At 54.3% G+C, this 57671-nt stretch carries 54 protein-coding genes and 1 pseudogene (2 of these 55 only partly in view); 21 read left to right on the plus strand and 34 right to left on the minus strand.

Features of this window, described 5'->3' with window-relative positions; translation table 11 throughout:
* The 3 genes from phoP to ACGS9J_RS12165 all read left to right on the plus strand — a co-directional run.
* Window positions 1-263 carry the final stretch of a two-component system response regulator PhoP gene (phoP, locus tag ACGS9J_RS12155; RefSeq protein WP_442231159.1) on the plus strand. 409 nt of this gene lie to the left of the window's left edge, so the window shows 263 of its 672 coding nt (coding positions 410-672); its start codon lies beyond the left edge, outside the window; it ends in the stop codon at window positions 261-263.
* A 5-nt stretch (window positions 264-268) separates the two neighbouring features.
* The gene (gene phoQ, locus ACGS9J_RS12160; RefSeq protein ID WP_442231160.1) at window positions 269-1726 is read left to right on the plus strand and encodes a two-component system sensor histidine kinase PhoQ; all 1458 of its coding nucleotides are present in this window, start codon (window positions 269-271) and stop codon (window positions 1724-1726) included.
* Window positions 1727-1810: 84 nt separating this feature from the next.
* The gene (locus tag ACGS9J_RS12165) at window positions 1811-2932 is read left to right on the plus strand and encodes a ribosomal protein uL16 3-hydroxylase (protein ID WP_442231161.1); all 1122 of its coding nucleotides are present in this window, start codon (window positions 1811-1813) and stop codon (window positions 2930-2932) included.
* A gap of 51 nt (window positions 2933-2983) precedes the next feature.
* Here ACGS9J_RS12165 and ACGS9J_RS12170 read toward each other — a convergent pair whose 3' ends face one another.
* Together ACGS9J_RS12170 and pepT are read right to left on the minus strand one after the other, a co-directional pair.
* Window positions 2984-4075 (minus strand): malate/lactate/ureidoglycolate dehydrogenase, encoded by a 1092-nt coding sequence (locus ACGS9J_RS12170; protein WP_442231162.1) that lies wholly within the window; start codon window positions 4073-4075, stop codon window positions 2984-2986.
* Window positions 4076-4160: 85 nt separating this feature from the next.
* Window positions 4161-5390, minus strand: coding sequence for a peptidase T (gene pepT, locus ACGS9J_RS12175; protein ID WP_442231163.1), 1230 nt, complete (start codon window positions 5388-5390; stop codon window positions 4161-4163).
* Between the two features lie 373 nt (window positions 5391-5763).
* Here pepT and ACGS9J_RS12180 point away from each other — a divergent pair, with 373 nt between their 5' ends.
* Both ACGS9J_RS12180 and ACGS9J_RS12185 read left to right on the plus strand, forming a co-directional pair.
* Window positions 5764-7323, plus strand: a complete 1560-nt coding sequence (locus ACGS9J_RS12180) for a PTS transporter subunit EIIC (protein WP_442231164.1) — start codon at window positions 5764-5766, stop codon at window positions 7321-7323.
* A 24-nt stretch (window positions 7324-7347) separates the two neighbouring features.
* Window positions 7348-8733 (plus strand): family 4 glycosyl hydrolase, encoded by a 1386-nt coding sequence (locus tag ACGS9J_RS12185; protein WP_442231165.1) that lies wholly within the window; start codon window positions 7348-7350, stop codon window positions 8731-8733.
* A gap of 24 nt (window positions 8734-8757) precedes the next feature.
* On the opposite strand, the gene ACGS9J_RS12190 is transcribed toward ACGS9J_RS12185, so the two are convergent.
* From ACGS9J_RS12190 to ACGS9J_RS12220, 7 genes are all read right to left on the minus strand, one after another.
* A complete protein-coding gene (locus ACGS9J_RS12190) occupies window positions 8758-9471 on the minus strand; it encodes a MurR/RpiR family transcriptional regulator (protein ID WP_442231166.1) in 714 nt (237 codons plus the stop codon).
* 86 nt (window positions 9472-9557) lie between these two features.
* Window positions 9558-10394 (minus strand): Sir2 family NAD+-dependent deacetylase, encoded by an 837-nt coding sequence (gene cobB / locus ACGS9J_RS12195; protein WP_442231167.1) that lies wholly within the window; start codon window positions 10392-10394, stop codon window positions 9558-9560.
* A gap of 10 nt (window positions 10395-10404) precedes the next feature.
* Window positions 10405-11325 carry an N-acetylglucosamine kinase gene (gene nagK / locus ACGS9J_RS12200; RefSeq protein WP_442231168.1) on the minus strand — a complete coding sequence of 307 codons (921 nt, stop codon included), beginning with the start codon at window positions 11323-11325 and terminating at the stop codon, window positions 10405-10407.
* A 55-nt stretch (window positions 11326-11380) separates the two neighbouring features.
* Complete coding sequence (lolE, locus tag ACGS9J_RS12205; protein ID WP_442231169.1) at window positions 11381-12628, minus strand: lipoprotein-releasing ABC transporter permease subunit LolE; 1248 nt, start codon at window positions 12626-12628, stop codon at window positions 11381-11383.
* Window positions 12628-13332 carry a lipoprotein-releasing ABC transporter ATP-binding protein LolD gene (gene lolD, locus ACGS9J_RS12210; RefSeq protein WP_020826458.1) on the minus strand — a complete coding sequence of 235 codons (705 nt, stop codon included), beginning with the start codon at window positions 13330-13332 and terminating at the stop codon, window positions 12628-12630. Before lolD ends, lolE begins: the two co-directional genes overlap by 1 nt.
* The gene (gene lolC, locus ACGS9J_RS12215) at window positions 13325-14527 is read right to left on the minus strand and encodes a lipoprotein-releasing ABC transporter permease subunit LolC (protein WP_442231170.1); all 1203 of its coding nucleotides are present in this window, start codon (window positions 14525-14527) and stop codon (window positions 13325-13327) included. The genes lolD and lolC overlap by 8 nt, the downstream gene beginning before the upstream one ends.
* A gap of 117 nt (window positions 14528-14644) precedes the next feature.
* On the minus strand, window positions 14645-15286 hold the full coding sequence (locus ACGS9J_RS12220) for a helix-turn-helix transcriptional regulator (RefSeq protein WP_442231171.1): 642 nt from the start codon (window positions 15284-15286) through the stop codon (window positions 14645-14647).
* Between the two features lie 86 nt (window positions 15287-15372).
* On the opposite strand from ACGS9J_RS12220, the gene ACGS9J_RS12225 reads away from it, so the two are divergent.
* Together ACGS9J_RS12225 and mfd are read left to right on the plus strand one after the other, a co-directional pair.
* A complete protein-coding gene (locus ACGS9J_RS12225) occupies window positions 15373-16356 on the plus strand; it encodes a threo-3-hydroxy-L-aspartate ammonia-lyase (RefSeq protein ID WP_442231172.1) in 984 nt (327 codons plus the stop codon).
* A gap of 150 nt (window positions 16357-16506) precedes the next feature.
* Complete coding sequence (mfd, locus tag ACGS9J_RS12230; protein ID WP_442231173.1) at window positions 16507-19989, plus strand: transcription-repair coupling factor; 3483 nt, start codon at window positions 16507-16509, stop codon at window positions 19987-19989.
* 32 nt (window positions 19990-20021) lie between these two features.
* On the opposite strand, the gene ACGS9J_RS12235 is transcribed toward mfd, so the two are convergent.
* Complete coding sequence (locus ACGS9J_RS12235; protein WP_442231174.1) at window positions 20022-21122, minus strand: GGDEF domain-containing protein; 1101 nt, start codon at window positions 21120-21122, stop codon at window positions 20022-20024.
* A 200-nt stretch (window positions 21123-21322) separates the two neighbouring features.
* Between ACGS9J_RS12235 and ACGS9J_RS12240 the strand changes: the two genes are divergently transcribed.
* Together ACGS9J_RS12240 and dauA are read left to right on the plus strand one after the other, a co-directional pair.
* Window positions 21323-21808, plus strand: a complete 486-nt coding sequence (locus ACGS9J_RS12240; protein ID WP_442231175.1) for a heme-degrading domain-containing protein — start codon at window positions 21323-21325, stop codon at window positions 21806-21808.
* Between the two features lie 230 nt (window positions 21809-22038).
* Window positions 22039-23727 carry a C4-dicarboxylic acid transporter DauA gene (gene dauA / locus ACGS9J_RS12245; RefSeq protein ID WP_442231176.1) on the plus strand — a complete coding sequence of 563 codons (1689 nt, stop codon included), beginning with the start codon at window positions 22039-22041 and terminating at the stop codon, window positions 23725-23727.
* A gap of 83 nt (window positions 23728-23810) precedes the next feature.
* On the opposite strand, the gene kdsA is transcribed toward dauA, so the two are convergent.
* From kdsA to hemA, 6 genes are all read right to left on the minus strand, one after another.
* Window positions 23811-24665 (minus strand): 3-deoxy-8-phosphooctulonate synthase, encoded by an 855-nt coding sequence (gene kdsA, locus ACGS9J_RS12250; RefSeq protein WP_020826450.1) that lies wholly within the window; start codon window positions 24663-24665, stop codon window positions 23811-23813.
* A 73-nt stretch (window positions 24666-24738) separates the two neighbouring features.
* Window positions 24739-25548 carry an invasion regulator SirB1 gene (gene sirB1, locus ACGS9J_RS12255; protein ID WP_044549970.1) on the minus strand — a complete coding sequence of 270 codons (810 nt, stop codon included), beginning with the start codon at window positions 25546-25548 and terminating at the stop codon, window positions 24739-24741.
* Window positions 25545-25943 carry a SirB2 family protein gene (locus ACGS9J_RS12260; protein ID WP_046373829.1) on the minus strand — a complete coding sequence of 133 codons (399 nt, stop codon included), beginning with the start codon at window positions 25941-25943 and terminating at the stop codon, window positions 25545-25547. Before ACGS9J_RS12260 ends, sirB1 begins: the two co-directional genes overlap by 4 nt.
* Before the next feature lie 56 nt (window positions 25944-25999).
* Window positions 26000-26830 carry a peptide chain release factor N(5)-glutamine methyltransferase gene (gene prmC / locus ACGS9J_RS12265; protein WP_442231177.1) on the minus strand — a complete coding sequence of 277 codons (831 nt, stop codon included), beginning with the start codon at window positions 26828-26830 and terminating at the stop codon, window positions 26000-26002.
* A complete protein-coding gene (gene prfA / locus ACGS9J_RS12270) occupies window positions 26830-27915 on the minus strand; it encodes a peptide chain release factor 1 (RefSeq protein WP_442231178.1) in 1086 nt (361 codons plus the stop codon). Before prfA ends, prmC begins: the two co-directional genes overlap by 1 nt.
* A gap of 31 nt (window positions 27916-27946) precedes the next feature.
* Complete coding sequence (hemA, locus tag ACGS9J_RS12275; RefSeq protein ID WP_442231179.1) at window positions 27947-29209, minus strand: glutamyl-tRNA reductase; 1263 nt, start codon at window positions 29207-29209, stop codon at window positions 27947-27949.
* Between the two features lie 555 nt (window positions 29210-29764).
* Here hemA and lolB point away from each other — a divergent pair.
* The 3 genes from lolB to prs all read left to right on the plus strand — a co-directional run bounded on the left by lolB (window position 29765) and on the right by prs (window position 32372).
* Window positions 29765-30388: a lipoprotein insertase outer membrane protein LolB gene (gene lolB, locus ACGS9J_RS12280; protein WP_442231180.1), complete on the plus strand. Its 624-nt coding sequence runs from the start codon at window positions 29765-29767 to the stop codon at window positions 30386-30388.
* Window positions 30385-31251 (plus strand): 4-(cytidine 5'-diphospho)-2-C-methyl-D-erythritol kinase, encoded by an 867-nt coding sequence (ispE, locus tag ACGS9J_RS12285; protein ID WP_442231181.1) that lies wholly within the window; start codon window positions 30385-30387, stop codon window positions 31249-31251. The genes lolB and ispE overlap by 4 nt, the downstream gene beginning before the upstream one ends.
* 173 nt (window positions 31252-31424) lie before the next feature.
* Window positions 31425-32372: a ribose-phosphate diphosphokinase gene (prs, locus tag ACGS9J_RS12290; RefSeq protein ID WP_012006410.1), complete on the plus strand. Its 948-nt coding sequence runs from the start codon at window positions 31425-31427 to the stop codon at window positions 32370-32372.
* A 185-nt stretch (window positions 32373-32557) separates the two neighbouring features.
* Here prs and ychH read toward each other — a convergent pair whose 3' ends face one another.
* Window positions 32558-32836 carry a stress-induced protein YchH gene (ychH, locus tag ACGS9J_RS12295; RefSeq protein ID WP_442231182.1) on the minus strand — a complete coding sequence of 93 codons (279 nt, stop codon included), beginning with the start codon at window positions 32834-32836 and terminating at the stop codon, window positions 32558-32560.
* Window positions 32837-33148: 312 nt separating this feature from the next.
* Between ychH and pth the strand changes: the two genes are divergently transcribed.
* The gene (gene pth / locus ACGS9J_RS12300) at window positions 33149-33739 is read left to right on the plus strand and encodes an aminoacyl-tRNA hydrolase (RefSeq protein ID WP_442231183.1); all 591 of its coding nucleotides are present in this window, start codon (window positions 33149-33151) and stop codon (window positions 33737-33739) included.
* Window positions 33740-33778: 39 nt separating this feature from the next.
* On the opposite strand, the gene ACGS9J_RS12305 is transcribed toward pth, so the two are convergent.
* Window positions 33779-35308: a SulP family inorganic anion transporter gene (locus ACGS9J_RS12305; RefSeq protein WP_442231184.1), complete on the minus strand. Its 1530-nt coding sequence runs from the start codon at window positions 35306-35308 to the stop codon at window positions 33779-33781.
* Between the two features lie 333 nt (window positions 35309-35641).
* On the opposite strand from ACGS9J_RS12305, the gene ychF reads away from it, so the two are divergent.
* Window positions 35642-36733 (plus strand): redox-regulated ATPase YchF, encoded by a 1092-nt coding sequence (ychF, locus tag ACGS9J_RS12310; protein ID WP_442231185.1) that lies wholly within the window; start codon window positions 35642-35644, stop codon window positions 36731-36733.
* 64 nt (window positions 36734-36797) lie between these two features.
* Here the strand turns inward: ychF and ACGS9J_RS12315 are convergent, their stop codons facing one another.
* Window positions 36798-37379, minus strand: coding sequence for a LuxR C-terminal-related transcriptional regulator (locus ACGS9J_RS12315; RefSeq protein ID WP_442231186.1), 582 nt, complete (start codon window positions 37377-37379; stop codon window positions 36798-36800).
* A gap of 482 nt (window positions 37380-37861) precedes the next feature.
* Here ACGS9J_RS12315 and ACGS9J_RS12320 point away from each other — a divergent pair, with 482 nt between their 5' ends.
* From ACGS9J_RS12320 to ACGS9J_RS12345, 6 genes are all read left to right on the plus strand, one after another.
* Window positions 37862-38395: a fimbrial protein gene (locus ACGS9J_RS12320; RefSeq protein WP_442231187.1), complete on the plus strand. Its 534-nt coding sequence runs from the start codon at window positions 37862-37864 to the stop codon at window positions 38393-38395.
* Between the two features lie 84 nt (window positions 38396-38479).
* On the plus strand, window positions 38480-39214 hold the full coding sequence (locus ACGS9J_RS12325; RefSeq protein ID WP_442231188.1) for a fimbrial biogenesis chaperone: 735 nt from the start codon (window positions 38480-38482) through the stop codon (window positions 39212-39214).
* A 20-nt stretch (window positions 39215-39234) separates the two neighbouring features.
* On the plus strand, window positions 39235-41769 hold the full coding sequence (locus ACGS9J_RS12330) for a fimbria/pilus outer membrane usher protein (RefSeq protein WP_442231189.1): 2535 nt from the start codon (window positions 39235-39237) through the stop codon (window positions 41767-41769).
* Between the two features lie 25 nt (window positions 41770-41794).
* Entirely contained in the window at window positions 41795-43132 is a 1338-nt protein-coding gene (locus ACGS9J_RS12335; protein ID WP_442231190.1) for a fimbrial protein, read from the plus strand.
* Window positions 43132-43887 carry a fimbrial biogenesis chaperone gene (locus ACGS9J_RS12340; RefSeq protein ID WP_442231191.1) on the plus strand — a complete coding sequence of 252 codons (756 nt, stop codon included), beginning with the start codon at window positions 43132-43134 and terminating at the stop codon, window positions 43885-43887. Before ACGS9J_RS12335 ends, ACGS9J_RS12340 begins: the two co-directional genes overlap by 1 nt.
* A 262-nt stretch (window positions 43888-44149) precedes the next feature.
* The gene (locus ACGS9J_RS12345) at window positions 44150-44812 is read left to right on the plus strand and encodes a hypothetical protein (RefSeq protein ID WP_442231192.1); all 663 of its coding nucleotides are present in this window, start codon (window positions 44150-44152) and stop codon (window positions 44810-44812) included.
* A gap of 33 nt (window positions 44813-44845) precedes the next feature.
* Here the strand turns inward: ACGS9J_RS12345 and ACGS9J_RS12350 are convergent, their stop codons facing one another.
* From ACGS9J_RS12350 to ACGS9J_RS12415, 14 genes are all read right to left on the minus strand, one after another.
* Window positions 44846-44986 (minus strand): ATP-dependent Clp protease proteolytic subunit, encoded by a 141-nt coding sequence (locus ACGS9J_RS12350; protein ID WP_442231193.1) that lies wholly within the window; start codon window positions 44984-44986, stop codon window positions 44846-44848.
* Window positions 44987-45015: 29 nt separating this feature from the next.
* Window positions 45016-45888, minus strand: coding sequence for a PfkB family carbohydrate kinase (locus ACGS9J_RS12355; protein WP_442231194.1), 873 nt, complete (start codon window positions 45886-45888; stop codon window positions 45016-45018).
* Between the two features lies 1 nt (window position 45889).
* Window positions 45890-46747 carry a MurR/RpiR family transcriptional regulator gene (locus tag ACGS9J_RS12360; RefSeq protein WP_442231195.1) on the minus strand — a complete coding sequence of 286 codons (858 nt, stop codon included), beginning with the start codon at window positions 46745-46747 and terminating at the stop codon, window positions 45890-45892.
* Window positions 46747-47718: an ABC transporter permease gene (locus ACGS9J_RS12365; protein ID WP_442231196.1), complete on the minus strand. Its 972-nt coding sequence runs from the start codon at window positions 47716-47718 to the stop codon at window positions 46747-46749. Before ACGS9J_RS12365 ends, ACGS9J_RS12360 begins: the two co-directional genes overlap by 1 nt.
* 52 nt (window positions 47719-47770) lie before the next feature.
* Complete coding sequence (locus tag ACGS9J_RS12370) at window positions 47771-49264, minus strand: sugar ABC transporter ATP-binding protein (protein ID WP_442231197.1); 1494 nt, start codon at window positions 49262-49264, stop codon at window positions 47771-47773.
* A gap of 32 nt (window positions 49265-49296) precedes the next feature.
* Window positions 49297-50340, minus strand: a complete 1044-nt coding sequence (locus ACGS9J_RS12375) for a sugar ABC transporter substrate-binding protein (protein ID WP_442231246.1) — start codon at window positions 50338-50340, stop codon at window positions 49297-49299.
* Between the two features lie 62 nt (window positions 50341-50402).
* Window positions 50403-51383 (minus strand): TIM barrel protein, encoded by a 981-nt coding sequence (locus ACGS9J_RS12380; RefSeq protein WP_442231198.1) that lies wholly within the window; start codon window positions 51381-51383, stop codon window positions 50403-50405.
* A gap of 338 nt (window positions 51384-51721) precedes the next feature.
* Complete coding sequence (locus tag ACGS9J_RS12385) at window positions 51722-52315, minus strand: ATP-dependent Clp protease proteolytic subunit (protein WP_442231199.1); 594 nt, start codon at window positions 52313-52315, stop codon at window positions 51722-51724.
* 43 nt (window positions 52316-52358) lie between these two features.
* The gene (locus ACGS9J_RS12390) at window positions 52359-52700 is read right to left on the minus strand and encodes an SRPBCC family protein (protein ID WP_442231200.1); all 342 of its coding nucleotides are present in this window, start codon (window positions 52698-52700) and stop codon (window positions 52359-52361) included.
* Window positions 52697-53011 carry an ArsR/SmtB family transcription factor gene (locus ACGS9J_RS12395; RefSeq protein WP_442231201.1) on the minus strand — a complete coding sequence of 105 codons (315 nt, stop codon included), beginning with the start codon at window positions 53009-53011 and terminating at the stop codon, window positions 52697-52699. Before ACGS9J_RS12395 ends, ACGS9J_RS12390 begins: the two co-directional genes overlap by 4 nt.
* A 53-nt stretch (window positions 53012-53064) precedes the next feature.
* Window positions 53065-53538, minus strand: coding sequence for a DUF1097 domain-containing protein (locus ACGS9J_RS12400; RefSeq protein ID WP_442231202.1), 474 nt, complete (start codon window positions 53536-53538; stop codon window positions 53065-53067).
* On the minus strand, window positions 53535-54806 hold the full coding sequence (locus tag ACGS9J_RS12405; protein WP_442231203.1) for a NupC/NupG family nucleoside CNT transporter: 1272 nt from the start codon (window positions 54804-54806) through the stop codon (window positions 53535-53537). The genes ACGS9J_RS12400 and ACGS9J_RS12405 overlap by 4 nt, the downstream gene beginning before the upstream one ends.
* A 171-nt stretch (window positions 54807-54977) precedes the next feature.
* Window positions 54978-55916 carry a pseudouridine-5'-phosphate glycosidase gene (locus tag ACGS9J_RS12410; protein ID WP_442231204.1) on the minus strand — a complete coding sequence of 313 codons (939 nt, stop codon included), beginning with the start codon at window positions 55914-55916 and terminating at the stop codon, window positions 54978-54980.
* A complete protein-coding gene (locus ACGS9J_RS12415) occupies window positions 55913-57031 on the minus strand; it encodes a PfkB family carbohydrate kinase (protein WP_442231205.1) in 1119 nt (372 codons plus the stop codon). Before ACGS9J_RS12415 ends, ACGS9J_RS12410 begins: the two co-directional genes overlap by 4 nt.
* Before the next feature lie 397 nt (window positions 57032-57428).
* Between ACGS9J_RS12415 and ACGS9J_RS12420 the strand changes: the two are divergent.
* Window positions 57429-57545: pseudogene (locus tag ACGS9J_RS12420) on the plus strand (MGH1-like glycoside hydrolase domain-containing protein); the annotation flags it as partial.
* 46 nt (window positions 57546-57591) lie between these two features.
* On the opposite strand, the gene ACGS9J_RS12425 reads toward ACGS9J_RS12420, so the two are convergent.
* Window positions 57592-57671, minus strand: the 3' portion of a protein-coding gene (locus ACGS9J_RS12425) for a universal stress protein (RefSeq protein WP_442231206.1). Its footprint extends 346 nt past the window's final position; the window shows 80 of its 426 coding nt (coding positions 347-426); the start codon falls outside the window, past its right edge — the gene reads right to left on this strand; the stop codon is at window positions 57592-57594.

Here is a 57671-nt window from a genome sequence, read left to right on the forward strand (position 1 = left end):
CACGCCGTGAACTAAGCGTCAACGAGCAACAAATCAAACTGACTGCATTCGAATACACCATCATCGAAACCTTAATCCGTAACGCCGGCAAGGTAGTCAGCAAAGACTCGCTGATGCTGCAGCTGTATCCGGATGCCGAGCTGCGCGAAAGCCATACCATCGATGTATTGATGGGCCGTTTGCGTAAAAAGCTGCAGGCTGAGTACCCACAGGAAGTGATCACCACGGTTCGTGGTCAGGGCTATCGTTTTGATGCGAAATGAACGCCATGTTCAAAAAGGGTAAAAAACCTTTCTCACTGCGCGCCCGCTTTTTGATGGCCACCGCCGGGGTGATCCTGGCGCTGTCGCTGTCCTATGGCCTGGTGGCGGTGGTCGGTTATATTGTCAGCTTCGACAAAACCGCCTTCCGCCTGCTGCGCGGTGAAAGTAACCTGTTCTTCAGCCTGGCCCAATGGAAAGACAACAAACTCACCATCGCCATTCCGCCGGATATCGATCTCAATTTCCCCACCCTGGTATTTATTTACGACGATAAGGGCAAGCTGCTGTGGAGTCAGCGCCAGGTGCCGGAGCTGGAAAAGCGCATCAATAAAGAGTGGCTGGAAGAGTCCGGCTTCTATGAAATTGATACCGACACCCGCATCAGTAGCGAAGTGTTGGGCAACAACCCCAAGGCGCAGGATCAGCTCAAAGACTATGACGATAACGACCAGAATGCCCTGACCCACTCCGTGGCGGTCAACACCTACGCGGCAACCGCACGGCTGCCGGCCTTGAGCATCGTGGTGGTCGATACCATTCCGCAGGAGTTGCAGCGTTCGGACGTGGTATGGGAATGGTTCAGCTACGTGTTGCTGGCCAACCTGCTGTTGGTGGTTCCCTTGCTGTGGCTGGCGGCCTATTGGAGCCTGCGCCCCATCAAGGCGCTGGTGAGTCAGGTCGGTGAGTTGGAAAACGGTGAGCGCGAACAGCTCGACGAGAATCCCCCCAGTGAGCTGCGCGGGCTGGTGCGCAACCTGAATATTCTGGTGCGCAACGAACGTCAGCGTTACACCAAATACCGCACCACGCTTTCCGATCTGACCCACAGCCTGAAAACGCCGTTGGCGGTGCTGCAAACCACGCTGCGTTCACTGCGCACCGGCAAGCAGACCACCATCGAGGAAGTCGAGCCGATCATGCTGGATCAAATCAGCCGTATTTCTCAGCAAATCGGTTACTACCTGCATCGCGCCAGCATCAACTCGGGGCAAACGGTGCTAACGCGCGAGATCCATTCGGCACCGGCCCTGCTGGACAGCCTGACCGTGGCGCTGAACAAGGTGTATCAGCGTAAAGGCGTGGTGATCACTCTGGATATTTCGCCGGAAGTGACCTTTATGGGGGAGAAAAACGACTTTATGGAAGTGATGGGCAACGTGCTGGAAAACGCCTGCAAATACTGCCTGGAGTTTGTTGAAATCACCTCCCTCCACTCCGATAAATACCTCACTATCGTCATTGATGACGACGGCCCGGGCATCCCGGAAAGCAAGCGCGAATTGATCTTCCAGCGCGGCCAGCGGGTGGACACGCTGCGTCCCGGTCAGGGGCTGGGATTGTCGGTGGCCGCGGAGATTATCGAACAGTACGATGGCACTATTACCATCAGCGACAGCCCGCTGGGCGGCGCGCGCATGCAGGTCACCTTCGCCCGCCAGCACGATTCCCACCACCACGAGTAAATTCTGTTGTTCAGGCCCCGATCCACGGGGCCAAACTTCCGTTATAATCCCACTCAGGCTCACTCCTCTCTCCTGGAATAGAACATGGATTATCAATTAGATCTGGACTGGAACGATTTTTTGCAACGCTATTGGCAAAAACGCCCGGTCATTCTCAAGCGCGGCTTCAAAAACTTTATCGATCCAATCTCCCCAGATGAGTTGGCCGGGCTGGCGATGGAAAACGAAGTGGACAGCCGACTGGTCAGCCACCAGGACGGTCGTTGGCAGGTAGCCCACGGCCCGTTCGAGAGCTTTGATCACCTGAGCGAAAACAACTGGTCGCTGCTGGTGCAGGCGGTGGATCACTGGCATGAGCCTTCCAGCGCGCTGATGCGCCCGTTCCGCCAACTGCCTGACTGGCGGATGGACGACCTGATGATTTCGTTCTCGGTCCCAGGCGGCGGCGTTGGCCCACACCTCGATCAGTACGACGTCTTTATCATTCAGGGTACTGGTCGCCGTCGCTGGCGCGTGGGCGAAAAAGTGCCGATGAAACAGCACTGCCCGCACCCGGATTTGCTGCAGGTAGAGCCGTTCGACGCCATTATCGATGAAGAAATGGAACCGGGCGATATTCTGTATATCCCGCCGGGTTTCCCGCATGAAGGCTACGCGCTGGAAAACGCGCTCAATTATTCGGTAGGTTTCCGTGCCCCGAATGGCCGTGAGCTGGTCAGCGGCTTTGCCGACTACGTACTGGCTCGCGAATTGGGCAGTAAGCGCTACAGCGATCCGGACATTCAACTGCGCGAACAACCGGCACAAATACTGCCGCAGGAAGTCGACGCACTGCGTCAGATGATGCTGGATTTGGTGCAACAACCTGAACACTTCCAGCAGTGGTTCGGCGAGTTCATCTCCCAAACCCGTCATGAGCTGGATGCTGCACCGCCGGAACCGCCTTATCAGGCCGGTGAGATCTACGAACTGCTGCAACAGGGCGAACCATTGCAACGTCTGGGTGGGCTGCGTGTGCTGCGCGTTGGCGATCAGTGCTTTGCCAACGGTGAACTGATGGATACCGAGCATCTGCAGGCTGCCAATGCGATGTGCCAGAATTTCAGCGTGGATGCCGCTATGCTGGGCGACGCCATCGAAGATCCTTCGTTCCTGGCGCTGCTGACCTCGTTGATCAACAGCGGCTACTGGTATTTTAAAGACTAAAGCTTCGGCTGATTGACCAGAGCCACCCGCTTATCGGCGGGGGGCTTTTTTTTATGCCCGCAGCGCCCGGGTCTGGTAGCCGTCCAGTTCAGCGTCCGACATGCCCGCCTGGGTTGCCGCCGCGCAGATCTGCCGCCAGGTGTTGTCGTCTATCGGGATCCCCTGCTGCAACCGCGCATCGCGGTTGGCGTCTTCCCATTCACCCGGCACTTCAATCGGCCGTCCGTCACTGGACGGTGAAGCCTTCACCCAATCGATAAACGCCTCCGCCTCGGTCTGCATCTCTGGCGCGTCAAAGGCTTCCGGGTTGAGGATCAGGGTGGTCATGCAGTTGAAAATGGCGTCGCTGTTGGATTTCAACGTGGCGGTATGGGTCGTTCGCCCACCGGACAGCGCACCGCCGAGAATTTCGCACATGGTGGCCAGTGCATAACCCTTATGCGCACCGAAAGGCAGCAGCGAGCCAAACGGCGGCTCGTGCATCACTTTGGGTTCCGTGGTCGGCTGACCCTGCTGGTCGATCAGATAGCCCGGCGCGACGTTCAGCCCTTTGTTGTAGGCCACACGGGTTTTGCCAAACGCGATGCCGCTGGTGGCGAAATCCAGCAGCAACGGCTTTTTATCCTTACGGGGGAAAATAACGCAGAAGGGGTTGGTGCCAAAACGACGATCGCTGCCGCCAAACGGCGCCACCATAGGATCACCCACCACATTGACGAAATGGATGGAGATAAAGCCGGCGCGCGCGCACTGTTCAGCCCAGTGGCCAATGCGCCCGATATGGTGCGAATTATTCAGTGCCACCGCCGCCAGCCCCAATTGCCGGGCGCGCTCTATTCCTTTGTCCATCGCCTCGCTGGCCACGACCTGACCGAAACCCTGGCCACCGTCCACCGTCAGTACCGCACCGGCGTCGCGTACCACCTGGGCATGAACGTTAAGTTGCAAATGCCCCTGAGCCAATGACGACATATAGCTGGGGATCATGCCTACGCCGTGGGAATCGTGCCCGGCCAGATTCGCCTGAACCAGATGATCCGCCACCAACGCGGCTTCCTGCTCGGTACTGCCGGCGTGACGCCAAATAGCCTGCACAAACTGCTCAAGACATTGGCTATCGATACGGTGTTCGGTACTGCTCATGATAGGGCTCCTTGTGCTGGAAATATATCCTACACTAGGAGCAAATCATTGTTGCGGCAAGCAATTATACCCACTGTAATCAGGATTATTTGGCGCGTTCTGCCGTCAGCGCAGCGATACGCATAATGACCGAAACCGCCTGTTCCATCCCTTCCAGCGAAACAAACTCATGCTTGCAATGATAGTTATAGCCGCCGGTAAACAGATTGGGGCAAGGTAAGCCACGAAACGACAGTTGCGCGCCGTCGGTACCCCCGCGAATCGGTTTCATGATCGGTTCGATATCACAATCACGCATCGCCTGTTGCGCCAACACAATCACATGCGGATGCTCCGCCACCTGTTCGCGCATATTGTAATAACTGTCTTCGATCGTGACCTCGATATAACAATCGCGCGGCAGACCTTTTCCCACTTGTTGGGCAACTTCTATCATCCGGCGTTTACGTGCCTCAAAACCTTCACGCTCAAAATCACGCAGAATATAGTGCATTTCAGCACGCTCAACGCTCCCCTTAAGGTTGCTGAGGTGGTAGAAACCCTGATAGCCACTGGTGGTTTCCGGGGTTTCATCCGCCGGTAATGCCTGTTGAATGCGCGTCGCCAACGACAATGCATTGACCATCACCCCTTTGGCGCTGCCCGGGTGCACATTATTGCCGACAATTTTCACCGTCACCGACGCCGCATTGAAGTTTTCACACTCCAACTCACCCACGCCACCGCCATCGACGGTATAGGCCCATTCGGCATTGAACTGCGCCACGTCAAACAAGCGCGCCCCTTTCCCCACCTCTTCATCCGGCGTAAAGGCCACGCGGATATCGCCATGTGGGATATTGCGCTGCTGCAACCGCACCATGGCGGTCAGGATTTCGGCGATGCCCGCCTTGTCATCGGCGCCGAGCAGCGTTTTGCCGTCGGTGGTGATCAGCGTCTGCCCCAGCATCTGGTGCAGGATCGGGAACATCACCGGTGATAGCACTTCATCGCCGATGCCCAAAGCGATATCGCCGCCGCGGTAGTTCTCGACGATCTGCGGGTTAACGTGCTTGCCGGTAAAATCCGGTGAAGTATCCAGATGGGAAATAAATCCTATCGCCGGCACGGGCCAGGTTACGTTCCCCGGCAAGGTGCCCATCACGCAGCCATGCTCACTGAGCGACACCCGTTCAAACCCCAGTTCAATCATTTCCTGCTGCAACGCACGCGCCAGCTTCAGTTGCCCGTCGGTGCTCGGCACATGTTTGACGTTCGCTTTAGATTGCGTGTCGAATGAGACGTAGTTAAAAAAGCGATCAAGTAGTTTATCCATGGTATCCGCCCTCAGAATTTCGCGTTTCATTATGCGGAACCGATCAAGATCAAATATTGAGACAGGTCATTTTTAACCAGATTTAACGGAAATCATTAATTCCTGTTGTGTTTGAAATTTCGCCTTTGTGCTTTGCCGCCCGCCAAACCTCGCCGGCCGGTCACCTTCTTATGTGATCCTCTTCACGCCTGGCACCGGTTGTCAGTCACTGACCACCGGTGCCTTTTTCCGGCCGTTGATTGCATCGTTAAATCATTCCACCTATAACTGATTTAAGGCAGGGGTTGCCGCATTCAAAATCATTTTATTTCGCCATACCAGGGAGTATTACCAGCAACGTCGTTATCCACTAAAATATAAAAAAGGAACTGCCATGAAAGATATTATTGATAATATCTTAAGCAAGCTGCAGGTTTTCTCCAAAGCCATGATGGGGCCGATATTCTTTCTGCCGGTGATTGGTCTGATTCTGGCGTTAAGTTCTATTCTGACCAACGCCACGCTGGTGAATGAAAACTCCGGCGTATTTCATATCGGGAAAATGATCGGCGATACTTTTTGGCCGCTGTTTGGCAATCTCGGGCTGATTTTTTGCATCGGTATTACCTACGGGCTGGCGAAAGACAAAAAAAGCGAAGCGGCGCTGGTTGCCGTGATGTGCTTTATTATGTTCCTCGGCGCCAACTCATCCTACTTGCAATTAAGCGGCCACGTAGAGCAGAAAATTAACGGGGAATATTACGGTACCGGACAAACCGAACTGCTGGGCTTCACCGTGGTGGATATGGGCATTTTCCTTGGCTTGATCCTCGGGGTGACCATCGCCTGGGTACACAACCGGTTGTGTAACGTGGAGCTGAATGGCGTGCTTTCGGTTTACGGCGGTTCCAAGCTGGTGTTAATTGCCATGACGCCGGTAATTATGCTGTACGCCGTCGGTTTCAGCTATCTGTGGCCGGCCATTTCGCACGGGCTGATCTCCCTGACCGGCTTTATGAAAAGCTCAGGCTCGCTCGGCGTTTTCGTCTACGGCTTCTTCGAAAAATTCCTGATCCCCACCGGGCTGCATCATTTTATCTGGTCACCGTTTCAGCTCACCAGCATCGGGGGGTCTATCGTACAAGACGGCCATACGGTGTCAGGCTCGCAGGCGATTTTCCTCGCTTATATGCGTGACCCGAGCATCTCTCCATTGATGAACGAAGCGCTGCGCTTTTCGCAACAGGGCATGGTCACCATTTTCGGCCTGTCCGGCGCCGCGCTGGCGTTCTACCACACCGCCAAACCGCAGAAGAAAATGTTGGCCAAGGCGATATTGATCCCGGCCATCACCACTTCCATTCTGGTGGGGATCACCGAGCCCATCGAGTTCACCTTTCTGTTTATCTCACCGCTGCTGTGGGTGATACACGCTGTGTTGACTGCGCTGTCGCAGGTTGCGTGCAACCTGTTTGAGGTTCGCCCCTGGGGGGCCAGCGGTCTGATTGAATTTTTAGTGTATAACCTGCCGCTGCCGGTGGCGCTCACCCGCTGGCCGCTGTATGTGGTGATTGGCCTGGTGCAGTTCGCCGTCTATTACCTGGTGTTCAAAACCCTGGTGCTGAAACTCAACTTAAAAACGCCGGGCCGTGAGGATGACGATGAGGTCAAACTCTATTCCAAGCAGGATTATCAAAACAGCAAGAATACGCCAAATGAATTAAGTGGAATTATTATTCGCGCCCTGGGTGGCAAAGAAAACATTATTTCCGTCGACAATTGTTTCACCCGACTGCGGGTCGAATTAAAAGACATGCAATTAATTGACGAACCCGCATTAAAAAGCACCGGCGCAAAAGGCGTGGTGAAAAACCGACGTGAGGTTCAGGTGATCTATGGCGTCACCGTCGGCAAAGTGAAGAGTCAGGTCGAAAAATATTTAGCTGCATTATAACGTTTATTAATTGGGAGAAACGTCATGAAATTAACCGTTCTGGGCGGCGGCGGCGTACGTTCGCCGTTCCTGGCCAAGTCCATTGCCTATAACGCACATCGCATTGGTGTGACCGAAGTGGTGTTTATGGATACCGATCGGCAAAAATTGGCCGTCTACGGCGCGATCGCTCAGGGAGTATTCGAGCGCATCCGCCACGACATCGCGTTCAGCCTGAGCAGCGATGCCCGCGAGGCGCTGAGCGGAGCCGATTATATCATCACCACCCTGCGTATCGGCGGCGAGGAAGGCCGCATTCATGACGAGCGTATCGCGCTCAATCATCAGGTGTTGGGGCAGGAAACCACCGGGGCAGGCGGTTTCGCCATGGCGATGCGCTCTATCCCGGCCATAGTGGATTATTGTCGGCTGATTGAACAGGTGGCGTCACCGGACGCGGTGCTGTTCAACTTCACCAACCCTTCCGGCATGGTGACCGAGGCCATCATCAAATCCGGTTTCAAGCGCAAGGTGTACGGTATTTGCGACGCCCCCAGCGAGTTTATCCGTGAACTGGCGGAGCTGCTGGGCTGCCGCGAGTCCGAATTGAGCGTCGACTGCTTTGGGCTAAATCACCTGTCGTGGTTCCGCAACGTGCGGGTCAATGGTCAGGAGGTGACCGAACAATTGCTGGCCGACCCGCGCCTATACCGTGATACCTGCATGAAATATTTCTCGCCGCAGCTGGTGGCGCTGTCCGATAACCTGATGCTCAACGAGTATCTGTATTACTACTACTACCGGGAACAGGCGATCGCCGCGATTGTCGACGCCGGAGAAACCCGTGGCGAACAAATTGCGCTGATCAATCAGCAAATGCTGGCCGACCTTGCCAAGCTGGACATTGCCAATCAGTTGGAGCAGGCCTTCAGCGTCTATTTTAGCCACTATCTGACGCGGGAAAACTCTTACATGCAGCGCGAATCCAGCCAGGGCAAAGTGAAAGAGCGCGAGATGCTGACGCTGCAACAGTTTATCGAGCAGCCTGACAGTGGCGGTTACGCCGGGGTGGCGATAGACATTCTGGAGGCGGTGAATAACGGCCAGCAAAAACGCGTCGTGGTCTCGATGCAAAACAATGACACGCTTGACTTCCTGCATCCGGAAGACGTGATCGAAATCAGCTGTGAGCTTAGCAACGCGGGCATTCATCCGGTGAAAATGCGGGATATCCCCGATACCCAGAAGAACCTGATCTCACAGGTTAAAGAGTACGAGCGCCTGGCGGTAGCCGCCATTTTGGAGGGAGACAGTCAGAAGGCCATTAAGGCACTGATGGTGCATCCGCTGGTCAACTCTTACTCGCTGGCGAAAACCCTGGTTGGGGAGTATCTGCAGGCTCACCACCTTTATGCCAAACATTGGCGTTAAACGAGGCCGATACGGCGTAGCCCCTCAACGGTTGCGCCGTTCAAACCAGGCTTTGATCAGGTTTTCGAACCCCAGCAGGCAGTGACCAAAAAACGGATTGGGGTAGTAAATATCGTGGTCGTACTTTTGCCGATCCTCATAAATAAAGGTCATATCGGCCTGCTGCGCCAACGGGCTGTTACCGTCGCCACAAAACGCCGCCAGCCGGATATTGTTGCGCTTCACCGCTTCGCTCCAACTCAGCGCCGAACTGCTGTTGCCCGATTTTGAAATCACAATCACCATATCAAACCGAAAACGCATCTCTCGATCGAGGATCTCGAAATCCGGCCACAGCGACAGATAACTGTCGATACCCAGCGTCATGAATTTGTTGTACATATACTGCGCCACCAGCTGTGAGAAGCCGCTGCCGTGGATCAGAATTTTGCCGCTGTCGAGCATATCGAGGAACTGCGCCTGCTGCTTTACGCCCACTGGCGCGGCCTGCTCCGGCGCCCCTTGAAAGGCCGGTGCCATCACCAGGTTGAATTTGACGAAATACACCAGTTCCAGATAGCCGCGAAAACCCAGCTTTTTCGCCAGCCGCACCAGGGTCGATGGCGAACTGTGGCAACGAACGGAAACCGCGCGGATACCGTCGTCAATACAGGCGTCCGGGTTGTCGAAAATCGCGTTGAGGATGGTGAGATCCGTTTTGCTCAGATCCGCCTGGCTGAATACCTGTTTAAAATTCACCGTCGCCCCTGCTCATTCACCCAAAAGAAAGGCCGGCGTCAAACGGCCGGCCGGTTACCAAGATCAGGCAGCGTATCGCACCGGGGTTAAGGCCGATCGGCCCTGGCCACTTTCCCTACCAGGAATTTGTGCACAAAGCGTGGCACCACCGCGCTGGCCTGACCATAGTGTTTTTCATCAAACTGGCTTTCCACCTGGCTGGGCTCCAGATTGAGCTCCATGGTATGCGCCCCGCCCAACCGTGCCTCATGCACGAAACCGGCCGCCGGGTAAACGTGGCCCGAGGTGCCGATGGCGACAAAAAAGTCAGCCTTGGCCAGCGCCTGATAGATTTCGTCCATACCCAACGGCATTTCGCCGAACCACACGATATGCGGCCGTAGCGGTGCCGGGAACTGGCAGCAATGGCAGCGATCGTCCACGCTGAGATCTTCCGGCCAGTCGAAGACCTGTCCGGAACTGGTGCAGCGGACTTTCAGCAGCTCGCCGTGCATATGCAGCACCCGTGAACTGCCCGCACGCTCGTGCAGGTTATCGATATTTTGCGTCACCAGCAGGAAGTTATCCCCCAGCCAGGCTTCCAGATCTGCCAGGGCACGGTGTGCGGCGTTAGGCGCAATGTCCGGTGACTGCAACTGGCGACGGCGCTCATTGTAAAACGCCTGCACCAGCTGTGGATCGCGCTGGTAGCCTTCCGGCGTGGCGACGTCTTCCACGCTATGCTCTTCCCACAGCCCGTCTGCGGCGCGGAAAGTACGAATGCCCGATTCAGCCGAGATCCCGGCCCCGGTCAACACCACGACAAACGGCTTTTTCAGCTCGGCCGCCGCCATGGTGTCGCGATGAAAAATCCGCGAACGAAAGCGCTGATGCAGCACATGCTTACTCTTGCGAAACTGACACAGCCGATGGCGAGTGTGCATTACTCTCTCCTTACTTTTCCCTGTTAACCAAATTGAGGAACGCCGCCCCGCGTACGCCACCGGCATCCCCGTAGCGCGCCTTTTCAATCCGCGGCAGCTTGGCCACACGCAACACATGCGCCGGCAAACGCTGGGGTAACGCCTGGTAGATAGCGTCAAAATTCGACAACCCGCCGCCAATTACCACCAGATGCGGATCGATGATGGTCAGCAGATTGCCCAGGCAAATCGCCAGGACGTCCATGAAACGTTCGACATGAGCCACGGCCTGCGGCTCACCAGCCTGATAATGCGCAATGATCTGTTGCGCAGGCAAGTGCTGCTGGTAAAAGTGGGCGTACATCCACTCAAAACCGCGGCCAGAAATGTAATTTTCGATGCAACCCTGATGGCCGCACCCACAAGGAACGCGAGGTATATCACGTCCCAGCACCTCCAGCGCATCCACCGGCAGGCGGAAATGGCCAAATTCGCCGGCGATATAGTTACGCCCGGAGAGCACCTTGCCGTCGACGATCAGCCCGCCGCCGACACCGGTCCCGAGGATGATGCCCAGCACCGTGGGATAACGGCGGAACTCGTCGTCCCAGGCCTCCGACAGCGCAAAGCAGTTGGCGTCGTTATCGATGCGCACTTCACGGCCAATCAACTCGGCCAGGTCATGCGGCAGGCGCTGCCCCATCGCCGCCGGGACGTTAGCGGTGAAGACCGTGCCGTCATCGTCGTTGGGCAAGCCTGGAATGCCGATACCCACCATGCCCTTCCGGCCGCAAAACGCATCCGCCTCAAAGGTCAGGTCGCGCAGCGTCGCCAACAGTTGCCGATAATCTTCACGCGGCGTCGGCACCCTTTTCTGCCAGATGCGTTTCAGGTCTGCATCGAACACGCCCAGCTCAATCTTGGTGCCGCCCATATCGAAACCGTAGTACATAACCCACCCTCAGGCTAAAAAAATGGGGCGGCATCTCTGCCTCCCCTGATTTTCATTATTGTCCGCTCAACACTCGCGCCGGATCGATACGACTGGCGCGCCTGGCCGGATACCAGCTAGCCAACAGGCTGAGCACCAACGCGGTCACCAGGACAATCACCACGTCCAGCCAGTGCAGTTCGGAAGGCAGGAAGTCGATGAAGTAGATATCGCCCGACAGGAATGAATGCCCCATCAGTTTTTCCAATCCTTTGATGATATTGGTCAGCTGCAGTGAGGCGATCACCCCGACCACCACGCCGCTGAGGCTGCCCACCAGCCCGGCCAGCAGGCCGTACCAGATAAATATGGCGCGGATAAAACCGTCTTTGGCCCCCAGCGTGCGCAACACGGCGATATCACCGCTCTTGTCCTTCACCGCCATCACCAGCGTGGAGACAATGTTAAAACAGGCAACGCCGATCACCAGTACCATCGCCAAATACATGATGGCGCGGATCATCTGGATATCGCGGTACATATAACCGTAGGTACCAATCCAGCTCTTGATATACACGTAGGAATTGGTGACCTCACCGGCAGCACGCACCAGTTTGTTAGCGGCGAACACGTCGTTAACCTTGATGGCGATGCCGGTCACGCTGTCGCCCATGTCCAGATACTGCTGGGCATCGGCCAGCGGCACCATCGCCAGGCTGTGATCAAGCTGGCCACTGAGCTGCAAAATCCCGGTCACGTGCAAACGAATACGCTTCGGTTGCAACAGCTTCATCTGCGGGTCGCTGTTGGGGATCATCACCGTCACGTAGCTGCCCTGCTTGACGCCCAGCGCATCGGCAACGCCTTTGCCGAGGATCACCTGCTGTTCACCGCTTTTGAAATTGGCCCAGGCATCACCCTGCACGTACTTCGGCAGCGCGCTGAGCTGGTTCTCCTGCTGGGGATCTACCCCTTTCACACCAACCGCACGCAGCTGCGCACCATTTTCCATCAGGCCGGTAAAGTTAATATACGGGGCGGCGGCCAGGATGCCCGGCACTTTCTCCACGCGTTGCAGAATCGACGACCAGTCTTTGAACGGCTGTTTCACCGGCTCGATTTCACCGTGCGGCACCACCGCCAAAATGCGGTTTTTCAGTTCGCGCTCAAAACCGTTCATGGCGCTCAGCCCGACGATCAGCACCGCCACGCCCAGCGCGATACCAATGGTGGAGATCACCGAGATCAACGACACCATGCCGCCGCGTTTGCGCCCACGGCTGAAACGCAGGGCCGTCAGAAAGGAAAGTGACGCACCTGCCATTACTCAGCCCCCAACAGGGTCAACTGAGCCTGCAGATGGCCGTCGGCCATTTCCAGCTGGCGGCTGAGACGCTTGGCCAACTGCAGGTCATGGGTGACCACCAGGAACGCGGTGCCCTGACGCACATTCAGTTCACCGAGCAGATCAAAGATGCTGTCGGCGGTGCGTTTATCCAGATTACCGGTGGGTTCGTCCGCCAAGACCAGCGACGGGTTATTCACCAGCGCACGGGCAATCGCCACGCGCTGACGCTCGCCGCCGGATAACTCTGAAGGCCGGTGCTTGCTGCGTTTTGCCAGCCCGACCGCCGTCAACATTTCCAGCGCCTTTTCCTGCGCCTGCGCCGGTTTCATCCCACCGATCAACAATGGCATCGCGGCGTTTTCCAGCGCGGTAAAGTCCGGCAACAGGTGGTGGAACTGGTAGATAAAGCCTAACTGGCGGTTGCGCAGCTCGGCCTTGGCCGCCGAAGACAGCGTGTTCAGCGATTGCCCCTTGTAAATCACCTCGCCGGAGGTCGGTGAATCCAACCCGCCCAGCAGGTGCAGCAAGGTACTTTTACCGGAACCCGAACTGCCGACAATCGCCATCATCTCGCCCGGCTGCATGGCAAAGCTGACATTGCGCAGTACGTCGGTATGCAGGTTGCCTTCCTGATAGGTCTTGCACAGGTTGTCGCACTGCAACAAAAGATGGTTACTCATAACGTAAAGCCTCAGCGGGTTGTACGGCGGCAGCGCGCCATGAAGGGTAAAGCGTGGACAACAGGGAGACCGCCATCGCCGCGACGGCGATGATGGTCACCTGCAGCGGATCAACCGCTACCGGCAACGAGGCGCCGTCAATCAATGCGCCGAGGATCGGCATCAGGTTATTCAGGTTGCTGGCCAGCAACACGCCCAGCAGCGTACCGAGCAGTGAACCGATAATGCCGGCGCTGGCGCCTTGCACCATAAACACCGACATGATTTGCCGACGCGTCAGGCCCTGGGTCTGCAGAATGGCGACTTCGCCCTGCTTTTCCATCACCAGCAGGCCCAGCGAAGTAATGATGTTAAAGGCCGCCACCGCCACGATCAGGCTGAGCAACAGCCCCATCATGTTTTTCTCCATACGCACCGCCTGGAACAGCTCGCCCTTGCGTTCGCGCCAGTCTTTCCACTCGGTGCCCTGCGGCAATTTCTGTTGGCTGAGCGTATCGACCGTCAGCGGCTGTTGCAGGAACAGACGCCAGCCGGTGATGTTGCCGGCCGGGTAGCGCAGCAAACGCGAGGCATCCTGCTGATTGACCAGCATCTGGGTGCCGTCCACTTCGCTGTTGGCATGGAAGGTGCCGACCACGGTAAACAGACGTTGGATAGGAATGCGGCCCATCGGCGTGAACTGGCTGGCGCTCGGGACCATCACCCGCAGTGGATCGCCGCGTTTGACGCCGAGCTGCCCGGCCAACTGCTCGCCGATAATGATGTTGTACTGGCCCGGCTGCAGCAGCTGTTGCTTGACGTTCACCAGGAACGGCGTCAAAGGATCGGCTTCGTCCGGGTTGACCCCCAGCATCACGCCGACCGCCACGCTGCGGGCGCTTTGCAGCACCACGTCGCCGGTGGTCAATGGCGCAACGCGGCTAACGCCTTGCAGGCCCTGCACCACCGAGGCCGGGATCTGCTGCGGGTTGATCGACCCTTGCGGGCTGGTGATCAACGCCTGCGGCATCAGGCCGAGGATGTTGTTTTCCAGATCCTTTTCAAAACCGTTCATCACCGATAACACGGTGACCAACGCCATCACCCCCAGCGTAATGCCGATGGTGGAAAGCCAGGAAACAAACCGTCCGAAGCGGTCTGAGGCCCGCCCGCGCATGTAGCGCAGGCCAATGAATAACGCGACAGGTTGATACATGAAATCCGTTTTGTTGCCGTAGCTTAAGCAAAGTGATCAAGGATAATAAAGGCTATACCCCGTTTAGGGAACCACCCTGACGCCTTTTATTCCGTCGATCACGCTAATGGCAGCACGTCACCCGGCATCCCGCTTTAACAGGTTGTAAACCGACACCCGTGAAATGCCTAGCGCCTCCGCCGCCATGGTGGCCGCCCCGCGCAGCTGCAGATAGCCCTGCTGCTTTAACTGTTGGATCACCTGAAAACGCTGTTCGGAGGTGAGCGCACGCGGTGCGGTGGCGTGCGAGGCGGCAAAATTGTTGATCACGGAGGCGATGTCGGACAGCGAACGCGCGCCCTCGTCCGCCGGCTGCGGCGCGCTCTGCACCACCGCCGTCAGCTGTTGCAGAATGGCGTTAACGCTGTTGAAGATTGAGACATCCAGATTGAGGCAGATCGCTGCCACATAAGTCCCCTGGCTGTTACGCAGGCCGATGGAGGTGCTCTTGGCCGGCCGCCCGTCCGGGAATGCGTTGGCGTAGTTTTGCACCACGTCCGGAAAGTCCGGCGAGGCAATGCGCTCCAGCCCCATTTCACTGGCGGCGTCGCCGATACTGCGGTTAGACAGATTATTGGCAATGGTGACAATGGCGTGATTCGGTTGCGTCAGATCGTGCAGCACCACTTCGCAACTGGGGGCAAACATCGCGCCCAGTGCCTGGACAATTTTTTCCGCTTCGCGCAACAGCAACGCATTTTCCTGCCTGAGATCGCTCATAAACTTAACCATTTGACAATAACTTTACAAAGAGTAAATTAAAATCTCCGGGTAATCAATCAACCTTTCACCAGCACGAGGTCGCCATGAGTTCAACGCCCCACTGCATCACCGCCGCCGATATCTCTACCGCCGCAGAAGTTCTGGCTGGCCATGCCATCCGCACGCCGGTCATGACCTCGCAGCAGGCCGATCACATCGTCGGCGCGCAGCTGTTCTTCAAGTGCGAGAACTTCCAGCGCGTCGGCGCTTTCAAGTTCCGTGGTGCCTACAATTCGATTGCCCAATTGAGCCCGGCGCAGCGGCAGGCGGGGGTGATCGCCTTCTCCTCCGGCAACCATGCGCAGGCCATGGCATTGGCGGCGCGGGAGCTCGGGGTCAAGGTGACCATAGTGATGCCGCACGACGCACCGGCAACCAAGCTGGCGGCGACGCGTGGCTACGGCGCCAACGTGGTGATTTATCAGCGTCACAACGAAGACCGCGCAGCCATTACCCAGCGGCTGGCTGCCGAGCAGGGCCTGACGATAGTGCCGCCCTATGATTATCCGCAGGTGATCGCCGGTCAGGGCACCGCCACCAAAGAATTGATAGAGGAAGTCGGGCCGTTGGATGTGTTGCTGGTGTGTACCGGCGGTGGCGGCTTGCTGGCCGGTAGCGCGGTGGCGGCGCACCACTGGTCGCCGGGTTGCCGGGTGTTCGGCGTTGAACCGCAGGCCGGCAACGATGTGCAACAGGCGTTCCGCAGCGGCCGGCCGGTACAGATCCCGGTGCCGAACACCATCGCCGACGGCGCACAGACTCAGCAGGTAGGCGCACTGACCTTCCCGATCATTCAACAGTACGTAGAAGACATTTTGACGGTCAGCGACCAGCAACTCTGCCGGCAGATGCGCTTCTTTATGGAGCGCATGAAAATGGTGGTCGAGCCGACCGGGTGCCTGGCCGCCGCCGCGGCGATGAACTCGCTGATTGACCTGCGTGGCAAAAAAGTCGGGGTGATCGTCAGCGGGGGCAACGTCGACGTCGATAAAATCGCCGACTATCTCGCCATGGCAGCACAAGAATAGTGCCACCAGACGGTTAAATATCCACCGACAGACTGCAGCTTCGCGCTTTTACCTATGTCAGTTTATTGCCCAGTGGGCTAGTATTACCGGGTAAAGGCGCGTTGTAATTTGTGCCGGGCGAAATTTAACATATTGATTAAAGATACCTTAATGAGCACCTCCGATAAGCCTAACCGTTCCTCATCATCGTCATCCTCCCGTTATTCCCTGCCTGAGCGCGCGGGCGATTTGCGCCAGTTGGGGCAACTGACCGGCGCGGCCTGCGCCGTGGAATGCGCCGAGATCGTCGAACGTCACAACGGGCCGGTGATGCTGATCGCCCCGGACATGCAAAATGCCCTGCGGCTGCGCGACGAAATTCAGCAGTTCACCGACCAAATGGTGACCACGCTGTCCGACTGGGAAACCCTGCCTTACGACAGCTTCTCACCGCATCAGGAAATTATCTCCGCCCGTCTGTCGAGCCTGTACCACCTGCCGACCATGATGCGCGGTGTCATCATTTTGCCGGTCAATACCCTGATGCAGCGCGTTTGCCCGCACGAATTCCTGCACGGCCACGCGCTGGTGATGAAAAAAGGCCAGCGTCTGTCGCGTGACAAACTGCGCGCCCAACTGGAACAGGCCGGTTACCGCAGCGTCGATCAGGTGATGGAACACGGTGAGTTCGCCACCCGTGGCGCGCTGCTCGACTTGTTCCCCATGGGCAGCGAAGAACCTTACCGCATCGATTTCTTCGACGACGAGATCGACAGCCTGCGCACCTTTGATGTCGACAATCAGCGCACGCTGAGCGAAGTCGACGCCATCAACCTGTTGCCGGCTCATGAATTCCCTACCGACAAAAATGCCATCGAGCTGTTCCGCAGCCAGTGGCGTGAACAGTTTGAAGTGCGCCGCGACGCCGAACATATTTATCAGCAGGTCAGCAAAGGGACCTGGCCGGCCGGCATCGAATATTGGCAGCCGCTGTTCTTCAGCCAACCGCTGCCGTCGCTGTTCAGCTACCTGCCGAGCAACACGCTGATCGTCAATACCGGTAATCTGGAGAGCGCCGCCGAGCGTTTCTGGCTGGACGTTAACCAGCGCTACGAGAGCCGTCGGGTCGATCCGATGCGCCCACTGCTGGCACCGGACAGCCTGTGGCTGCGGGTTGATGCGCTGTTTGGCGAGTTGAAAGCCTGGCCGCGCATGGCGCTGAAAACCGAGGAGCTGCCTGCCAGGGCCGGCAACACCAACCTGGATTATCGCACCCTGCCGGATCTGGCGGTGCAAGCCCAGCAGAAAGCGCCACTGGACAACCTGCGTCGGTTTACTGAAAGTTTCGACGGCAGCATCATTTTCTCGGTCGAAAGCGAAGGCCGCCGTGAAACGCTGCAGGATCTGCTCGGCCGCATCAAGCTGGGTACCTCGCTGATCCAGCGTCTCGATCAAGCCGAGGCCGCTGGCCGCTACATGATGGTCGGTGCCTCCGAGCGCGGTTTCCTCGACGGCATGCGCAACCGGGCGCTGATCTGCGAAAGCGATCTGCTCGGCGAACGCGTCAGCCGCCGTCGGCAGGACAACCGTCGCACTATTAATACCGATGTGCTGATCCGCAACCTGGCGGAGCTGCACCCCGGCCAGCCGGTGGTGCATCTGGAACACGGCGTAGGGCGTTACGTTGGCCTGACCACGCTGGAAGCCGGCGGCATCAAGGCCGAATACCTGATCCTGGCCTACGCCGGTGAAGACAAACTTTACGTGCCGGTCTCTTCGCTGCATCTGATCAGTCGCTACGCCGGCGGTGCCGACGAAAACGCCCCGCTGCACAAACTGGGCGGTGACGCCTGGTCACGCGCCCGGCAGAAAGCCGCTGAACGGGTGCGGGACGTGGCGGCGGAACTGCTGGATATTTACGCCCAGCGCGCCGCCAAAACCGGCTTCGCCTTTAAACATAACCGCGAACAGTATCAACTGTTCTGCCAAAGTTTCCCGTTTGAAACCACCCCGGACCAGGAGCAGGCGATTAACGCCGTGCTGAGCGATATGTGCCAACCGCTGGCCATGGACCGTCTGGTGTGCGGTGATGTCGGCTTCGGCAAAACCGAAGTGGCGATGCGCGCCGCGTTCCTGGCGGTGGAAAACGGCAAGCAGGTGGCGGTGTTGGTGCCAACCACTCTGCTGGCGCAACAGCATTTCGACAACTTCCGCGATCGCTTCGCGACCTGGCCGATCCGCATCGAAATGATGTCGCGTTTCCGTAGCGCCAAGGAACAGCAACAGGTGATGGACGATGCCGTCGACGGCAAAGTGGACATCATCATTGGCACCCACAAACTGCTGCAGAGCGATCTGCGCTGGAAAGATTTGGGGCTGCTGATTGTCGATGAAGAACACCGCTTCGGCGTGCGCCACAAAGAGCGCATCAAGGCGATGCGCGCCGATGTGGATATCCTGACGCTGACCGCCACGCCGATCCCACGTACGCTGAACATGGCCATGAGCGGCATGCGTGACCTGTCGATTATCGCCACCCCACCGGCTCGCCGCCTGGCGGTGAAAACCTTCGTGCGCGAGTACGACAGTCTGGTGGTACGCGAGGCGATCCTGCGTGAGGTGCTGCGTGGCGGCCAGGTTTACTACCTGTACAACGACGTGGAAAACATCGAAAAGGCCGCAGAGAAGCTGGCGGAATTAGTGCCGGAAGCGCGTATCGCGATTGGCCACGGCCAGATGCGCGAACGCGACCTGGAACGGGTGATGAACGACTTCCACCACCAGCGTTTCAACGTGCTGGTCTGCACCACCATTATCGAAACCGGCATCGATATTCCCAGCGCCAATACCATTATCATCGAACGTGCCGATCGCTTCGGGCTGGCACAGCTTCACCAGCTACGCGGCCGCGTCGGACGTTCGCACCACCAGGCCTACGCCTATCTGCTGACGCCGAATCCGAAAGCCATGAGCACTGACGCCCATAAACGGCTGGAGGCCATCGCATCGCTGGAAGACCTGGGGGCCGGTTTTGCCCTGGCCACCCACGATCTGGAGATCCGCGGTGCGGGCGAGCTGCTGGGCGAAGATCAGAGTGGCCAGATGACCACCGTCGGTTTCTCGCTGTATATGGAACTGCTGGAAAGCGCGGTTGATGCCCTCAAGCACGGGCGTGAGCCTTCGCTGGAAGATCTCACCAGCAACCAGACCGAGGTGGAGCTACGCATGCCGGCCCTGTTGCCGGATGATTATATCCCGGACGTTAACACCCGCCTGTCATTCTATAAACGCATCGCCAGCGCGAAAAACGACGGTGAGCTGGAAGAACTGAAAGTCGAGCTGATCGACCGCTTCGGCCTGCTGCCGGATCCGGCGCGCAATCTGCTGCAAAGCGCGGCGCTGCGCCAACATGCGCAGAAACTGGGGATCAAACGTATCGAGGGCAATGAGCGCGGCGGCTTTATTGAGTTTGGCGAAAAGAACCTGGTCGATCCGGGCTATTTGATTGGCCTGCTGCAAAGCAATCCGCAGATCTATCGCCTGGATGGCCCGACCAAGCTGAAGTTTATGCTGGATCTGACCGACCGCCAGAAACGCCTGAAGTTTACCGAGGAGCTGCTGACCGCCTTCCGCGAACATACGCTGGCGGCCTGACCTGCGCCCCCTCCTGAGTCGTCAGGAGGGGGTTATTCTTGCCGAAACCCGGCCCCCAGCGGGGCAAGCTGCATCAACCTGCTGCAAACCACCCGATTTTTCCCCCCGCGCTTGGCGTCATACAGCGCTTCATCCGTCACCTCTATCGCCTTGTCCAGCGCCATCCCGGGCAGATACAGTGAGGCACCGATAGAAACGGTAATACGTGCCTCAACATCCTCATCCAGCAAGAATACCGTCGCTTCCACACCACGGCGGATGCGCTCGGCGACTCCGCCGATAATCGCCGGATCGTAGCTGGCCGTGATTACGATAAATTCCTCGCCGCCATAACGCCCGACAAAATCTTCACCGCGCACGCTGTTTTGCAACAGTTGCCCGACTCGAGCCAACAGCAGATCCCCCGCAAGATGACCGTAGGTGTCGTTAATGTTTTTAAAATTATCCAGATCGAGGATCATCAACCCACGGGGGCGACGCTCTGCCTGCAGTGATTTCAGCCGGTAGTCGACGCCGGTGCGATTATTAATGTGGGTCAGGCTGTCGGTAGTGGCTTTATCACGCATTGAGAAGTAGGCGTGGATATGACGCTCTTTGAAATTCAGCGCGTGATAACAAAGGGCCAGACACAGTGCAGAAACGATCTGATACAACAGCACATCCAGCCACAACTCCTGCATATCGACCAAAAACCAGACGACCCCGATCCGGTACAACGCAATCAGGAAGACTGTCAGATAGAACACCCGATTCGACTTTTTCAACCAGACTCGCGACAGCAACAGCGGAATGATGATCGAGCCGATAAACAGGTTATCGACGGTGAAACCGCCACTCAGCGCCATCGACATCAGATAGCAGGCCAGTCCGCTGACCGCCCCACCATAAAAAGTCACCAATATCATCGGGAGCATCGCGAAGCTGTAATGCACGTTGCCGATCAGCTCCAACCGATCCTGATTGAGAAACAACACCGCAAGACCGGCCGACAGACCGAACAGGGCGCGTTTCCACCATGCTGAACGATAAGAAAAGGGAGCGTTCTTGCTGAGAGCAAAATAACTGACCGACAGCGTGGCGTAAGTAATGCAAGCGTCACTATACAGGGTGGGAATTGACGCAACGTAAGTCATAAATATTCGGCAGGCTCCACGGAATCGACTGGGGGGGATTTAGCGACGAATTTTGAGCATTCCCTGTCTCATCCATTTCGGCATCGTACATATTATTACTCAGGTTAATAATAGATTAGCAGTTCTATGTTATTTCCAAGGTATCTATCCCATAAATTCTGTTCAGGATAATCTGTTAGCCACCAATAGAGGGGGAAACCATGAATATTGATGATGACTTGCATGCGCTGAGCGAACAGGAAACCGCATTAACTTTCAGTCATTTTGACCACAACACCGCCTGGGAGCTGGGGGCGGCGTTGAAATCCGCGGCGGAGCAGCGCCGTCTGTCCATCGCCATTGAGATCCAACTGGCGGGGCAAACGCTATTTTATTACGCCATGCCCGGTACCACACCCGACATTGCCGATTGGGTGCGACGCAAACGCAATGTGGTGAAGCATTTCCACAAGAGTTCTTACGCGATTGGCCTGCGCCTGCAACAGCGACAAGCGACGCTGGAAGAACGCTATGGCCTGAGCGTGCGTGACTATTCGGTGCATGGCGGCGCTTTTCCGGTCAACCTGAGCGGGATCGGCTGCATCGGTACTATCAGCATCTCCGGCTCGCCGCAGTTGGAAGACCATAATCTGCTGGTCGGGACCCTGGCCCATTTTCTCGGGTTATCCTTGCCGGCAGTCCATTAAGCACTAAAATCCAACTTATTCCCCCAGCGCCGGTCGCCTGAGCCGCGACCGGCCTGAGATGGAGATTTTAACAGAGTTTTGAAAGGGCCTCCTTTCGATTTCCCGCAGCGTATTGATGTATATCTAGGAATCACCGTCACAACAGGCGTATGGTGTCTATCAGCTATTCGAGACGGACCGCATCCGGCCCGCCATTCCGTTCTCTTTTATAGACTTGGTTTACACCTTAGATGAAAACGCATGAAATTAACGGCATTCGGCCGTTCAGCGCGCTGATTGATGCCTGTTGGCGAGATCCCTATTCCCTGCAACGCTTGCTCAAAGACGCCATCGCCGGCGTCACCGTCGGCATTATCGCCATCCCGCTGGCCATGGCGCTGGCGATTGCCAGCGGCGTTCCCCCCCAATATGGGCTGTACACCTCGGCGGTCGCCGGGATTGTGATTGCCATCAGCGGCGGTTCACGCTACAGCGTTTCCGGGCCTACCGCCGCGTTTGTGGTGATCCTGTACCCGGTGTCGCAGCAATTCGGCCTTGCGGGCCTGCTGATCGCCACCCTGCTTTCCGGGCTGTTTTTAGTCATCATGGGCCTGGCGCGGTTCGGTCGCCTGATTGAGTACATTCCCCTGTCGGTGACGCTGGGCTTTACTTCAGGCATCGCCATCACCATCGCCACCATGCAGGTGAAAGATTTCTTTGGTCTGCAAATGACGGCGGTACCGGAACACTATGTGGGCAAGGTTTACGCCCTGCTACAGGCGCTGCCGACGCTGGACATCGGCGATACGCTGATCGGCGCGGTCACCCTGTTGATCCTGATATTCTGGCCGAAGCTCGGCTTGCGGGTGCCTGGTCATCTGCCCGCGCTGCTGGCGGGTACCGCGGTCATGGGCATTCTGTCGCTGTTTGACCACCCGGTAGCGACCATAGGCTCCCGCTTCAGTTATCTGCTGGCCGACGGCACGCACGGCCAGGGCATTCCGCCCATTCTGCCGCAGTTGATGCTGCCGTGGGATCTGCCGGCCGGCGACGGCAAACCGATGGCGCTGAGCTGGCAAACCCTCTCCGCCCTGCTGCCGGCCGCATTTTCCATGGCCATATTGGGTGCCATTGAATCCCTGCTGTGCGCGGTGGTGCTGGATGGCATGACCGGCAAGAAGCACAACTCCAATGCCGAGCTTATCGGTCAGGGCGCAGGTAATATCATTGCGCCTTTCTTCGGCGGCATTACCGCCACCGCTGCCATTGCACGCTCCGCGGCCAACGTACGTGCCGGTGCCACCTCACCGGTCTCCGCCATTATCCATGCGTTGCTGGTGCTGTTGGCGTTGTTGGTGCTGGCACCCTGGCTGTCCTGGTTGCCGCTGGCGGCCATGGCGTCCCTGTTGCTGATGGTCGCCTGGAATATGAGCGAGGCGCACAAGGTGGTTTACCTGCTGCGGCGCGCGCCGAAAGACGACATTCTGGTGATGCTGCTGTGCATGTCGCTGACGGTGCTGTTCGATATGGTGATTGCCATTACCGTGGGCATCGTGCTGGCTTCGCTGCTGTTTATGCGCCGCATTGCACGCATGACCCGCCTGAGCGAACTGAGTGCCGAAAACGGCCGCCTGGTGTTACGGGTTAACGGGCCGTTGTTCTTCGCCGCCGCCGAACGCATTTTTAACGAGCTGCTGGTCCGCAGCGAAAGTTATGACGTGATTGTGTTGCAGTGGGATGCGGTGCCGGTGCTGGACGCCGGCGGTCTGGATGCCCTGCAACGCTTTATCGAAGCGTTGCCGGCCGGCAAGCAATTGGCGATCACCGACATGCCTTTCCAGCCGTTGAAAACGCTGGCCAGGGCGCGGATCCAGCCGATTGAAGGAAAACTGCATTTCTACGCGACGCTACCGGAAGCCCTGGCGGCGCTGGATGCCTGAAAAACAAAAAGCCCGACGAGTCGGGCTTTAAACCATAGCGGGCGCAGCATACAGCGCCCCTACCAGAACAGCTGTGAACGTTTTTAGTTACTGGTATCCAGCTCTGGGAAGCTCTTCACCAGATCGTCGATGGCTTTCATCTGCACCAGGAACGGCTCCAGCTTGTCCAGCGGCAGCGCGGACGGGCCGTCGCATTTGGCGCTGTTTGGCTCCGGGTGCGCTTCGATGAACAGACCCGCCAGGCCCACGGCCATACCGGCACGCGCCAGTTCGGCAACCTGTGCACGACGGCCGCCAGAGGCAGCGCCAAACGGATCGCGGGTTTGCAGAGCGTGAGTCACGTCGAAGATCACCGGATGACCGCCAGTCACGTTCTTCATGACGTTGATGCCGAGCATGTCGACCACCAGGTTATCGTAACCAAAGTTGCTGCCACGATCGCACAGGATCACCTGATCGTTGCCGCCTTCCTTGAATTTGTCGACGATATTGCCCATTTGGCCCGGGCTGACGAACTGTGGCTTCTTGACGTTGATCACCGCACCGGTTTTCGCCATCGCTTCCACCAGGTCGGTCTGACGCGCCAGGAATGCCGGCAGTTGGATAACGTCGACCACTTCGGACACCGGCTGAGCCTGTGACGCTTCGTGCACGTCGGTGATGATTTTCACGCCGAAGGTTTTTTTGATTTCTTCGAAGATCTTCATCCCCTCTTCCAGGCCAGGGCCACGGTAGGAGTGGATAGAAGAACGGTTGGCTTTATCAAAAGAGGCTTTGAAAACGTAAGGGATGCCCAGTTTTTGCGTCACGGTGACGTAGTGTTCACAGATGCGCATCGCCAAATCGCGCGATTCCAGCACGTTCATCCCGCCAAACAGCACAAACGGCAGATCGTTCGCTACGTCGATGTCACCAATGCTAACCACTTTCTGTTTCATGCTTTCGCCTTTATTGAAGTTACCCTTCATCTTCCAAGCCGTAGCCTGAGGTTTTCAGGGCATAGTAAATGAATTAATGCAGCGTGACCTGCTTCGGTTCAATCGAATGGATCTGTACTTTGATCACTTCGCTGACCGGGTCTTCAGGACACTGTTCGACAAAATAGTTAAGATCGGAAATCGCGATATGGTTGCATTCCAACTGGGCGTAAATCAGCCCACGGTCACGGATTTCGTAAGGGTCTTCCGGATCGAAGCACAACACCGTTTCGCTGGCGCGCAGCGCCATTTCCATCTGTTTTTCTTCCATCAGGGCAGCTTTCAGCGTATCCAACATCTTACGCACCACCATGACGTTTTCCGACTCATCGAGATCGTCATCTTCCAGTTCAGCACCCAGGCCCAGGTTACCCTTGATCCACACTTCCAACTGGTGTTCGTTCAGCGTCTCGCCGTTCAATGGATTGATCAACCACATCTCTTCATCCAGCCAGTCTGCCCGCAGGATCAATTGAGTGGGGAAAATAACCGGCAACAGCGGTAAATCCAGATGAGCGGCGATATGCAGGAAAATGGTGCCGAGCGAAACCGGCGTGCCCTGGCGCCCTTCCAGCACCTTGTCGAGCCAGATGGCGTCGGACAGGCGATACACACCGCTGGCGCCGCCAAAACCCCAGGTTTTGAAGAACAATTCAATGAGTGCGTCCAGTTGCTGTTCCTGGCTGAGATCCTGCGGCACTGCCGCACGCGCGTCGTCGACCAGCTGTTGCAGCTTACGTTCGACCTCGGCGGCGGGGAAATCGCGCCGCACGGACTGCGATACCAGGATCACGCCCTCGCTCAGCAGCGAGGTGTTAAATTCAAAATCAGCAATACTACTCATAAGTATCCCATCAGAAAGGGTATTTTCGTCGTGGCAAGTTTAATTATCAGGTACAAACAGCCCAAAGCCAGCACAAACGCCAGGGTGCGCAGGTTCTGGTTTTTGGTCTTCTTGCCCAATGCGACGTAGCCAAGCAGGATATAGATAATAACGCCAAACAGCTTCTCGGTCAGCCATGAGTCCATACCCAGCAGCGGATATAGCTTGAACATCACGACCAGCGCAATGCCGCTGACGAACAACACCGTATCATTTATGTGCGGCGTTATCTTCACCCAGCGTTTGTTCATCATAGCCGAATTACGCCATTTCCAGAAGAAACGCAATACAAACAAGACAATACTGATGGTGACCGTCAACAAATGCAGATGTTTTAACGCCGAGTAGACTGCCATATTGCTTCCTTTATTGATTCGCTGTGTGCTTTGTTATGGTGGGTTTTCAGTGACTGCTACGGCCATTGGCCAAAAGTCACGCGATCGTTGTCGCCATAATCGCGACGGGTGTCGATCGAAATAAAGCCGGCGGCCTGCAACAGTGCGCGCACGCTCTCCCCCTGCTGCCAACCATGTTCAAGCAACAGCCAGCCCTGCGACTGCAGGTGGCTCGGTGCCTGTTGCACGATGCTGGACAAGTCTGCCAAGCCCTGCTGGGGCGCCACCAGCGCGCTGCTCGGCTCGAAACGTACGTCGCCCTGCGCCAGGTGCGGGTCAGCGGCGTCGATATACGGAGGATTGCTGGCGATCAGGGCGAAAGTTTCGCCGACCAGCGGGGCAAACCAACTGCCCTGGAGGAATTGCGCGTTGCCGATAGCCAGCTTCTGCCCATTGTGCTGCGCCAGCGCCACCGCTTCAGGCTGTAAATCTACCCCGGTCACTTTGCAATCCGGGCGTTCGCTGGCCAACGCCAGCGCTATGGCGCCGGTACCGGTGCCGAGATCGAGGATGTTGCAAGGGGATGGGGGTAACAGTTCCAACGCCAGTTCCACCAGGCATTCGGTGTCTGGGCGCGGGATCAAAGTGGCGGGTGATACCGACAGCGGCAGCGACCAAAACTCGCGCTCGCCGATCAGGTAAGCCACCGGCTCGCCACGTTCGCGACGCGCCAGCAAGATTTCCAACTGTTCCTGTTCTTGCTGCGTCAGCATCGTTTCGCCAAACGCCATCAGGAAGGTTCTGGCCCGGCCGGTCACGAAACCCAGCAGGATTTCCGCATCGCGCCGGGCGCTTTCACTCTGCGTCAGGCGGACAACCGCCGCCTTCAGCCAGGATTGATAGTCCATTACTCCTGCTCGGCGGACAGCGCGGCGAGCTGGTCGGCCTGGTATTCCTGCACAATCGGCTGGATCAGCATATCGAGCTTGCCTTCCATCACCTCGTCCAGACGGTACAGCGTCAGGTTGATACGGTGGTCGGTCACGCGCCCCTGCGGGAAGTTATAGGTGCGGTTGCGGTCTGAACGGTCGCCGCTGCCCAACAGATTGCGGCGGGTGGAAGCCTCTGCCTGCTGGCGCTTGGCCATTTCTGCTGCGCGGATACGTGCGCCCAACACCGCCATCGCCTTGGCTTTGTTCTTATGCTGTGAACGCTCGTCCTGACACTCCACCACGATGCCGGTCGGCAAGTGAGTGATACGGATCGCCGAGTCGGTGGTGTTAACGTGCTGGCCCCCGGCGCCAGAGGAGCGGAAGGTATCGATTTTCAGATCGCCCGCGTTGATCTCCGGCAGTTCCGCTTCGGGTATTTCCGGCATCACTGCCACGGTACAAGCGGAGGTATGAATACGCCCTTGTGACTCAGTTTCCGGCACGCGCTGCACGCGGTGGCCGCCGGATTCGAATTTCAGCTGGCCGTAAACCCCGTCACCAGAAACTTTGGCAATCATTTCTTTATAGCCGCCGTGTTCGCCTTCGTTGGCGCTCATGATCTCGACGCGCCAGCGACGCGTTTCGGCATAGCGGCTGTACATACGGAACAGATCGCCGGCGAAAATAGCCGCTTCGTCACCACCGGTCCCGGCGCGGACTTCCAGGAAGCAACCGCGCTCGTCATCCGGATCTTTCGGCAACAGCAGCAATTGCAGCTGCTGCTCCAGCTCTTCCGTCGCCGCCTTGGCCTGTTTCAATTCTTCCTGCGCCATTTCACGCATTTCAGGATCGTCCAGCATCATTTCCGCCGTTGCCAGATCGTCCTGCACCTGACGCCATTCCAGGAAACAGCGGCTGACATCGGTCAACTGTGCATATTCACGCGACAACGCGCGGAACCGATCCTGCTCGGCAATAACGCCGGCATCGCCGAGCAGCGCCTGCACTTCTTCATGGCGCTCTTGTAACGCTTCCAGTTTGGCAACAATAGAAGGCTTCATGCGTGGTATTAAACCCTGTTAAAAGAGAAAACTAATGCTGATCCAGCCCGAGGCTGTCGCGTAATAATTGCAACCGCTCCACGTCGCCGTCGCCGGCGGCCTGCTGGAGGGATTTGGTAGGGGCATGAATAAGTCGATTGGTCAGCCGATGGGCCAGTTCGTGGATAACCTGTTCCACGTCGGCGCCCTGCGCAATCGCGGCCAGGGCTTTGGCTTCCATTTCCGCACGGATCTGATCGGCCTGCGAGCGGTAGTCGCGGATGGTTTCCACTGCGCCCTGTGAGCGCAGCCAGGCCATAAAGTTGGTGCTTTCCTGCTCAACGATCGATTCCGCCTGCACCGCTGCGGCTTTGCGCTGCGCCAGGTTGCTCTGAATGATGGCGTGCAGATCGTCCACGCTGTACAAATAGGCGTTGGCCAGCTTACCCACTTCCGGTTCGATATCGCGCGGTACGGCGATATCCACCAGCAGCATCGGCTGGTTGCGACGCGCTTTCAGCGCGCGCTCCACCATCCCTTTACCGATGATCGGCAGCGGGCTGGCGGTAGAACTGATGATAATGTCGGCGTCCGCCAGGCGTGCATCGATTTCCGGCAGCGTGATCACTTCCGCGCCGACTTCGTCCGCCAGCAGCTGCGCGCGTTCGCGGGTGCGGTTGGCGATAATCATATGCCGCACTTTGTGCTCACGCAGATGGCGCGCCACCAGCTCGATGGTTTCACCGGCACCCACCAACAGCACGTTCAATTCGGCAAGAGATTCGAAGATTTGGCGTGCCAGGGTACAGGCGGCGAAGGCCACGGATACCGCACTGGCACCGATTTCGGTTTCAGTGCGTACGCGTTTGGCGACAGAGAAGGATTTTTGGAACAGGCGCTCGAGCTCACCGGAAAGCGACTGACCGCGTTGCGACTCGGCAAAGGCTTTTTTCACCTGTCCGAGGATCTGCGGTTCGCCCAGCACCAACGAATCCAGTCCGCTGGCTACGCGCATCAGGTGGCTGACAGCGTCGTTGCCGTGATGCCAATACAGGCTTTTGCTCACTTCTTCCGGGCGCAGGTGGTGGTACTCACACAGCCAGGCAACCAGCTGTTCGTGAATATGTTCCTGTTGCTCCACGCTAAGATAAAGCTCGGTACGGTTGCAGGTAGACAACACGACACCGCCCTGCACCAACGGTTGTTGGAGCAAGCTGGTTAGCGCCTGTTCGATTGACTCTGGGGAGAAGGTCACCCTTTCACGCAGAGAAACCGGAGCGGTTTTGTGATTTATACCTAACGCCAGCAGGGTCATTGCTTCGAGTAATACTTCTTTTGGTACGGGTTCTCGTTGAACGGCATTCTACTTGATGCGCGGGCTCAATAAAAGTAACAACCGCATCTTCCGTTCAATCGCTGAAATAGTCAGCATCAATCGATAAATCGCTAATAAATACAGCGGGATGACGAATAATTTGACGACATAACATACTGAATTTTAGTGCAGTATGCGATATTCCGCACTGTATTCAATAAAACAATCCCCCGTAAGCAGGAAGGCTGCGATCAAATATCCGGCGCTTACCGGCCTTGAGTGCCGCCGCAAATTACCCCTTCGTACTGAATGCTTCATCACCTTCCATTTTCACCCGGAGATATTCTTGCCCCCGCAGCGGCATGGCTGAGCGATTGTGTTAATCTTATCTGCAAACGCAACGCATAATCCCGAGCCAAAAAGCAGTGACAAAGCCGGGCAGATTCAACGCGATGCAGCAAAAAATTGACGCGCCGGCGTTGCCCCGCTAGCGTAAACGCTGATACCCAGGTCTCGCTGTGCGTGCCCGTAAGGACAAAAGGACAAGAGAAAGTTATGCCAATCCGCAAAGTTAGTTTGCTACGCCTGATCCCGCTGGCCAGCCTGGTGCTGGCTGCCTGTACCACCACCCAACCCCGCGGCCCGGCCACCAGCCCAACATCGCCGCAGTGGCGTGCCCACGAGCAAGCGGTGCAACAGCTTGAGCAGTATCAGACCCGAGGCTCTTTCGCCTATCTGTCCGATCAGAAAAAAGTCTATGCGCGCTTCTTCTGGCAGCAGTATTCGGCGGACCGTTACCGCCTGCTGTTGACCAACCCGCTTGGCAGCACCGAGCTTGATCTCAACGTGCAGAAAAATGTGGTGCAGTTGACCGACAATCAGGGCAAACGCTATGTCAGCGACAACGCCGAAGAGATGATCCGCAAATTGACCGGTATGGCGATCCCGCTGGATAACCTGCGCCAGTGGATGCTCGGCCTGCCGGGTGAGGCCAACGACTTCAAGCTGGATGACCAATACCGCCTGAACTCGCTGACCTACCAGCAAGGCGCCCAGACCTGGGCCGTGGACTACCAGGATTACGACAACAGCCTCCAACCCCAGTTGCCAAGCCGACTGGAGCTGAAACAGGGTGACCAGCGCATCAAACTGAAAATGGATAATTGGACGCTCAAATGATCCGTCAGTGGCCATCGCCAGCTAAACTAAATTTGTTTTTGTACATTACCGGCCAGCGTGAAGATGGCTATCACCTGCTGCAGACTTTGTTCCAGTTTCTGGATTACGGCGACACGCTGACCATCGATGTGCGCCAGGATGACCACCTCCGTCTGCTGACCCCGGTGGCCGGCGTGCCGGATGAGGACAACCTGATTGTCCGCGCCGCACGCCTGCTGCAACAGTATTGCGATCGCCATGGGCTGGATACCGCGCCACGCGGTGCCGACATCAGCATCGATAAGCGCCTGCCGATGGGCGGCGGGTTGGGCGGTGGCTCCTCTAACGCCGCGACGGTACTGGTTGCGCTGAATGAACTGTGGCGCTGCGGTTTGAGCGACGACCAATTGGCGGAACTGGGGCTGGTTCTCGGTGCCGATGTGCCGGTTTTCATCCGGGGCCATGCGGCGTTCGCCGAAGGCATTGGTGAGCGTTTGCAGCCGGCCAATCCGCAGGAAAAGTGGTATTTGGTGGCGCATCCGGGGGTCAGCATCCCTACCCCGGCGATTTTTGGCGATGCAGAATTAAAAAGAGACACCCCGGTTCGTCCGTTAAGTGTGCTGTTACAGGCAACTTACGCAAATGATTGCGAACCTATAGCAAGAAAACGTTTTCGCGAGGTTGAACAGCTTGTTTCTTGGCTGTTAGAATACGCGCCGTCACGCCTGACTGGCACAGGTGCTTGTGTGTTTGCTGAATTCGACACAGAAACCGCCGCCCGTCAGGTGTTAAATCAAGCCCCGGAGTGGATACGTGGTTTTGTAGCGCGTGGCGTTAACGTCTCTCCACTACATCGCATTCGTTCCGGGCAGATGAAACCGTAGTTCTCGTTTCGCTGCGCAGGGTCATTCACACCTGGCCCTGTAATCCCTGCGCCGCTTCGGTTTCACGTTATTTTTTTACACACCCGTATGATATTGCGTCGGCGTCGCTAACTGCCCCTTGGCGGAGGCCGAATGACAATATCTTCTCTGGACGCATGCCTGAGGTTCTTCTCGTGCCTGATATGAAGCTTTTTGCTGGTAACGCCACCCCGGAACTAGCACAACGTATTGCCAACCGTTTGTACACCAGCCTTGGTGACGCCGCTGTAGGTCGTTTTAGCGACGGCGAAGTGAGCGTGCAAATCAACGAAAATGTACGCGGCGGTGATATTTTCATCATCCAGTCCACCTGTGCCCCTACCAACGACAACCTGATGGAACTGGTTGTTATGGTAGATGCCCTGCGTCGCGCCTCCGCAGGTCGTATTACTGCTGTTATCCCTTACTTCGGTTATGCCCGCCAGGATCGCCGCGTGCGTTCTGCTCGTGTGCCAATCACGGCCAAAGTTGTCGCCGATTTCCTCTCCAGTGTAGGGGTTGACCGCGTTTTGACGGTGGATCTGCACGCTGAACAGATCCAAGGCTTCTTCGATGTTCCGGTAGATAACGTGTTCGGTAGCCCGATCCTGCTGGAAGACATGTTGCAACAGAATCTGGAGAACCCGATCGTGGTTTCCCCGGACATCGGCGGCGTAGTGCGCGCACGCGCTATCGCCAAACTGCTGAACGATACCGATATGGCTATCATCGATAAACGCCGCCCGCGCGCGAACGTTTCTCAGGTGATGCACATCATCGGTGACGTAGCAGGCCGTGACTGTGTGCTGGTTGACGATATGATCGATACCGGCGGTACCTTATGTAAAGCGGCTGAAGCGTTGAAAGAACGCGGTGCCAAGCGCGTATTTGCCTACGCGACGCACCCGATCTTCTCCGGTAACGCCGTGGAAAACATCCGCAACTCGGTGATTGATGAAGTGATCGTCTGCGACACCATTCCGTTGTCTGCAGAAATCAAGGCACTGAAAAACGTACGTACTCTGACCCTGTCCGGCATGTTGGCTGAAGCCATCCGCCGTATCAGCAATGAAGAGTCAATTTCTGCGATGTTCGAGCATTAATCAGTTCTCTTTTCGGTGCGGCGCCTTGCCGTACCGAATCGATTGATTGCCCGAGAGCAGAAAAAGAAAAACCCGTTGGAGCATAAGCAACAACGGGTTTTCTACAGGTAGTCAAACATGACCTTAAGCCTTCATTCGCGGCAGCTCTCCTTTGCCGTAACGCCTGCTCCCTTCTCTCTTTCTAATCAATGCGACGAACGATGATGATCGTTGCGGCAACGTTTATCAAAGTGTTTTACCCACCAATAACGATCCGCTACCTGCTCACGACCGCCAATACGCGCACCTACCAGCCACAACAACGCCCCCACGAAGATACTCATGATTGCGCCATGGGCGAAAAACTGCGGCAGGTTGAACTTGGAAACTTCAGCAATAATGGAGTATCCGACACCGCCGACCATCACGACCAGGCCCAGCCCCATAAAAAAGTTGCCCATTCTGTCCGCGTTTCTACGTTTCATATGCCACCTCCATAGTGCCATGTGCCAACCGGGATAACTCTCTAACTGGTTAACCCACTTTGATAAGTTAAGTATAGACCCTGGTTGTACAAGGTGATTGCGGAGACGATCACAAATGGTAAAGAAAACATGACAAAACTTTACCTTAAGGCGTTTATTAGCGATCAAATTGAATGATTCCGCTAATGAATTATTCTCATTTCCCTCTAGGGCTACGCCAATCCATGAGCGGGCACACAGGATTTTGTCATTCTTGGCGCTGACAGGTAGACTAATGCCCTTTCCATTATATCGATCATAGCGAATCTCCCAGTGAGCAGTATTAAATTGATAGTCGGCCTGGCGAATCCGGGTGCTGAATACGCCCAGACGCGGCACAACGCCGGCGCCTGGTACGTCGATCTCCTGGCCCAGCGCCATAACCAGCAGTTGAAAGAAGAGAGCAAATTCTTCGGCTACACCGCCCGACTGAATCTGGCAGGCCATGACGTACGGCTGTTGGTCCCCACCACCTTTATGAACCTCAGCGGCAAGGCCGTGTTGGCCATGGCCAATTTCTACCGCATTGAGCCGGACGAGATCCTGGTGGCACATGACGAGCTGGATATTCCGCCGGGCGTTGCCAAGATCAAACTGGGCGGCGGTAACGGTGGCCACAACGGGCTGAAGGACATTCAGAACAAGTTCGGCAATAACCCGAATTTCTATCGCTTGCGCATTGGCATCGGCCACCCGGGCGATAAAAACAAAGTGGTGGGTTTCGTGCTCGGCAAGCCACCGGCCAGCGAGCAAAAAATGATTGATGAAGCGATCGATGAAGCCGCACGCTGTACGGAAGTTCTGCTGACTGACGGGTTGGAAAAAACCGTTCGCCGCCTGCACAGTTTCAAGGCGCAGGCCTGATCGTATCGGCAGCGGGCATCGCGCCCGCTGCTGTCTGCCTTAGGTTCGCAGCTTGAAGGTTTCTTCGCCGACATTGGCATCATCGGTTTGGTAGCCTTCTTCCGCCACGTAGTATTGCGGGTCGTCCAGCTCATGGCTGCAAAACGGACCGGCCTGTTTCAACAGGCGTACGCAGTCGCTGCTCAGATGACGTAACCGAATGGTTTTCCCCGCAGCCAGATAACGCGCCGTCAGCTTGTCAATCGCCTCCACGCCGCTGGAATCCATCACCCGGGTACCGGCAAAATCCAGCACCACATTTTGCGGATCGTTGTTCGGTTCGAACAGTTCGGCAAAGGCCGTGGTGGAACCAAAGAACAGCGGCCCGTCCAGCTGATACACAGCCACCTCGCCTTCCACCTGATGCTGACGCACGCGAATGCGCGCCTGCTGCCAGGCGAACACCAGCGCAGAGATGATGACCCCGCTGATCACCGCCATCGCCAGATCGGTAAAGATGGTGATCAGGGTCACCAGCAGCATCACCAACGCATCCGCCTTCGGCATCCGACGCAGACGGCGCAGCGAGCTCCATTCAAAGGTGTTGTAACACACCACCAGCATCACCCCAGCCAGCGCCGCCACCGGCAGCAGACCGATATAGCCCGACAGGCTGACCACAAACAGGATCAGCAGTATCGCGCCAACCACAGCGGAAATGCGCCCACGGCCACCGGAGGTGAAGTTGATGATCGACTGGCCAATCATCGCGCAGCCGGCGAAACAACCAAACAGGCCGCAAATGGCGTTACCCGCGCCCTGGGCGATGCTCTCGCGATTGCCGTTACCCTTTTTACCGCCCATTTCGTCGAGCACCGTCATGGTGAGCAGCGATTCGATCAACCCCACCAGCGCGATCACCAGCGCGTACGGCAGCACCACTTTCAGCATATCCAGGGTGAAGGGTGCCATCGGCAGACTAAAATGCGGCAGCGCGCCGGAAATATCCGCCAGATCGCCCACCCGCAGCGTCTGCAGGTTGAACCCTATCGCCAGGACAGAAACCACGATTAGCGCCGCCAGCGATGCAGGAATAACGCGCGTCAACCGCGGGAAGAACACCACCACCAGAATTGCCAACGCCACCAGCCCGTACATCAGCAGCCCCTGCCCGGCAATCATGTGCAACTGCGCCAGCATAATGACGATCGCCAAACCGTTCACAAAACCGTGAATGGCAGGCAGCGGCACCAGCCGAATAAATTTGCCCAAGCGGAAAATGCCGATCAGGATTTGGATAACCCCGGCAAAAATCGTCGCCCACAGCACGTACCCCATGCCGTACTGCGCCGCCAGGCTCATCAGCACCACCACGATCGAACCGGCCGCGCCCGACACCATGCCCGGCTTTCCGCCGAACAGGGCCGTTACCAGCCCGATAATAAAGGCGGTGTGCAGCCCGACAATGGGAGAAAGCCCGGCAACCAGCGAAAAGCCGACCGCTTCGGGGATCATTGAAACCGCCACCACAAAGCCCGCCAGCACCTCGTTCTTGACGGCCGACAGCCTGAAATTGTTCAGGTTAAACATGGATTATTCACTTCTGACAGATAAAACACATTCCCGCAGCACGGGAACCGAGGCCGCAGAGTGCGGCAAAACCTCAGGAAGGGAGGGAACTCAGGGTGGACTGGGCAAGAAATACATCCGGCACGTTTCCTGTAGGTTAATCAGAAGTGTCAGTATGTGTAAATGTGATCCAAATCTCAATCAAAAACCGGGTTCATCGCCGCATTTACCTGTCGTACACAGCCAGATCGAGAAAAACGGCCATTACGTGTATAATGGCGCCATTATTTCGTCCTTTATGCAGTGGGTTAAACCTAACCGGCTGATAGTTAAGATATTTAAGGTGATAACAACATGGGATTCAAATGCGGTATCGTCGGCCTGCCTAACGTAGGCAAATCCACCCTGTTCAACGCGTTGACCAAAGCGGGTATCGAAGCAGCCAACTTCCCGTTCTGCACCATTGAACCTAATACCGGTGTGGTGCCGATGCCCGATCCGCGTCTGGACCAGCTGGCCGAGATCGTCAAGCCACAGCGCATCCTGCCGACCACCATGGAATTCGTCGACATCGCCGGCCTGGTTAAAGGCGCGTCCAAAGGCGAAGGCCTGGGCAACCAGTTCCTGACCAACATCCGCGAAACCGAAGCGATCGGCCACGTGGTTCGCTGCTTCGAAAACGACAACATCATCCACGTTAACAACAAAGTTGACCCGGCTGACGACATCGAAGTTATCAATACCGAGCTGGCGCTGTCGGATCTCGACACCTGCGAACGCGCGATCCACCGCGTACAGAAGAAAGCCAAAGGCGGCGACAAAGACGCGAAAGCCGAACTGGCCGCACTGGAAAAATGCCTGCCACAGTTGGAAAACGCCGGCATGCTGCGTGCGCTGGATCTGTCCGAGGAAGACAAGGCGGCCATCCGCTACCTGAGCTTCCTGACGCTGAAACCCACCATGTACATCGCCAACGTCAACGAAGACGGTTTCGAGAACAACCCGTACCTGGATAAAGTGCGTGAAATCGCGGCGGGCGAAGGCTCGGTCGTGGTTGCCGTATGCGCCGCGGTAGAATCCGACATCGCCGAGCTGGATGATGAAGACCGTGATGAATTCATGGCCGAACTGGGCCTGGAGGAGCCGGGCCTGAACCGCGTGATCCGCGCCGGTTACGAGCTGCTGAACCTGCAGACCTACTTCACCGCCGGGGTGAAGGAAGTCCGCGCCTGGACCATCCCGGTTGGCGCTACCGCCCCACAAGCCGCCGGCAAGATCCACACCGACTTCGAGAAAGGCTTTATCCGCGCGCAAACCATCGCTTTTGAAGACTTCATCACCTACAAGGGTGAGCAAGGCGCGAAAGAAGCCGGCAAGATGCGTTCAGAAGGTAAAGACTACATCGTTAAAGACGGCGACGTGATGAACTTCTTGTTTAACGTCTAACACCCGCCTCTGCAGCAAACTCCAAGATCCACGCCCCGGCGTGGATTTTTATTTATATTAAGAATTATAATAAGGCAAGCATTTTAAATAATTCAACACGATTGCGAATTCCAAATTTCTTACTTGCATTACTGAGATGTGAGTACACTGTTTTAGGATTCAAATTCAAACGTCGTGCTGTATTTTCAATGCTTTCAGCTCTGGCTGTTTCACAAAGTACGATTGCCTCACCCCTAGTGATAGCTGCGACTTTACTCTCCATCCATTGATAACTCACGTCATCCGGAATTTCACGACGAATTAACGCCATACAGACTCGCTTCACCACACTCAAATCATCATGTTTATCTAATATGATATCTGGTGTCGCCCTGGCCATCAAAGATAATACTATTGGTGAAACCTTATCGATAAAAAATAATACTCTCACATCCGAGTTCATTTTGCGAACATGATTAATAAAGGTTAAGTAATCATCGAAAAGATAAATTTTATTAGGAAAATCCATTATTACCAAGTTAGGTGAATTTTTTATAACTTTCAATAAATTAATGGAAGGGAAAGAAAAGCAAAAAACCTCGCCTCCCAAAAGCGCCTTCATCCCTTGCAGGCACAGTGGTGAACGATCAATATAAATGACACTCACGAGCACTACCCTCATTGTTATTTAAATTACTCTTTCATATATAGCACGCGTTGTCACCGCTCTTTTTTGGGGTAATTTCACAAGTAAATAACCAAATTGAACACATACTTGCAACACAAATGCAAAGAACCAAGTTGATATCCCTTTCCGTTATTAAACCTCAAAAAAGGCACATATGTTTCAAAATATTTCAAAATAAAAAAACAGCATCCCAATAAAAACGCAACACAATGATATAGATCTATTTTCTATTTTGTATGACATTAAATCAAATGTAAGCAAATGCTACAATACACTCAACCAACTTTCCACCCAAAATAAAATATCTATAGAGATAATTCTTAGTTTGTTAGGATCAAAATTCATGTATGCATGACCGTTTGAAAAAACAATTACGCAACATGATTATTAAACACACTCACGCCAGTAAATCACTACTGTCAGGATTGCTTTATCAAAAAGTAGATTAAAGGGTATTTCACATGAACGTTAAATTAGCCACACTCGCGCTCTTCGCTTTCACTGGCACATCAATAGCTGCATCCACCAATACTGTACAATTTAAAGGTGAAGTCAGCACTCAAACGTGTTCCGTCAATATCAACGGTAACGAGTCCAATCCGGTAGTCTTACTCCCTACCGTTCCCGTAAGTAAACTTAATGCTAAAGGGTCAACAGCAGGAGATACTACTTTTACGGTAAACGTCACTGGATGCACTGCAGCAAGCAGTGACACTGCAATAAAAACCGTCTTGGCCGGCAATAACCCAACCAGCAATGGCAACCTGGGAAATTCCGGTGATGCGGCCAAAGTATCAATTCAATTATTGGACAGTGACGCCTTGACTCCATTGTCATTCGCGACGGGTTCCACTGTCGCCACCAAAGCAATGACATTAGCCCAGGGCGCGACATCAACCTCACAAAATCTGGTTGCCCGTTATTATGCAGAAGATACCGGAGCATCAGCAGGATCGGTAATTTCAACGGCACAATTTGCCATTAGCTACAAATAAATCGCGATTACGCAACACATTATACCGGCACTGTCCAAATCTGGGCAGTGTCGAATGATTTGCCACATTTACTGGTTTATTTTTATGGCACACATAATACGCACCCCTTATTTCTTGGCGTTAATATTTTCTTGCCTAACATTTTTCACCATTAATACAGTCTCTGCCAGTGTCACCCTACTCGGCAACAGAGTTATTTATCCTGCAGAGGCCCGAGAAAAAACGCTGCAATTCACTAATGACGATGATGTACCGGCGTTGATACAAATTTGGCTGGATACCAATAATCCAAAGTCTACGCCAGAAAATGCAGATGCTCCTTTTATTGTCTCGCCGCAAATATTCCGCATGAATCCACATAGCGGACAGATGGTTCGCCTTATGTATGTCGGAAAAGCGCTGCCTACCGATCGTGAATCCTTGTTCTACCTTAATTTTTTGCAGGTGCCGGCAGTCAAGCAAACTGACAGCGAAAAAAATAAGTTGATGTTGCTGCTCACCAATCGGCTGAAAGTATTTTATCGCCCGGAAGGATTGGACGATGATGCCAATCACGTCATCGAACAGTTGCACATCCAGTACGCGGGTAAATCATTGCACATAAGCAACCCTACGCCCTACTACGCAAATGTTAGCCATGCCGTGATCATTAACGGTAAGAAACGTACCAGCATCGAACAAGCAGACATGCTCCCACCCTACTCACGAGTTAGCTGGCCGCTAAACGAAGAATTAGCCGCTGGCGCTTTGAAGGCCACATTAAGCGTAATCAATGATTATGGGGTTGAAATACCGCGAACGCTGAGTGTTACACGCTGAATACAGATAGGGAGGTCCCCATGTTCGAGCTTAAAAAATCACAATGGCAGCCCCTACTCTACCTGGTACTGCCTCTAAGCTATGTTGCCCCGGTTATGGCGGTTTCCGAAAACTACACCTTCGACGCCTCACTGTTACGCGGCAGTATTCTTAGCAATACCGCACTAAATCAGTTTAATCAGCAGGACAAAATTACGCCTGGCAGTTATCAGCTTGATCTGTTTATTAACGGTACCTTTCTTGAGCGTGATCAGGTCGTGTTTGTTAGGAATAACGAAAAACAGGTGTTGCCCTGTTTTAAGCTCGAACAGCTTGCGCGTTTTGGGTTAAAAAAAACGCCTGTCATGGCGGAGAATACTTGCCAGCAACCTGGACATGACATCAAAGATATCACAGTGAATATCGATATCTCCCAGTTGCGCATGGATCTCAGTATTCCACAGGCAATGTTAACAGGAAGGGTGCCCGGCACTGTCAATGCATCCAGCCTGAACAGTGGTGAGTCGATGGCCTTTATCAACTACAACTTGAACCAATACCACGTCAGCTATCGTCAAAGTCAGGCCAAAGATCTCGACTCAACCTATGCCAACCTCAACGGCGGTTTTAACGTCGAGCTTTGGCGCTATCGCCAGCAGTCCAGCTATCGTTACGACGCTGAATTCGGCAGCCATTTGGACACCAGCCGTCGGTATGTACAACGAGCCATTTTCCCCTGGCGCAGTGAATTATTGCTGGGCGAGGGATTCACTGACGGGCACTTCTTTTCCGGACTAGGATTTCGTGGCATTCAACTAAGCTCAGATGATCGTATGTTGCCGGACGCTTTACGGGGCTATGCTCCCGTAGTGCGGGGGGTTGCTAAAAGCAATGCTCGCGTAACCGTGCAGCAAGGCAAAAGTACGCTATATGAAACGACAGTGGCGCCCGGACCTTTCGCTATCAACGATCTTTACGCGACCAATTACGCCGGCGATCTAACCGTTATAGTGACCGAAGCCGATGGCAGCGTCAGTACCTTCACCGTACCCTTTGCCGCAGTGCCGGAATCTATACGTCCGGGTTTATCGCGATATTCTGCCACCCTCGGTCGCTCTCGCTATGTTGGTGACAACGACGTATTCAGCGAATTGACCTGGCAACAGGGTCTGACAAACGCCCTCACCTTCAATGCGGGTAATCAGTTGGCTGATGATTACCAGGCTTTTATGCTCGGTGGCGTTTACAGCAGTTGGTTGGGGGCATTCGGCATGGATACAACGTATTCACATGCCAGTCTGCCGGAGGGAAACACTTCAGGTTGGATGCTACATCTTTCCTATAGCAGAACGTTTAGCCCGACAGATACCACCTTATCCATAGCCGGTTACCGTTACTCTACCGAAGGATTTCGCGATCTTAGTGATGTCCTGGGGGTTCGCCATGCCGCCGATAATGGTCAAATCTGGCAATCAGATTTATATCGCCAACGCTCACGGTTCGAGGTTGCGATCAATCAAGGTATGGATATGCTGGGCAACCTGACCATGTCAGGTTCGACACAGGATTATCGCGACCAACGCGGCAGGGACAACCAGTTGCAGCTGGGCTGGGGGAAAACCTTTGGCAATGGGGTAGCACTCAACCTGTCTGTGACCAGAACACGCAGTCTGGGCAACAGCTATAGCAGCGAAAATTACCGAGGTGACAGCGTATACCGTAGCCCGCTCACCAATGCCACACAAACTGTCACAGCCTTGTCAGTCAGTTTTCCGCTCGGACGTTCATCCTCTGCACCAAGCGTATCCCTTCTTGCTAATCACAGCCAAGGCCAAGGCGGTAGCTACCAGTCAGCACTTTCCGGCAGCATTGGCGAAGACCAACCTGTCAGTTACGGTTTGAACTTCACCACCGACGACAACCACAATCAAAGTATATGGGGCGGTAACCTGCAGACCCGCCTGCCTTACGCCAACATGACAGGGTCCGTTTCTACTTCACGCCAATACTGGCAAGGTTCCGCATCTCTGCAAGGTGCCGTCGTGGCACATCGTGGCGGCGTCACACTGGGACCTTATGTTGGCGATACCTTTGCACTAATTGACGCCCCTGGAGCCAGCGGAGCACAAGTTATGGATGGGCAAGGTGCGCGTGTTGACAGTTTTGGCTATGCATTAGCACCGGCTTTGGTACCATACCATTACAATACCATTGCCTTAAATCCTCAGGGAATGAATAACAAGGCTGAACTGGAAGAAGGTCAACAACGCGTCGCGCCTTACGCTGGCGCGTCCGTCAGACTCCATTTCAAAACATTACGCGGGCAGGCTCTATTGATCACTGCACAGCGACCTGGCAATAGCGCAATACCCATGGGGACCAGCGTCGTAGATTCATCTGGTGAAAATATAGGAATGGTCGGCCAGGCCAATCAGATTTACCTACGCAGCGATAAGCGTGAAGACGAACTGCTTTTAAGTTGGGGCAAATCGGCAAACCAACAGTGTCGGTTGCATTATCGCTTGTCTTCCATCGAAGAAAGCCCCATTCAGCGGCTTAATGCTTCATGTGATTAAAGTCGTCGATTTATCAGGAGTATCTATGAAATTAACCCCATATTTATGGGCGGGTTCCGCATTTCTTACAATATCCGTGCTCAGTGTGCCCGCACAAGCTCAATGCACCCGCGTCGCCCCAGGGATTGATTCAGGTTGTGATGCCTGCGGTGTAGGTACTGCATTAGGTCGGGTCAATTTGACCAGTACATATTTGCAACCCGTCGGTACCCCACTTGGAAACAGCGTGTTCAACCTTACTTCCGGTACACGTTATCCCGATCCGAACAAAGTTTTGTATGAGTGTGATATCAGTGACATCGGCCAAATCTACGAGGTTTTTGCCACAAACGGTGACGATCGCGTTAGTGGTTATTTCGATCTTGGAGCTCAGGATGGCAACCCTAATTACTACGCCACCTATTTTCCCTACGTCGGCATTCGGTTGACACATTTGGATTCAGGCAAAGCATTCACACGTTACTGGCAGTCCTCCCCCATTACGCGCTACGCGACTACTGGCAGCAAAATTCAAATAAGGGTAAAAGACTTCAGTGCTGTCCGTGCCGATCTTATCCGGATAAGTTCACTCCCTGGAATGGGTGCGAGTAACTACTGCGGTTACAATGCAGCTAACTTGTTAGCCGGTATGGCTTCGACAACCGGCAATTCAAACTACATCTGCACGCAGCCAAATGGCTATGTCACATTTCAAGGACCGGGTATTCCCTCAGACCCAATAGGCAGCGATTCCGCAACTAATTTTGCCACCTGGGGTACTGGCCGCTGGAATGCAATGGGCATGGGTACCACACCGATATCATCCCTTTCTTATACTGCCACCTGCGTCGCACGTAATGTGACTCCTCTGGTGATCCTGCCAACAATTTCCGTCAGTGAATTAACCGCAGGACAAACCTCTCAGGCGCAGTTCACCATCAATATCGAATGTGATAACGCCGCCGTTTCCGGTATTAACACCAACAACACAGCGCTCGGTTTGCAAGTCCCTTATGACAGTTACGCATTGGCTCAACAACTAGGGTTAGTTAATGCCAATGGTGGAGTAAGCCACCTGCTTTCCAGCGGTTACGGCAGTGACACTAGTGTGGCTACGGGCGTGGGTATTGCACTTTCCAATGCCAATAATGGAACACCAATGAACTTTGTAGGTTGGGCTCGTTGCAGTTCCGGTAAGTGTTCGCAAGGTAACGCTGCTGGCTGGTATCCCGTGCTCGACGGCACTAGCGGTGGAGGCAGCACTACCGCAGGATTCACCCACTACACAACCCAACTGTCAGCAACGCTCGAACGCCTGCCAGGGCAGACAGTTACCGCTGGCAAAGTGGATGCCAAAGCCTATGTTTGGGTTAAGGTGCAATAATGATAAGTCGAACCATACAAAATAGTTATATCTTGTTGCTCGTTTTAAATCTGTTGACCCCTATCGCACAGGCGGGAATTATCGCCTCCGCGACGCGTGTCATTTTCTACGAGGGGGATAACGAACAAACACTGATGCTGGCCAATACAAACCGCTATCCTATCGTCGTGCAAACTTGGGTTGATCACGGTGACGTAAACACAGCGCCTGAATTATCCCATGCACCTTTTGTGGCACTCCCAAGTGTATTTGGCATGCAACCTGGTGCATTGAAAGGCTTGAAAATCATTCTTGCCGACGCAGGTTTCCCTGCCGATAAAGAGTCCGTTTTCTGGCTTAACTTATATGAAATCCCCCCCAGTGAACCCACAGTTCCACCACAGCAGTCACGCGTGACACTTGCGATGAATACGCAAATGAAGATCTTCTATCGCCCAAAGAAATTGGCGGGGAAAGTGGGGCTAGCGTCTGATAGCGCCTCTTTTAAATTGGAGAAATCAGGTAAAGGTTATCGTTTGGTCTGCAAAAATGACTCAGCATTCTACCTTTCCTTCGCTTACCTTTCAGTCCAGTTAGGAAAAAGAAATTATTCAGTACAGCTAGAAAGCGACATGATGACCGCACCATACAGCACTAAAAGTTATTACATTGATTACATCAATGACTCGGACTTATCCCAGATCGCCACAGTCAACGTGGCAATTATTAATGATCAGGGGAAACAGATAACCAAACAGTACCCAGCAATCAGATAACAATAATAAATACCATAGCCATTTAGTACAGGGAATAGGAAAAATGAGCCTAAACAAGTTTCAGATACAATTTCACCTGGAGAAACAGGCAAAAACAATACGAAGTTCTAATTTATTTCACTCCGCAATTGTAAAACACAGCATAATTTTGAAAGACACTTATAGAAAACACCCTTTATTTTATAAGATAATCTTCAAAAACAGTCGATTCGTTATTTGTTCGACAATATTATCTATATATTACAATCGACCAAGTGCCGGATTGAAAGATGTAAAATTATTCTTTAAAGGGAAGAATATCATCAGTGAAAACTCTCTGGATTCTTTCCTGTTTTTTCTACGGGTGGGCCGTAGGCTGGAGGTCATGCATCCTGAACAAGATAAACGACAATTGCTCTATAAACCTACGCCACACGCACTGCGTGAAACACATGCACTCATCGCCTCCATGGCCTTGCCCTATCAAGTGATCGCCCCTTCTATGCCCGTCGCCGCATTACTTGATACACCTTACTTCATACCGGCGTTTTTTGAAGCCTATGGACAACTGATGCTTAAAGAAATTTACCTGATTGATTTGGTACCACAAGCCAATTTATTCATCAGTAAAGATGCCGGGCACATGGTTTTAATGATGCTATTTATAGAAAGCATCGAACAAGGCTCACCATTACTGCTCATTTCTTCAGCAGAGATTGCCAAATTTTGTTCAGTGTCACGTGCGCACATCAACCGTATTCTCCTCTCAGCAGAGAAGTCGGGGTTATTAATGACAACCAATAATGTAGTGATTGAGCTCAACAGTTCTTTCTTTATCATGGCAGAACGCTATTTCAGCTTATACTTCGCAATGGTGGGCTTTGGACTTGATTTCGTATGGAAAAACCATAACTCTTCTAACGAGAATAATAACTCTCCATTATAATTTAGATTGATATCTCATCGTGATGGCGCAGCCTTAGGTACTCACATTACGACTCCGCAATACTTTATCGACCAGCCCCCATTCCACCGCTTGGTCGACATTCATAAAGCGGTCGCGGTCGAGCGCTCGCTCGACCTCTTCGTCGCTGCGACCACGGTTAGGCTTGGTCCCCACGCGCTGGTTTAACCTGGCAGCCCAAATAGTCAGTTTATCGCTGTCGGTTTACGTGAAACGTGGGCGGCAGCAGCTCGATTGGCTTTTGCTACAGAATTCCCAAGCGATTCCCCTTGAAGAATTGAAGTGCATAAGGTGCCCATAAAGCAGTCACCTGCACCGTGAGTGCTAACAAGTTTTACTTTTTCGGCAGGCATCGACTGGCTAGGGCCCCCAGTCTCACACCAGGCTACGCCATGTTCACCTGCCGTCACGATCACCGCCGGATAATGCCGGCTCAGTAATTCTGCCGCCACGCAGGCATCGGATAAATCATTGACCGGAATACCGCTCAGGTCACGAGCTTCAACGCCATTCACCACCAGCAGATCGACGGCAGACTGCATCTCGGCACATAATCCCCGCGCCGGTGCGGCATTCAGACAAACGCGGATCCCACGCTGTTTTGCCTGTTTCGCGGCCGACAGATTGACCGCTTCCGATACCTCATTTTGCAACAGCAGCATCTCAACCTGTTGCCACAGCAGGTCATCGTTAAACTGCGCGACATCGATGTGATTATTGGCGTTGGAAACCACCACTGCGCCGTAATCTCCTTCGGCGTCCATCAATGCCACACTCATGCCGGAAGCTACGCTTTCATTCACCGCCACAAAGCGATTATCGACGCCGTTTTCATCAAGTACAGCGCGCAGGAATTCCCCCTGCATATCTGCGCCCACGGCCCCCACAAAGCCCACCTGCGCGCCCGCTTTCGCCGCCGCAACGGCCTGATTACCGCCCTTGCCGCCGAATTTATACGAACACCCGCTGCCGATGACTGTTTCGCCCTTTTCCGGCCGGTGATGCGCATGGATCACGATGTCGTAATGAAGGCTGCCCGTGACTAAAATTTTACCCATTCTAGTATTCCCGAAGGTCCTGAACCGCCTGCTGGGTTTTCATCAGATTCTTTTCCGCTGTCTTTAGATCCTTCTGCGCAATCGCCACGAACAAGGCATCCAGAATATTTAACTGGGCGATACGTGAGGCAGCGTTTTCCCCGAGCAAGTGCGATCCCTGAGAGGTTGAATTGAGCACCACGTGCGCATTGCGCGCAATGGGCGACTCGGCGTAATTGGTGATGGCGATAACTTTGGCACCGTTACGGGCAGCCAGTTTAATCGGATCATTCACCGCGCGAGTGGCACCGGAATGGCTGATTACCACCACTGCATCATCGTCCGATAAGACTGCTGCCGACATCAGCATGATATGCGCATCATCGTAGACCGTCGTTTTAATGCCTATTTTCAGCAATTTGTGCGACAGATCTTTGGCGACGGCAGCAGAGCCACCGACAGCATATAAATCGATGTGCCTGGCTTTAAATAAAATGTCAGCAGCCCGGTTAAATTCCGAAACATCGACAATAGATAAGGTTTCTTCTATTGCCTGAATTGACGTCCGAAATACTTTTTCAAGTAATTTTTCCGACGAGTCTCCAGGTTCAATTTCCGCATGTAAATTTGCCACTTCAGAATATTTGTAATAGATCAAACTGCTTCTAAAATCTCTAAACCCTGAAAAGTTTAATTTTTTCGTTAATTTAACAATCATGGCCTCGGAAACATTATTCTCCAGCGCAATTTCTTTTAGTGAAGTGTGCTCGGAGAAATCATTTTTAGCGGTGATCGCCTCGACGACTTTTCTTTCCAGTGGCGTCAAGTGTGGCAATTTCATACGAATTTGAGCGCCTATGGCTCGCGGATCCTGATTCATTACTTGCCTCGTGTCGCTCTGTCAATCAACATCGCTATGATAATAATAAGGCCAGTAGCAAGCAATTGATAAAATGCCTGAATATTGAGAAGTGTAAGACCATTACGCAGTGAACCTAAAATAACAGCGCCAATCAGGGTACCGATCACACTTCCCTTCCCGCCCATCAGAGAAGCCCCGCCAATTGCTGCTGCGGCAATGGCATCCAACTCCCATAAATTCCCCATTGTCGGTTCGGCAGCCCCCAGGCGGCCAATCAAAATCAACGAGGCCAGTGAAGCCAGCACGCCGGAAATCACAAAAACTGTAACTTTGGTTCTTTTGACCGGAACCCCTGCCACGCGAGCAGCTTCTTCGTTACCGCCGACCGCCAGAATATATTCGCCAAGCGGTGTTTTATTCATCACCGTCCACAAAATAGCGGCGATGGCGATAACAATTACGATCGGTGCCGGAACCCCGAATATGGTGCTATTGATGACGGTGCGAAACTCCAGCGGGATGCCGAAAATTGGGTTGCCGTTCGTGAAAATCAGCGCCAGTGCGCGGAACAAGGAAAGCCCGCCGAGAGTCACGATAAACGGCTGCAAGCCTGCATAAGCTACCAGCATACCGCTAAAGACACCGCACAAAGCACCGATACCCAGGGTCGCCATAATAGCCAGCGGAACTGGTACGTCGGACACCATCAGCGTGGCACCCAGCACGGCCGAAAGCGCCGCCGTCGGCCCGACGGACAAGTCGATACCACCGGAAATAATGACCAACGTCATCCCCAGCGCGATAATCCCGTTGATGGATGACTGCTGTAATATATTGAGCAAGTTAGGGAGCGTAAAAAACACCGGCGATAAAAAAGAGAAAGTAATCAAAATAATCACTAAACCGATCAGCGTACCGGCATCGCGAACGTTAAACTTTAATAATGCCGAAGGCAAAGCCTTTGGCTGAACATTACTTTGCGTCGTCATAATCATGGCCTTTCATCTTTGTAGGTATTGAAGGAAATAGTTTTCAGACCGCTTACTGCATATCATTAATGGCATAACGGGCAATATTTTCTTCAGTGATCTCATCACCGATAAGTTCTTTGATAATTTTCCCTTCACGCATAACCAGCACTCTGTCCGAGATACGCATTATTTCCGGCATTTCGGAAGACACCACCACAATGGCCTTCTCTTGTTGCGCCAGTTTTTCTATTAAATTATAAATTTCAGATTTTGCACCAATATCAATTCCCCGGGTCGGTTCATCGAACAAGAAAACTTTATTATCAGCTGCGACCCAGCGGCCAATAATCACTTTTTGCTGATTTCCACCGCTTAATGTGCCGATCGGTTTTTCAATATTCAGCGGACGCAATCGCAGGTCGGTCATCACCTCCAGCGCGGTTTTATTCAGCTGAGCTTTTTTCAGCAGGCCGTAGCGGGTAAAACGTCCCATCGATGGCAATGCCATGTTCATTTTGACGGCGCGTTCTTTGATGATGCCCTCTTTTTTGCGATCTTCCGGCACCAGGCCAATGCCGGCACGGATGGCAGAACTGACGTTATGGTTCTTCACCACCACACCTTCGACCTCAATGCTGCCACTGGTTTTGGCATCAATACCGGCGATCAGCTTGAGCAGTTCGGTACGTCCGGAACCGACCAACCCGGCGATCCCCAGCACTTCGCCGGCCCTGACGCTGAACGTAGCCGATTGCACGGCTTTACCGCGACTCAGTTTCTCAATGCGCAACACATCTCTTGCTGTGGCATACGAGTGATGGTGCACCTTTTCGATTTTGCGCCCGACCATTTTGGTGACGATGCTTTCTTCCGTTTCATCGCAAATATTCACCACGCCAACCTGTTTGCCATCGCGCAAAATCGTCGCCCGGTCGCAGACTCTGAAAATTTCATTCATTTTGTGCGAAACATAAATCAGCGACACATTCATCGATTTCAGGTCTGAAATCAGCTCTGCCAGCCGCTCGAATTCTGTCGGCGTCAGGCTGGATGTCGGCTCATCCATCGCAATGATCTTTGCTTCATCCAGCAGTGCACGGGCGATTTCGACAATCTGTTGTTGAGACACTTTCAGGTTCTTGATCGGTTCATCGGGATCGATTGTCGGATCCAGACGACGCAGGATCGCCACGGCGCGTTTGTATTGTGCTTTCTTATCGACAAATAACCCTTTCAGTTTGGTTAATGGCCGGCCAAGAAACATGTTCTGGGCGACGGAGAGTTCAGGAACGTGCTGTAACTCCTGGTGGATCATCGCAATGCCGGCATGACGTGCAGAAAGCGGGTTCTTCATCTGGATAACCTGCCCTTCTACCAGAATGTCCCCGGCATCGGCGGCACGCACACCGGACAAAATATTCAGCAGCGTTGATTTCCCCGCCCCATTTTCACCAATCAGCGCGTGAACTTCACCCGGCCTCACCGAAAAGTCGACCGCCTGGACCGCCGCCACACCGCTGTAGCTTTTGCTGATGCCACGCATCGTCAAACTGTACTGTTCCATAAACTCTCCTCACCTGTGCTCTGACACCAGACTTACTGTTGCTGAGACAGCAACTGACGCAGTTTCGCGTTATCTTTGGTGGAGAACGCATCAGCATTTTCTTTGGTGATCAGCGCCTGCGGTGTAGACACCACGCGGGAAATTTTCTGGCCGTTAATCAGACGCACCACCACTTCCATCGCCACTTCGCCCGTCAGTACCGGGAAGCTGTCCACGGTGCCGGTTAGCTCGCCGCGTTTAATAGACGCGTAAGCATCGGAAATACCGTCGGTACCAAATACGGCCACCTGTTTGGATTTTCCGGCGGCAGCCACGGCCTCCACCACACCGAGCGCCATCCCGTCGTTATTGGCATAGAAGCCAATCAGATCAGGATGTTGCTGCAAGATAGTGGCTGCGGCGTTGTAGGCGTTTTCACGGCTCCAGTTGGCCGGAACGCTGGCAACGACGGCGAATTTTCCGCTGGTCTGTATGGTCTCTTTAAAACCTTTGGTACGTTGGGAGGCCGCATAAACGCCTGGCTGGCCTTCGATTACCGCTACTTTCCCGCCTTCAGGGTGTTGCTTGATAAACCAGTTCGCGACACGCACGCCATTATCTTTCTGCACGTTACCGACGTAATGTGCGGCATTCGGCATTACGGCATCATTGACGTTCACCACGGCGATGCCTTTGCTTTTGGCTGACTCATACGCCGGTTGCAGGTTAGCGTCCGTCTGCGGAGAAACCAATAACCCGTTGAAGCCCTGAGAAATCAGGGTTTCCGCGATAGAAAGCTGACCGAGTTGGTCATCTTCATTGGCCGCAGCCTGATATTCGACGGTAATACCCTGTTTATTACCGAATGCTTTATAGCCCTGGCCGAGCGAGCGCCAGTATTCATTGGTCAGCGTTTTAGACACTCCCCCGATTTTCAGCGATTTATCAATCGTCGGTAACGGACCATATTTAGCGGTGAGTTGCGTCCAGTCAGTACGATCCGGCTCCGTATCAGACTGCAATGGAGGCAAATCTGCGGCATAAACTCTGGTGCAAAACAGGGTAGTAGTGAGTACAGACAGTAAGAATTTTTTCATCATCTGGCCTTCGATTGTTATTTTTATGGTTGTTACAGCGACATGCGCTGTGCGGTTCGCTTTTATTGCGCCAGCATCACGTTATTGACGATTTGCTGCGAGGCGACGGCGTCCTGCCTGCTGATGGCTTCGGTCAGCGCCGGGTTGTTTTCGAGTTTTTCACACAGTTTGAGTAAACGCAGAACTGTCGCAATATTGGTTTCCGCTTCACGTACCGGATCCAACCCGCTGGCGTCAGGGAAGGTATCGAAGTAATACGCCCCTTTGTAACCATCACGTTTCATTTGCAAGAGGAATTCCAGCGTGGCACGCGGGTTCACGGATCCGACCATCAGACCGTCGTCACGTTTTCCCCAGCCGTCATTGAGATCCAGCCCCAGCAGCCGTGACCGACGGGCCACCATAGCAGCAGCAAACGCCGGGACTTCGTTCGCAAACAGCACATGCGCGAAATCCAAAGTGATGCCGAGGTTTTTGCAACCCGCTTCTTCCACCGCCAGCAGGCACGTGGTGGCATTCGGGAATATGCTGTAAGCCCGTGGTTCATTCGGTTTGTACTCAATGCTGACATCAATATCCGGTGCATATTCCGCCACTTCACGAACCGCGCCGACCGCGTCTTCCCATATTTTTTTATAGTCGGCCTGGAAGCAGTAATCGAAGCCGTCCTGCCCCATCCAGAGCGTCATGATGCTGGCACCGAATTCACGCCCGGCGTCGATACCGCGCTTGGTTAATTCAATCGCCTGACGGCGAATTTTCGGATCCGGATGAGTAAATGCACCGATTTTGAATTCCGGAGCATCCCAACGCATCTGCATGCCGTTTACCGCCAGCCCGACTTCCTCAATTTTCTGACGCATCATTTTGATGTCGCCGGTCATATGCTGCGGATAATTCAGGTCCAGATGTGTCAATCCTTTAACCGTAGCTGCACGTTCGATCATTTGTGACACGGAAGGTTTTCCTTGCTGTTCCGGCCAGTAAAGATGAGCCCCCGAGGCAAATGAATTCAGGCGTGTGGCAAATTTAAGTTCTGACATGGGGTGTCCTTTGTGAACTGATTGTGTAATGTACTTTCCTTCTTCACTTTATTTTGTGAAGTAGTGCATTACTATCATCCACTGAAAAAAGCCGCAAGATATCCGGGTAGGTTTGTGATCAGATTTGAGAGGGAATTCACGAAATTTCAGGAAATGGACACGTTCACAAAAGGAAGGCAAAAATTCGTTATGGCAATCAGCTCATAGCTATCGGGTTAGTACCTTTGCACTGGCGACTGGCCGCTGATCCGTCGCCGTTCTTGCATAAGTTCTCCAGCAAGCTATCGCTCTTATCACGCAATTATCAGCAGGTCCTTGCTTGCTTACGGGACAGTTAGTCAGCGAGCCCGTAGCACTTTATCAACCAGCCCCCACTCCACCGCTTGGTCTGCATTCATAAAGCGGTCGCGATCGAGCGCACGTTCGACCTCTTCGTAGCTGCGACCGCAGTGTTCGGCGTACAGGCGGATCACGGTATGTTTGGTGCGGTTCATCTCTTCGGCGTGGATCAGAATATCCGACGCCTGCCCCTGAAAACCGCCCAGCGGCTGATGCACATGCAGGCTGGCATTGGGCAGCGCCATGCGGCGGCCGGCTTCTCCCGCCATCAGCAGGAATGATCCCATCGAACGCGCGGTGCCCATGCACAGCGTATGCACCGGCGCATTGATGTACTGCATGGTGTCGTAGATAGCGAAACCGCTGGTGATCACCCCACCCGGCGAATTGATGTACAAACTGATCGGCTTCTCCGGGTTCTCGGCCTCGAGAAACAGCAACTGCGCACAGAGCATTTCAGCCACCTGATCGTTGACTTCCCCGTTCAGGAAAACGATGCGATCGCGCAGCAACCGCGAATAAATATCGAAGGAACGTTCTCCCTGGCCGGTCTGTTCAACCACCATAGGGACGAGCAGCATCGATTCACGCATGGGTGAACTCCTGTTTTCAGATTGTAATGATGAATATTGGACGTCAGGCGGCGCGCATCAGCTGTAATCCACCGTCGTTCGCCGCCGTCAACCGGGCGTCGTCCAGCCGGTGAATGACGCGCAACAGGCAGCCGCCGCCAGCGGCTGCGGGCAAAATCTGCAAGGTCACAGTGCTTTCGAGGTACGGGGCCTGGTCATCGCGCATTCGATAACTGATTTCTTCGCCCGGCGTCACGGCAACCGGTTCGGCGTCGGCCAGTTCGGCATTCGGCAACCATTGTTCGCGCAATGCCGGAATGCCGATTGCCCGCCAGACTTTCTCTGGCGGCGCATCGAGTTGATACTCCAGCACCATCGGCGGCAGCTCGGCGTCGGTCGGGTTCATTGATCCATGTCCTTTAGCAAAACGTTCAACCTGTCGATACGTGCCGGCCAGAAGGCGCGGTACTTGTCCAGCCATTGAGCGATCAACGCCAGACCTTGCGGGTCAACCTGATAATTAACGAAGCGCCCCTGTCGCACCTCGGATACCAGGCCAGCCAGCCGCAGCACCGCCAGGTGCTGAGACATCGCAGATTGGCTGATCGGCATGCCTTCACGCAGCGCGCTGGCATTCATGCTGCCAGCCGCCAGTTTTTCAAAGATGGTGCGCCGGGTGGGATCCGCCAGCGCTTTGAAGATGTCATTTTCATTCATGAATACACATTAGTAGTCACTTATCTAATGCGCAAGTTTATAGCGGAGGATAATCACTGACGCGTCAAAGCCAGATACCGACAGTTCGCCAACCACTGGCCGCTGCTTTGCATCAAAAATCCCATTATGCCCCCCAGCGTCAGAGCCTCAACCACCGCCACTGTGTCGGCGGAAGAACCGAACATCGCGCAGGCCCCGATAAAACTGCCGGGGATAAAACCCAACAGCGGCAAACGGGCTTGCGCACACATGGCAAATGAAATCAGACCGGTCAGAATGCTGCCAAACAGGCTGTCTACCGGCGCCGCAAACATAAGGGCGCCGGCCGCCCATAATGCGCCACTGATGTTGGCCGCCATACCTCGCAGCAAACCGCCCAGTCCCTTGTGCGGAATGGCAAAATAAGTCGTGCAGCCTAAAAAGCCGATCCAGCTCGCCAACTGCAGCGCCTGCGCCAACCAAGCCCAACAACCGGATAACACCCCGGTACTCAACGCCAGGCAGAACCCCAATCTGAGGGCTGTCATAACGTGACGGTCAACGCGCCAAGACCGATAAACAGCCCGGCGATGGTGGCACTCATCAGGTTAGACAAGGTGGCGGCCAGCAACGCGCGCAGGCCCAGGCTGGCAATATCCGAAGCCCGCTCTGGTGCCACCGCGCTGAATGCTCCCACCACCACGGCGATCGAGCCGAAGTTGGCGAACCCGCACAGCGCGAAGGAGATAACGGCGATGGTTTTAGGATCGAGCACCACAACGCTCTCTTTGAGATAGCCTGAAAAATTCACGTAAGCGACGAATTCGTTGATCGCCAGCTTCTGGCCAATCAGCCCGCCGACCACCCCGGCATTATCCCAGTTAACCCCCATGATATAAGCCAACGGCGAGAACAAATAACCGAACAGCCTTTCCAGGCTAAGATGTTCCCAGCCCAACAGGCCGCCGACACCGCCGATCAGGCCATTAATCAGCGCAATTAACGCCACAAAGGCCATGACCACGGTAGCGACGCCCACGGCAATTTTCAGCCCGAGCATCGCACCGCTGGCCGCCGCTTCGATGATGCTCGTCGGGCGTGTTTCACTGAACGACATCTGGCTGAACTCAACCTGTGACACTTCGGTTGCCGGGCTGAGCATACGTGCGAACAGAATGCCGCCGGGGATCGCCATCAACGACGCCGCCAGCAGATATTCAATCGGTACGCCAAGGCCGGCATAACCTACCAACATCGATCCAGCGATCGACGCCATTCCGCTGCAAATCACGGTAAACAGCTCATTGCGGCTCATCTTGTTGATAAAAGGCTTAAGTACCGCAGGCAGTTCGTTTTGTCCTAAAAAGATGGTGGTCACCGCGGCAAAAGCCTCAACCTTGCTGATCCTCAACATCTTTTGGAATACATAACCCAGCAGATTAATCACCCACCCCATCACCCCAAGGTAATAGAGAATCGAGATCAGTGCGGTAATAAAAATAATGGCCGGTAGAACATGAAAAGCGAAAACAAAGCCGGAACCGTCAAACAAGACATTCATTTTCGGCCCGACTAATCCGCCAAAAATAAATGAGCCACCGGCATCGCTGTACGAAATCACTTTATTGACTCCGCCGGCAATGGCATTAATGACCCACTTGCCAGCGGGCACATACAACATTATCGCACCAAGCAACACTTGCAATAGTAATGCACTGCACACGGTTCTCAGGCTGATTCTTTTACGGTTATTGGAAAAAGCAAAAGCAATAAGGAGAAGAATACAGATACCTAATAAGCTGCGTAGTAAGTCCATAAATCCATCCCTTTATACCCGTCGTATTTCAGCCGTAGCGAAAAATATATTGGGTATGTCAATGTACCTATCCTGAAAGGTGAAAAGGACAAAGCACTCCCCTCCACCTTTCAGGCCGGTTTTTTATTTAATGTTGTTTATAGGGTAAAACTTAAGGAATAACGCGTCGTCTTAGGCCGCTTCCTCCTGATAACAGCAGGCAATTTGTGCGGCCAGCTTGGCATTATTGAACACCAGTTGAATATTGGCGGTCAGGCTGTCGCCACCGGTCAGCTCAGCCACCCTGGCCAATAAAAATGGCGTGCTGTCCTTACCCTGAACCCCCTGTTCAACCGATTCCCGCACTGCGCGCTCAATGGCGGCATTAATTTTCTCCTCTGGCACCGCATACTGCGCCGGGATCGGGTTGGCAATCACCATGCCCCCCTCCAGGCCGGTCCGCCATTTGGTGGCCATCGCGCGTGCGATCTCCACCGGGGCATCCAACTGAATACTGACCCTAAAGGGACTGGTACGACAAAAGAATGCCGGTAACATTTGGGTCTGGTAGCCGATCAGCGGTACGCCGTAGGTTTCGAGATATTCGGTGGTCAGCCCCAAATCCAAAATAGACTTGGCTCCGGCGCAGATCACCGCGACATTGGTTCGTGCGAGTTCCTGCAGATCCGCCGAGATATCAAACGTGTGTTCTGCGCCGCGGTGCACGCCGCCAATCCCCCCGGTGGCAAAGACGTGAATGCCCGCCATCTCGGCAATAATCATGGTTGAGGCCACGGTGGTCGCCCCGTGTTTGCCGGCTGCGACGATAAACGGCAGATCACGGCGGCTTACTTTCGCCACCTTATGGCCCTCTTTGCCCAACAGTTCTATTTCCTCGCGGCTCAATCCCGCTTTCATGCGGCCATTGATGATGGCAATAGTGGCGGGCACTGCGCCGTTATCACGGATCTTTTGTTCAACTTCCAGCGCCGTCTGCGCGTTCTGCGGGTAAGGCATACCGTGAGAGATGATGGTAGATTCCAGAGCCACAACCGGGCGTTTGTTGGCCAAAGCCTCGGTAACTTCCGGCGAAACGTCCAGGTAGTCATGGGAAATAATGTTGTTTTTCATGCTTGTAGCTCCAACAGTTTTTGAACACTGCCATTCGACAGATTAGGGTTATTGGTAAATTCTGATGCCAGCGTCAATGCCGAGCAGCCCTGCGCAAAACGAATACTGTCCGCCAGCGTCATATCTTCCAGCCAGCAGTGGGCCAGCCCCGCCATCATGGCGTCGCCGGCACCGGTCACATTGACGATGTCGACGGCCAGTGGTTGCGACCAGCCTTTTTGCCCGTCAATTTCACTGTAATAAACGCCGGCAGGGCCCATGCTGAGCGCCAGGCGTTGCACCCCTTGTTGATGGAACCAGTGGGCCACCGCTGGCGCGTCCTGCGGCCCGTGAATTGCCATGCCGCTGAGGATCTCGGCTTCGAGACGGTTCGGTTTGAGCGTATGGATATGCGAGAGCCAACGGCGGATTTTGGGCGCTTTAAACGCCGATACGGTGTCAACAAACACCGGCACGCTGCCGGAGTGCCCGAACAGCCAGGCCAGTGCGTCTTCGGTCAGATTGCAGTCAACCACCAGCACGCCTGCATGCTGAATCAATTCTTTAGACGTGGCCAATAGCGCCGGAGTGAGTTTCTCAAGGATCCGCATGTCGTTAATTGCGACCAGCATTTCGCCGCTGTTATCGAGCAAAGAGACATAGGTGGAGGTATTTTCACCGTGTAATTTATGGAAGCTGTCGACATGCACTCCCGCCAGCTTTGCCTGTTCGAATAAGGTTTCGCCATAGAAATCATCACCGACGACGGAAATAAGGTGACATTCCCGACCTAATAAGGCGACATTCTGCGCAATATTTCTGCCGACTCCGCCGGGCGTGCATTTTATTTTTCCCGGATTGGAATCCTCATACACCAATTTAGAGGAGGCATAACCGCAGACATCCATATTGGTGGAACCTACGGTCACCACATAGCTGTGCTCCGACAATATATAACCCTTACCTTTTATATATCCTTTATTCATTAAATTCATAATGTGCCCGGCGACACCAGAGCGGCTAATGCCTAAAACATCGGCAATTTCCTGCTGTGGGATCAAAGGATCACGTCTCAGAAGATGCAATATCTGTTTTTCTCTGCTGGTCATATTGGACACTTGTTTGTTTTTAAACATACGTTTGTTTTATAACGGGCATGAAAATCAGTAAAGTGGGATTAAAAGCTTTAACGAGGATTTGGGAAGAGGATCGTAAGACGAATGAACCGGGTTTCAGCGTTAATTCTGTGATAGCCATCAAATAATAAATTCGGTTTTACCCGTCATAAAGAGTCGAAAATAATCATTAGCCGTAACGCAGCATTTTATTCTTATAATAATCTTAATAAAACAAACGGATAGAATTTTCCGGCGTATAACCTAACTTATGTTTGGTTAGTCGCATCTTGCCCTTTGCTGACGGGGTTCAGGCTGGCGGTGTTCTCATCTAAAAGAGACGGCGTTCACATTTGCATTGAAAATGAAGCCACGGCCTGAACCTCAGCCGCCCTTTAAAGCCCCTAGGTGGAATGTCGACGGGCCAATCCGCGAGAACTACAATCCGCTGACCGGTAGGCAACAGGGCGCACCGAATTTCTCCTGGAGCGCGGCGCACCTCTACATGCTGTATAACGACTTTTTCACACAGTGATGCCGTCACCCTGCCAGAGTGAATACTGGCAGGGTTAATAAACTTGCTATTGCTTGATCGGTATGACCAGCACGTCGACATTTAACTGGTTGATGGCATGCTGGGTTGAGGAGAACAGTTTGTTCC

Source organism: Serratia quinivorans (assembly GCF_052113645.1).
Lineage (GTDB): Bacteria > Pseudomonadota > Gammaproteobacteria > Enterobacterales > Enterobacteriaceae > Serratia > Serratia quinivorans_B.

What these genes read in the sequence shown, in the direction of transcription:
- phoQ (WP_442231160.1), top strand. Translation starts at nt 269, where the DNA reads ATGTTCAAAAAGGGTAAAAAACCTTTCTCACTGCGCGCCCGCTTTTTG.
- ACGS9J_RS12165 (WP_442231161.1), top strand. Translation starts at nt 1,811, where the DNA reads ATGGATTATCAATTAGATCTGGACTGGAACGATTTTTTGCAACGCTAT.
- ACGS9J_RS12170 (WP_442231162.1), bottom strand. Translation starts at nt 4,075, where the DNA reads ATGAGCAGTACCGAACACCGTATCGATAGCCAATGTCTTGAGCAGTTT.
- pepT (WP_442231163.1), bottom strand. Translation starts at nt 5,390, where the DNA reads ATGGATAAACTACTTGATCGCTTTTTTAACTACGTCTCATTCGACACG.
- ACGS9J_RS12180 (WP_442231164.1), top strand. Translation starts at nt 5,764, where the DNA reads ATGAAAGATATTATTGATAATATCTTAAGCAAGCTGCAGGTTTTCTCC.
- ACGS9J_RS12185 (WP_442231165.1), top strand. Translation starts at nt 7,348, where the DNA reads ATGAAATTAACCGTTCTGGGCGGCGGCGGCGTACGTTCGCCGTTCCTG.
- cobB (WP_442231167.1), bottom strand. Translation starts at nt 10,394, where the DNA reads ATGCACACTCGCCATCGGCTGTGTCAGTTTCGCAAGAGTAAGCATGTG.
- nagK (WP_442231168.1), bottom strand. Translation starts at nt 11,325, where the DNA reads ATGTACTACGGTTTCGATATGGGCGGCACCAAGATTGAGCTGGGCGTG.
- lolE (WP_442231169.1), bottom strand. Translation starts at nt 12,628, where the DNA reads ATGGCAGGTGCGTCACTTTCCTTTCTGACGGCCCTGCGTTTCAGCCGT.
- lolD (WP_020826458.1), bottom strand. Translation starts at nt 13,332, where the DNA reads ATGAGTAACCATCTTTTGTTGCAGTGCGACAACCTGTGCAAGACCTAT.
- lolC (WP_442231170.1), bottom strand. Translation starts at nt 14,527, where the DNA reads ATGTATCAACCTGTCGCGTTATTCATTGGCCTGCGCTACATGCGCGGG.
- ACGS9J_RS12220 (WP_442231171.1), bottom strand. Translation starts at nt 15,286, where the DNA reads ATGAGCGATCTCAGGCAGGAAAATGCGTTGCTGTTGCGCGAAGCGGAA.
- ACGS9J_RS12225 (WP_442231172.1), top strand. Translation starts at nt 15,373, where the DNA reads ATGAGTTCAACGCCCCACTGCATCACCGCCGCCGATATCTCTACCGCC.
- mfd (WP_442231173.1), top strand. Translation starts at nt 16,507, where the DNA reads ATGAGCACCTCCGATAAGCCTAACCGTTCCTCATCATCGTCATCCTCC.
- ACGS9J_RS12235 (WP_442231174.1), bottom strand. Translation starts at nt 21,122, where the DNA reads ATGACTTACGTTGCGTCAATTCCCACCCTGTATAGTGACGCTTGCATT.
- ACGS9J_RS12240 (WP_442231175.1), top strand. Translation starts at nt 21,323, where the DNA reads ATGAATATTGATGATGACTTGCATGCGCTGAGCGAACAGGAAACCGCA.
- dauA (WP_442231176.1), top strand. Translation starts at nt 22,039, where the DNA reads ATGAAAACGCATGAAATTAACGGCATTCGGCCGTTCAGCGCGCTGATT.
- kdsA (WP_020826450.1), bottom strand. Translation starts at nt 24,665, where the DNA reads ATGAAACAGAAAGTGGTTAGCATTGGTGACATCGACGTAGCGAACGAT.
- sirB1 (WP_044549970.1), bottom strand. Translation starts at nt 25,548, where the DNA reads ATGAGTAGTATTGCTGATTTTGAATTTAACACCTCGCTGCTGAGCGAG.
- ACGS9J_RS12260 (WP_046373829.1), bottom strand. Translation starts at nt 25,943, where the DNA reads ATGGCAGTCTACTCGGCGTTAAAACATCTGCATTTGTTGACGGTCACC.
- prmC (WP_442231177.1), bottom strand. Translation starts at nt 26,830, where the DNA reads ATGGACTATCAATCCTGGCTGAAGGCGGCGGTTGTCCGCCTGACGCAG.
- prfA (WP_442231178.1), bottom strand. Translation starts at nt 27,915, where the DNA reads ATGAAGCCTTCTATTGTTGCCAAACTGGAAGCGTTACAAGAGCGCCAT.
- hemA (WP_442231179.1), bottom strand. Translation starts at nt 29,209, where the DNA reads ATGACCCTGCTGGCGTTAGGTATAAATCACAAAACCGCTCCGGTTTCT.
- lolB (WP_442231180.1), top strand. Translation starts at nt 29,765, where the DNA reads ATGCCAATCCGCAAAGTTAGTTTGCTACGCCTGATCCCGCTGGCCAGC.
- ispE (WP_442231181.1), top strand. Translation starts at nt 30,385, where the DNA reads ATGATCCGTCAGTGGCCATCGCCAGCTAAACTAAATTTGTTTTTGTAC.
- ychH (WP_442231182.1), bottom strand. Translation starts at nt 32,836, where the DNA reads ATGAAACGTAGAAACGCGGACAGAATGGGCAACTTTTTTATGGGGCTG.
- ACGS9J_RS12305 (WP_442231184.1), bottom strand. Translation starts at nt 35,308, where the DNA reads ATGTTTAACCTGAACAATTTCAGGCTGTCGGCCGTCAAGAACGAGGTG.
- ychF (WP_442231185.1), top strand. Translation starts at nt 35,642, where the DNA reads ATGGGATTCAAATGCGGTATCGTCGGCCTGCCTAACGTAGGCAAATCC.
- ACGS9J_RS12320 (WP_442231187.1), top strand. Translation starts at nt 37,862, where the DNA reads ATGAACGTTAAATTAGCCACACTCGCGCTCTTCGCTTTCACTGGCACA.
- ACGS9J_RS12325 (WP_442231188.1), top strand. Translation starts at nt 38,480, where the DNA reads ATGGCACACATAATACGCACCCCTTATTTCTTGGCGTTAATATTTTCT.
- ACGS9J_RS12330 (WP_442231189.1), top strand. Translation starts at nt 39,235, where the DNA reads ATGTTCGAGCTTAAAAAATCACAATGGCAGCCCCTACTCTACCTGGTA.
- ACGS9J_RS12335 (WP_442231190.1), top strand. Translation starts at nt 41,795, where the DNA reads ATGAAATTAACCCCATATTTATGGGCGGGTTCCGCATTTCTTACAATA.
- ACGS9J_RS12340 (WP_442231191.1), top strand. Translation starts at nt 43,132, where the DNA reads ATGATAAGTCGAACCATACAAAATAGTTATATCTTGTTGCTCGTTTTA.
- ACGS9J_RS12355 (WP_442231194.1), bottom strand. Translation starts at nt 45,888, where the DNA reads ATGGGTAAAATTTTAGTCACGGGCAGCCTTCATTACGACATCGTGATC.
- ACGS9J_RS12360 (WP_442231195.1), bottom strand. Translation starts at nt 46,747, where the DNA reads ATGAATCAGGATCCGCGAGCCATAGGCGCTCAAATTCGTATGAAATTG.
- ACGS9J_RS12365 (WP_442231196.1), bottom strand. Translation starts at nt 47,718, where the DNA reads ATGACGACGCAAAGTAATGTTCAGCCAAAGGCTTTGCCTTCGGCATTA.
- ACGS9J_RS12370 (WP_442231197.1), bottom strand. Translation starts at nt 49,264, where the DNA reads ATGGAACAGTACAGTTTGACGATGCGTGGCATCAGCAAAAGCTACAGC.
- ACGS9J_RS12375 (WP_442231246.1), bottom strand. Translation starts at nt 50,340, where the DNA reads ATGAAAAAATTCTTACTGTCTGTACTCACTACTACCCTGTTTTGCACC.
- ACGS9J_RS12380 (WP_442231198.1), bottom strand. Translation starts at nt 51,383, where the DNA reads ATGTCAGAACTTAAATTTGCCACACGCCTGAATTCATTTGCCTCGGGG.
- ACGS9J_RS12385 (WP_442231199.1), bottom strand. Translation starts at nt 52,315, where the DNA reads ATGCGTGAATCGATGCTGCTCGTCCCTATGGTGGTTGAACAGACCGGC.
- ACGS9J_RS12390 (WP_442231200.1), bottom strand. Translation starts at nt 52,700, where the DNA reads ATGAACCCGACCGACGCCGAGCTGCCGCCGATGGTGCTGGAGTATCAA.
- ACGS9J_RS12395 (WP_442231201.1), bottom strand. Translation starts at nt 53,011, where the DNA reads ATGAATGAAAATGACATCTTCAAAGCGCTGGCGGATCCCACCCGGCGC.
- ACGS9J_RS12400 (WP_442231202.1), bottom strand. Translation starts at nt 53,538, where the DNA reads ATGACAGCCCTCAGATTGGGGTTCTGCCTGGCGTTGAGTACCGGGGTG.
- ACGS9J_RS12405 (WP_442231203.1), bottom strand. Translation starts at nt 54,806, where the DNA reads ATGGACTTACTACGCAGCTTATTAGGTATCTGTATTCTTCTCCTTATT.
- ACGS9J_RS12410 (WP_442231204.1), bottom strand. Translation starts at nt 55,916, where the DNA reads ATGAAAAACAACATTATTTCCCATGACTACCTGGACGTTTCGCCGGAA.
- ACGS9J_RS12415 (WP_442231205.1), bottom strand. Translation starts at nt 57,031, where the DNA reads ATGTTTAAAAACAAACAAGTGTCCAATATGACCAGCAGAGAAAAACAG.